Consider the following 57,671-nt stretch of genomic DNA (forward strand, 5'->3'; position numbering starts at 1 on the left):
ATCGGCCCAGATCCGCGAAATTTTAATCAGCGAGTCAGCTTGGGAAGAAATGACCTGCTTATTCGCACCTTCCCTAATACCAATGACTCTTCGGTATTAGCTACAGAGTATTTTGAATTAGGTGGAACAAATATTATTAATCAACTTGCGTGCTCAGTTTCAACATCATCGCTTTCCTTCCCGATAGGGAATGTTCCATCAGAACAATTTATTGCTGTTGGAACTGTATCTCAACAAATCAGTACCCAAAATCTCGGGTTAAACTGTGATGCTGGCGCTGCGATAAAAGTAACAATGACTGGCATACAAAGCCCGGACAGTTCAGATCCCAGCATCCTCGCGCTATCAACCGGAGAAAATACAGCCACTGGCGTGGGTGTGCAGTTACTATATGGCGGGAAACCTCTGCAATTAAACCAGATGTTGAATTTAAAAAACTCGGCAGGCGGACAAGAAACCTTCCCGATCACTGCTCGCTATATTCAGACAAAAGATAAGGTGACTGCAGGTTCAGCCAATGCCACCGCAACACTGAATATCACCTATCAGTGATATAAACATCTAAAATTATAACTTATACGCATAGAATACCCAAATAATATTGGTGTAAATTACATATCCTATTTTTTGAAATGGACATATTGATGAAATTACGATTTGGAACTCTGATACTTCTAATATCATCCGGAACGACTATGCTGGGTAACGCCTGGGCTTCTGCTTCACAAACAACATTCAGCGGCGGGATGATGCATTTTTCAGGCTCGTTAACCGATGGGCCCTGCGCTGTTAAAGCGATAAATGGCGATCGCATTGTCACATTGGCGCAAGTAAAAGAAAGCGCTCTCCTGGTACCGGGGCAGGCTGCAGGCCAGGTCAGGTTATTCCATGTCGTGCTGGATGACTGCAATATTAACGTTTACAGTAACGCTCAGGTCAGTTTTTCGGGCGAAACCGATTCTACGTTTAAAACGGTACTGGTCAATCAGGCAACCGATGATCCTGCAGAAAATGTTGGGTTACAACTCTATGGCCCTGATGGAGAGAAAATTGTTCCTGATAACTCTTCAGCAATTAAGTTGACCGATGGGTTTAATATGATCCCACTTACCGTGGATTATGTTCCGACAAGATTAAATCCAACTGGCGGGAATGTTACATCGACCGTGACGTTTAGCATTATTTATTCTTGAGCTACTTTATTTTTTCAATTAATCGTCCCGTCGATATTTCGTGAAATTTTTTCAGATATGACGTGAAACGCTTAGGAAACACAGGACTAGAACATGATGATTCAGGTGACTAAATGTATTTTAGCTATTGTTGCTTTAAGTATAACAATTACATTTTCTGCTCAGGCTACGGAGCGTTCTCATAAACGTCAGGAAGCGCGTGATGTCCGTCAGGATACGCGTTCTCAGGCGCGTGAAACGGCGCAGCGTTGCAAACAGGCTGATAATGAGAGCAACCATGAATGCCGTCAGGATAAACGTCAGGCCCGGCAGGATGGCCGACAGAAAGCCCGTGATATCAAGTATTGAACCTGTACAAAGATAAGCATTTGCGCTGCATTTTTACGGTCAACGATGAGTATCATTCCTCTCACCAACGCTCGGTGTATCATGAAAGGGGATGGTATATCGACGAGGAATTGATCAGTCCCATAGCAGTGCACCTGGTTAGCCCATTGCATTTCTTCATGGCTAAACCAGAATTCAGGGCGCTCCCCTCAACCCAGGTGGAAGCAGAGTATCAGCCTATAGCAATTTCAAAGGAATTGTCATGAAACGACTTAAAGCAATGCTGGTCATCAGCACACTTATTTTCTCTGCCTCCGTTATAGCGATTGATAAAACCGCAGGCGGCGCGATCGCCGGTGCTGCTATTGGCGCAGCGACCGGCAAAGATCTGAAATCCACAGTAGGAGGGGCTGTCGTAGGTGCAGGTACGGGCGCAATGTTCAAAAGTGGTAGCAAAGGCAAAGCTGCTCGTAAAGGTGGTGTAGTTGGAGCCGCTGTGGGTGCAGGCGCAGCGGCAGTTACCGGTAAGAGCGTCCTGAAAGGTGCCGCAGTAGGGGCCGGTTCAGGCGCGCTGATTGGTGAAGCCACACACTAAGCTTTGTCATCGGGCAGCGCGATGTTTACTTCAATCATTATAATGAAAACCATCCGTGATGCCTTCACCCTGTCCCCCTCCCAGTGGGAGAGGGAACAACGTGTGTTGCCGTTTTGTTTTTACCTGCTCAAATCCACTTGATAAATCGCGAACCCGATATCGTCCGTCGCCACCTTCTTCATCGGGTACTGTGCCTTATCCTTAATGAACGTTGCCGCCTTATCGGACGGTGATGTTTCAAAGCGGATGTCCAGCTTCGTATCGCTGTGAATCGGTGCCAGGCGCCAGTTGTTATCCACCGCAGGGTGAATTTCACCTGCTTTTTTCGATTCTGCGCTGATCCATGCGGCCAGTACTGAGCGGTTTTCATCCGGTGAGGCAAATGCGATATGGCTGTCGCCCGTTCCGGCAAACTTACCGCCGTAGGCGCGGTAGTTATTGGTGACCACAAGGAAGGTCGCCTCAGGATCAAGCGGCTTACCATTGAAGGTCAGGTTTTTGATGCGCTCCGCCTGCGGGTTAATGGCCTGACACTCGCCGTCATATTTTGCAGGTTGAGTGACATCAATCTGATAATTCACGCCGTCGATCACGTCGAAGTTATAGGTACGGAATCCGTCCCAGTTAATCAACGATTGCGGTTTACTGCTGTGTGGATCAATTTGATTGAACTGCCCGGCGGAACACTCCAGCCACTCTTTCACCTCTTTGCCCGTTGCTTTAACCACCACGAGAGTGTTCGGGTAGAGATAGAGGTCGGCGGCGTTACGGAAGGTCAACTGGCCTTTTTCGACTTCAACATAGCTGGCTGGGTCGTTCTTACGCCCACCCACTTTGAACGGTGCGGCGGCAGACAGCACCGGCAATTTTGCCAGATCCGGATCGCCCTGAACGAAGTGCTCGGCGTAGGCTTTCTGCGCCATGTTGACGACCTGGACGGTCGGATCGTCCTGAACCAGCGCCAGGAAGCTGTACATATTGTCAGCGGATTTGCCGATCGGCTTACTGACAAACTCGCGCGTGGCGTCGTGATCGTGCTTCAGCACGTTGACCAGTTTCTTATCTTCAGCAGCCAGTGATTTTTTGGCTGTTGCGTCGTAAATCGGACGTGCTTCGGCTTTGGACTGAGTCACTTTCCACTGCCCACTGTCATTATTCAGCACCAGATCGACGACGCCGAGGTGGTCACCCCACATTCCGGGCATAACCGACGGTACGCCATTGAGCGTCCCTTTATCGATGTCAGCCCCTTTGATGCTGGCGAAATCTTTACCGGGGAAGACCGCGTGAGCATGGCCGAAGAGGATCGCGTCGACGCCCGGTACTTCACTCAGGTAGTAAACCGAGTTCTCCGCCATCGCCTGGTATGGATCGTCTGAAAGACCTGAGTGTGCAACAACGACCACTAAATCGGCCCCTTTCTCGCGCATCTCTGGCACATATTTGCGTGCGGTCTCGGTGATGTCATTAACGGTCACTTTACCGCTGAGGTTCGCCTTATCCCATGTCATGATTTGTGGCGGCACAAAGCCGATATAGCCGATTTTCAGCGTCTGTTTTTTACCGTCCTTGTCGACAACCTCGGTCTCTTTAATCAGGTAAGGGGTAAACAGCGGCTTTTGGGTCTTAACGTCGATGATATTGGCGTTAACGTACGGGAACTTGGCCCCTGCCAGTGCATCATGCAGGTATTTCAACCCGTAGTTAAATTCGTGGTTTCCCAGGTTGCCGACGGTATAGTCCAGCGTGTTCATCGCTTTATAAACAGGATGGATCTCGCCTTTTTTCAGCCCCTTTGCCGCCATGTAATCGCCAAGCGGACTCCCCTGAATGAGATCACCGTTGTCGACCAGTACGCTGTTTTTCACTTCTTCTCGGGCGGCGTTAATCAAACTGGCCGTGCGTACCAGTCCGAATTTTTCCGTAGGTGTATCTTTGTAGTAATCGAAGTCCATCATGTTGCTGTGCAGATCGGTCGTTTCCAGAATACGCAGATCTACTGTCGCTGCCTGCACGCTCGCTGCAATCAGCGTCGCCAGGAGCGTTGCGCTAAACTTAATCATCAGAGGAGTCCTTTTTTCGATCCAGGCCACAAAAGAGTATGTATCTATAGCTTGTTGCTTACAGAAATGTGAATCCTGACAGAAAAATGCGTGCTGAAACCGGAATTACTTCACAGATAGCGGAATTGTTCACATTACGATATAACTAAAACAAAGAGTTAACCTCACTGCGTTAACAAAGAGGTGGAGAATGTTAGATAAAATTTGTCAGCTCGCACGGGATGCGGGGGACGCCATCATGCAGGTGTATGACGGTGTAAAACCCATGGAGGTCGTCAGTAAAGCAGACGACTCTCCGGTCACGGCAGCGGATATTGCAGCGCATAAAGTGATCCTGCAAGGGTTGCAGGCCTTAACGCCGGAGATCCCTGTATTGTCAGAAGAGGCACCGCAGAGCTGGGACGAACGTCAGCGCTGGCAGCGTTACTGGCTTGTCGATCCGCTGGACGGTACTAAAGAGTTCATCAAGCGCAACGGTGAATTCACCGTTAACATCGCGCTGATTGAGAAGGGTAAAGCGGTGCTCGGCGTGGTCTATGCGCCGGTGATGAAAGTAATGTACAGCGCCGCAGAAGGTAAGGCCTGGAAGGAAGAGTGCGGTGTGCGAAAGCAGATTCAGGTACGCGATGCACGCCCGCCGCTGGTGGTAATTAGTCGCTCTCACAGCGACAGCGAACTGCAGGAGTATCTGCAACAGTTGGGAGAACACCAGACCACCTCAATTGGCTCATCGCTGAAATTCTGCCTGGTGGCGGAAGGTCATGCGCAGCTTTACCCTCGCTTTGGACCAACCAACGTCTGGGATACCGCCGCCGGACATGCCGTTGCTGCGGCCGCCGGGGCACATGTCCATGACTGGCAGGGTAAGCCGCTGGACTACACCCCGCGCGAATCCTTCCTTAACCCCGGCTTCCGCGTCTCAATTTATTGAGCCAGCAACTTGTGCAGCAGGGCAACAACCTGCTGCACCTCTTCCTGGGTTAACGCCCCGTCTTTCACCCACTGTACCCGACCATCTTTATCCAGCACGATAATCGCGGAGCTCTCTTCTTCCAGCTGCCAGGCCTGACGCGTCACGCCGTTACTGTCGACGATAAACTGCGACCAGGGGTAGAGCTTTTTATTGCTCTCAAGGCTTGAACGGACAAACATACCGGAGCCAGGAATAGCGTCATCGGTGTTCACTATTGTGGTGGTCTGATAGCGGTCGTGAGGGAATTTTGCGGCCTTGATCGCTTCCACCAGGTTGGCATTTTTCTCTTTTGCGGATGTACGACCGGCAATATGTTGTACAACTCTCACTTTGCCTGCGAGCTGCGCGCTATTCCAGGGTTTGTAGCTAAACTTATCATTGTCGAGAATCAATTCTCCCCGGTCAGCAATGCCGACTGGCGGTACACGTTGTCCTTTTTCAATGTTGTGAGCGCAAGCCCACACAGGCAGCAGCAGGCAAGCTGCTGCAAGGATATTACGTAGGGTCATGGCGTTTCCTTATTGTTTGCAGGTGATCCGACCACTTGGTCTTACGCTTTTAATCATAAGTGCGATCAATGTGGTTTTCCCGCAATTGCGGTGCCAGTTTGCGGGTTAACGCACATATCCATGAAAAAACGACGGCTTATACTGCCATTAGTCACGCTTTGCAAAGATTATTCTGAATAATTGTAATCAAACGGTAAATAAACTTATGCATACTGGGTATCAAGGTTGTTCTGGTCTATAGTCAATAGGCATTAAATTTGCGCTCAGGACAGTCGGGCCGATTGTGGCGCCGCAAGAGCGTATGATTCGCAGGAGATACAAGAATGAAAATTTTCCAACGCTACAACCCGCTTCAGGTGGCGAAGTACGTGAAGATCCTGTTCCGTGGACGGTTGTATATCAAGGATGTTGGCGCTTTTGAGTTTGATAAGGGCAAGATCCTTGTCCCAAAAGTGAAGGATAAGCAGCACTTGTCTGTGATGTCCGAAGTCAACCGTCAGGTTTTGCGTCTGCAAACTGAGATGGCTTAACCAGCGTGCTATGCAGTAGTTAAAAAAACGGCTCCCGATGGGAGCCGTTGATGTTTGTGGGGCAGGAATTTTACGCTGACACCTTCTCTTCCACATCCGGTAGCTTCGGTACCAGTACGGTCGGTTTGTTGTCGATACGCGTCACCAGCAACTGGTCGATGCGGTAGTTATCAATATCCACCACCTCAAACTTGTAGCCAGAGAACTTCACGGAGTCGGTACGTTTCGGGATTTTGCGCAGCATAAACATCATAAAGCCACCGATGGTCTCGTAATTACCGGACTGCGGGAACTCGTCGATATCCAGCACGCGCATGACGTCGTCAATCGGTGTTGCACCGTCGATAAGCCATGAATTCTCGTCACGCGCCACAATTTGTTCTTCCAGACCCTGGCCAACCAGGTCGCCCATCAGGGTGGTCATCACGTCGTTCAGGGTGATGATGCCCACGACCAGCGCGTATTCGTTCATGATAACGGCGAAGTCTTCACCCGCGGTTTTGAAACTTTCCAGCGCTTCTGAGAGTGTAAGTGTATCCGGCACAATCAGGGTATTGCGGATCTGCACGCCGCTGTTGAGCGCCAGACTCTGGTTCGCCAGCACGCGGTTCAGCAGGTCTTTGGAGTCGACATAACCGATGATGTGGTCGATATCTTCATTACAGACGAGGAACTTGGAGTGAGGATGCTCCGCCACTTTGTTCTTCAGACTCTGCTCATCTTCATGTAAATCGAACCAGATAATGCTTTCACGGCCCGTCATGGAAGACGGAACAGTACGGGATTCCAGTTCGAATACGTTCTCGATCAGCTCGTGTTCCTGCTTACGCAGCACCCCGGCCAGCGCTCCCGCTTCCACAACGGCATAGATATCGTCGGAGGTGATGTCGTCTTTGCGCACCATTGGCAGCTTAAAGATACGGAAAATCACGTTCGCCAGACCGTTGAAGAACCATACCAGCGGGCGGAAAACAAACAGGCAGAAGCGCATCGGGTTGATGATACGCAAAGCCACAGCTTCTGGCGCAATCATACCGATGCGTTTCGGGGTCAGATCAGCGAAGAGGATGAACAGGCCAGTCACCAGCGAGAAGGAGAGAATAAAGCTCAACTGCTCGGCGAGTTCGGCGGACATGTACTGAATAAAGAGGCTATAAAACGCCGGCGAGAATGCCGCATCACCCACGATACCACCCAGAATCGCGACCGCGTTCAGGCCAATCTGCACCACGGTGAAAAACGTACCGGGGTTTTCCTGCATCTTCAGAATGCGTGAGGCGTTGATGTTGCCTTCATCGGCAAGCAGTTTGAGTTTGATTTTACGGGACGCAGCCAGCGAGATCTCAGATATTGAGAAAAATGCACTGACGGCAATAAGACAAAGTATTACTAAAATACTGTTTAACATAGTTTATCCGGCTTCTCGCCAGATCCTCGGAAGGGAAGTTGATACCATTTGTGTGAAAACACGTAGAACGTCAGCTCGTAGCGTTGAGCTGATTATTTCAGCGGGTAGTATAGCGTAAAGGAGTGTAAACCTGCCAGCGGTCACGTTTTGGCAGAAAAAGTGATGGTTTTCAAACCCGGCGAAATCCATTTCTGCCAGATTTAAGCGACTATTCTGCCTGCGGCGGCAGGCAGACGCCAATGCCCCCAATACCGCAGTAGCCGTATGGGTTTTTATGCAGATACTGCTGGTGATCGTCCTCGGCATAGTAGAACGGTTTCGCAGTGGTGATTTCCGTCGTCACCTCGCGCGTATCGCCAGCGTCACGCATGGCTTGCTGGAAACGCTCAAGGCTGGCGCGCGCGGCGGCATCCTGCTCAGGTGTGAGCGGATAAATGGCCGAACGATATTGCGTGCCGTGGTCGTTACCCTGACGCATGCCCTGCGCCGGGTCGTGGTTTTCCCAGAACACGTGCAGAAGCTGCTCGTAACTAATCACCGCAGGGTCATACACCACACGAACGGCTTCCGCATGGCCGGTTTCGCCAGAGCACACTTCTCGGTAGGTTGGATTTGGCGTGTAACCGCCAGTATAACCGGCTGCCGTGCTGTAAACGCCAGGCAGTTGCCAGAACAGGCGTTCAACACCCCAGAAACAACCCATCGCGAACAGGGCGATTTCCATTCCATCAGGAACGTTGGTCATTGAGTGGTTGTTTACGGCGTGTAAGGTTGCCACAGGCATAGGGGTGTTGCGTCCCGGTAATGCATCTGCTTGTGAAACCAGATGCTTTTTGTCGAATAAACTCACGGTGGGGCCTCCCGGGGGGCGATGTTTCAGTTAAGGTTGTCACGAAGCGTTTAATTGAACACAATAAATGCGCTGAATGAGTCTAGATTTAATCATAAGAAATATTTGGGTGTTGCACCCATTTTCAACCCGCGATTCGGGTTTTTGGCCAACAGGCCGTATTTTGCCGCGGAGCGGCACTTCATTTGCTTCCAGGGTGGAAACAGGGATATTCAGGAGAAAACGTGACAAAAATCCGCCAGTTATGTTTGGTCAGTTTGCTACTAACAAGCGGGATTGCCAGTGCGGCGAACGTTCGTTTGCAGGTTGAAGGGTTATCCGGGGCGCTGGAAAAAAACGTGCGTGCGCAGTTGTCGACCATCCAGAGTGATGAGGTGACGCCGGACCGCCGTTTTCGCGCGCGCGTGGATGACGCCATCCGCGAAGGGCTGAAAGCGCTGGGTTATTACGAACCTACCATTGATTTCGATCTCCGCCCGCCGCCAAAGAAGGGGCGCCAGGTGCTTATTGCCCGCGTTTCGCCGGGTGAGCCGGTACTGATTGGCGGCACTGACGTCATTCTGCGCGGTGGGGCACGCACAGACCGGGATTACCTGGATCTGCTCAGTACGCGGCCGAAAATCGGTACCGTACTCAATCACGGTGACTACGATCATTTCAAAAAAGAGCTGACGAGCGTTTCCCTTCGTAAGGGCTACTTTGACAGCCAGTTCAACAAAAGTCAGCTTGGTATTGCGCTGGACAGACACCAGGCCTTCTGGGATATCGATTACGACAGTGGGGAGCGCTATCGTTTTGGCGATGTAACCTTCGAAGGTTCGCAAATCCGTGAAGAATATCTGCAAAATCTCGTGCCCTTCAAAAAAGGGGATTACTACAAGTCGAGCGACCTGGCGGAACTGAACCGTCGTCTTTCAGCCACAGGATGGTTTAACTCCGTGGTTGTTGCACCAGAATTTGATAAATCGCGTAAAACCAAAGTGTTGCCGCTGCATGGCGTCGTCTCACCGCGTACAGAGAACACCATTGAGACCGGTGTGGGCTATTCGACGGACGTCGGCCCGCGCGTGAAGGCTACATGGAAAAAACCGTGGATGAACTCGTACGGCCACAGCCTGACGACCAGCACGAGTATATCCGCCCCGGAACAGCAGCTCGATTTCAGCTATAAAATGCCCTTGCTGAAAAACCCGCTGGAGCAATATTACCTGGTTCAGGGGGGCTTTAAGCGCACCGACCTGAACGATACTAAGTCAGATTCCACCACCCTTGCCCTGTCACGCTACTGGGAGCTCTCCAGCGGCTGGCAGCGTGCCATTAACCTGCGCTGGAGTCTCGACCACTTTACTCAGGCCAACGTCACCAACACCACGATGTTGCTCTATCCGGGGGTGATGATCAGCCGTACCCGCTCACGCGGCGGCCTGATGCCTGACTGGGGTGATTCCCAGCGTTATTCCATTGATTACTCCAACACCATGTGGGGTTCCGATGTCGACTTCTCGGTGATTCAGGCACAAAACGTCTGGATCCGTACGTTGTATGACAAACACCGCTTTGTGATGCGCGGCAACCTCGGCTGGATTGAAACCGGCGACTTCGACAAAGTCCCACCGGATCTGCGTTTCTTCGCCGGTGGCGACCGTAGCATTCGCGGTTATAAATACAAATCCATTGCACCAAAAGATGACAGCGGCAAGCTGATCGGTGCGTCGAAACTGGCCACCGGCTCGCTGGAGTATCAATACAACGTCAGCGGTAAATGGTGGGGAGCGATGTTTGTCGACAGTGGCGAAGCGGTGAGCGATATCCGCCGCAGCGATTTTAAAACCGGCGCGGGCGTGGGCGTGCGCTGGCAGTCACCCGTCGGGCCCATCAAGCTCGATTTCGCCGTACCTGTGGGCGACAAAGAAGAGCATGGTTTACAGTTTTACATCGGTCTGGGGCCTGAATTATGAGTTTATGGAAGAAGATAAGCCTCGGGGTGCTGATTTTTATCGTACTGCTGCTCGGTACGGTGGCGTTTCTGGTGGGAACGACAACCGGGCTGCACCTGCTGTTTAACGCCGCTAACCGCTGGGTGCCGGGACTTGAAATTGGTCAGGTGACAGGCGGCTGGCGCGATCTGCGTCTGAAGAACATTCGCTATGAGCAACCTGGCGTGGCGGTCAACGCCGGGGAGTTCCACCTTGCGGTGAAGCTGGGCTGTCTGCGGGACAGCAAGCTATGCGTCAACGATCTGTCGCTAAAAGATGTAAACGTGGCGATAGATTCAAAGAAAATGCCGAAGTCTGCGCCGGTCGAGGAAGAAGATAGCGGTCCGCTGAATCTCTCCACGCCGTATCCGATCGCGCTCTATCGGGTGGCGCTCGATAACGTCAATATCAAAATCGACGACACCACCGTATCCGTGATGGATTTCACCTCCGGCCTGCGCTGGCAGGAGAAAAACCTCACCCTGACGCCGACGTCCCTGCAGGGATTACTGATCGCGCTGCCGAAAGTGGCCGACGTGGCGCAGGAAGAGATCGTCGAGCCGAAGATCCAGAACCCACAGCCGGAAGAAAAGCCGCTGGGTGAAACGCTGAAAGATCTCTTCTCGAAGCCCGTCCTGCCGGAAATGACCGATGTTCATCTGCCGCTGAATCTCAACATTGAGGAGTTCAAAGGCGAGCAGCTGCGCCTGACCGGCGATACTGATCTGACGGTCTATAACATGCTGCTTAAAGTCAGCAGCATTGACGGCAATATGAAGCTCGACGCGCTGGATATCGACACCAACCAGGGCTCGGTGAATGCTTCAGGTAACGCCCTGCTGCGCGACAACTGGCCGGTGGACATCACGCTCAACAGCGCCCTGAATATTGACCCGCTGAAAGGCGAAAAAGTGAAGGTCAAAGTGGGCGGTGCGCTACGCGATAAACTGGACGTCGGTGTGAATCTTTCCGGCCCGGTAGATATGGACCTGCGGGCGCAAACTCAGCTGGCAGAAGCGGGGTTACCGCTCAATGTTGAAATGGTCAGTAAACAGCTTTACTGGCCGTTCACCGGTGAAAAACAGTTCCAGGCCGATGACCTGAAGCTGAAGCTGAGCGGCAAGATGACCGATTACACACTCTCATTCCGTACCGCGGTGAAGGGGCAGGGCGTGCCGCCCGCGAACATCACGCTGGATGCAAAAGGCAATGAACAGCAGGTTAATCTCGACAAGCTGACCGTCGCGGCACTGGAAGGCAAAACCGAGCTGACCGCGCTGCTCGACTGGCAGCAGGCGATCAGCTGGCGCGGCGAACTGAAGCTGACGGGCATTAACACCGCCAAAGAGGTACCGGACTGGCCGTCGAAGCTGGATGGCCTGATCAAAACCCGTGGCAGTCTGTACGGCGGTACGTGGCAGATGGACGTGCCGGAAATTAAGCTCACCGGTAACGTTAAACAAAACAAGGTTAACGTTGAGGGCTCGGTCAAAGGCAACAGTTACCTGCAGTGGATGATCCCTGGGCTGCACGTGGCGCTGGGTCGCAACACGGCAGATATCAAAGGTGAACTGGGGGTGAAAGAGCTCAATCTGGATGCCACCATCGACGCGCCGAATCTGGATAATGCTCTGCCGGGTCTGGGTGGCACGGCGAAAGGGTTAGTGAAAGTGCGTGGCACGGTAGACGCGCCGCAGCTGCTGGCGGATATCACCGCCAATAACCTGCGCTGGCAGGAGCTAAGCGTTGCCCGCGTTCGTGTGGAAGGGGATGTGAAATCTACCGATCAGATCGGCGGTAATCTGAATCTGCGCGTGGAGCGTATCGCTCAGCCGGACGTGAACATCAATCTGGTGACGCTGGAAGCGAAAGGCAACGAAAAGCAGCACGACCTCCAGTTGCGTGTGCAGGGGGAGCCGGTCTCCGGGCAGCTTCACCTGACAGGAAGCTTTGACCGTAAAGAGGAACGCTGGAAAGGTCTGCTTGATAACACCCGCTTCAACACGCCAGTCGGACCGCTTGCGCTGTCACGCTCTATTGCGCTGGACTACCGTAACGCGGAACAAAAGATCAGCATCGGGCCACACTGCTGGACCAACCCAAATGCTGAGCTGTGTGTACCTCAGACCATTGATGCAGGGGCGGAAGGGCGCGCGCAGATCAACCTCAATCGCTTTGACCTGGCGATGCTGAAGCCGTTTATGCCAGAGACCACGCAGGCCAGCGGCGTCTTTAGCGGGAAGGCCGATGTTGCCTGGGATACCACAAAAGAAGGGCTGCCACAGGGTAGCGTCACGCTTTCGGGTCGTAACGTGAAGGTGACGCAACAGGTGAATGATGCGCCGCTGCCGGTAGCCTTCGACACCCTGAACCTGAGTGCGGATCTGCATAACAACCGTGCAGAGCTGGGATGGCTTATCCGTCTGACCAACAACGGTCAGTTTGATGGACAGGTGCAGATTTCCGATCCGCAAGGACGACGTAATCTTGGCGGTAACGTCAACATCCGTAACTTCAACCTTGCGATGGTGAACCCGATTTTCGACCGCGGGGAAAAAGCGGCAGGCATGCTGGATGCCAATTTGCGTCTGGCTGGCAGCGCACAGAGCCCGCAGCTGTTCGGTCAGATGCGGCTCAGCGGTGTGGATATCGACGGTAACTTTATGCCGTTTGATATGCAGCCGAGCCAGATCGCGATGAACTTCAACGGTATGAGTTCAACACTGAGCGGCTCGGTATTAACTCAGCAAGGGCAGATCAATCTGAGCGGTGACGCAGACTGGAGCCAGCTCGATAACTGGCGCGCCCGTATTGCCGCGAAAGGCAGTAAGGTACGCATCACCGTTCCGCCAATGGTACGCCTTGATGTTTCACCTGATGTAGTCTTTGAAGCCACGCCAAGCCTCTTCACACTTGACGGACGCGTCGACGTGCCGTGGGCTCGCATTGTGGTTCACGACGTGCCGGAAAGTGCGGTGGGTGTTTCAAGTGATGAAGTTATGCTCAGTGATAATCTGAAACCTGTCGAACAGAAGAGCGCTGGCATACCGATCAATAGTAACCTCATCGTGCACGTGGGGAATAACGTGCGGTTGGATGCGTTTGGGCTGAAGGCGAGGCTTACGGGTGACCTGAAGGTGGCGCAGGATAAACAAGGGTTGGGCCTGAACGGGCAGATTAATATTCCTGAAGGGCGTTTCCATGCCTATGGTCAGGATTTAATTGTGCGTAAAGGTGAACTGTTGTTCTCCGGTCCACCGGATCAACCTCTGTTGAATATCGAAGCGATTCGTAACCCGGAAGCGACGGAAAACGACGTCATCGCAGGTGTACGCGTCACCGGTTCTGCCGACGAACCGAAGGCGGAAATCTTCTCTGACCCGGCGATGTCACAACAGGAAGCTCTTTCTTACCTGTTGCGTGGACAAGGTCTGGACAGCGGTCAGAGCGACAGTGCGGCGATGACCTCAATGTTAGTGGGTCTGGGGGTTGCACAAAGTGGGCAGGTTGTGGGTAAAATCGGCGAGACGTTCGGCGTAAGCAATCTGGCGCTGGACACCCAGGGCGTGGGTGACTCCTCGCAGGTGGTGGTCAGCGGCTATGTACTGCCGGGTCTGCAGGTAAAATATGGTGTGGGGATCTTTGACTCACTGGCAACACTCACGTTACGCTATCGCCTGATGCCTAAGCTATATCTGGAAGCAGTGTCCGGCGTAGACCAGGCACTTGATCTGCTCTATCAGTTTGAGTTTTAGCAATGCGAATATTTGTCTACGGCAGTTTACGAACCAAGCAAGGCAACAGTCACTGGATGACCAATGCCCTGCTGCTGGGGAATTACAATATCGAGAACTACCAGTTGTACAGCCTGGGCCACTATCCAGGCGCGGTTCCCGGCGAAGGAACAGTACAGGGTGAAGTCTATCGTATTGATAACGCGACACTTGCCGAACTTGATGCCTTGCGCACCAGGGGCGGTGAATACGCACGCCAGTTGATCCAGACACCGTACGGAAGCGCGTGGATGTATGTCTACCAGCGTCCGGTCGAAGGGTTAACGCGGATTGTAAGCGGTAACTGGTTAGACAGAGACCAGTACTGAAAAACGACAACGCCACCGAAAGGTGGCGTTGTTTTTTGTGCACAAAAAAAAGCCCCGGCCAGCGGGGCTTTATCGACAGGCAGTAAGAATTACTTCTTAGCAGCGCGTTCGAAAGAGGCGATGATTTCTGCTTTCGCCGCTTCAGCGTTGTCCCAGCCGTCAACCTTAACCCACTTGCCTTTTTCGAGGTCTTTGTAGTGCTCGAAGAAGTGGCTGATCTGCGCTTTCAGCAGTTCTGGCAGGTCGTTCACATCTTTAATGTGATCGTACTCTTTGCTCAGCTTGGTGTGCGGTACCGCAACCAGTTTCGCATCTTCACCGGCTTCGTCGGTCATTTTCAGCACGCCAACTGGACGGCAGCGAATGACTGAGCCTGGCTGCAGTGGGTATGGCGTTGGGACCAGCACGTCAACCGGATCTCCGTCCAGAGACAGGGTGTTGTTGATGTAACCGTAGTTGCATGGGTAGAACATCGCGGTAGACATAAAGCGGTCAACGAACAGCGCACCAGTGTCTTTGTCGATTTCGTATTTGATAGGATCTGCGTTAGCCGGGATTTCGATAACTACGTAGATGTCTTCTGGCAGTTCTTTACCCGCAGGGACGTTGAGTAAGCTCATGTCGGTGTCCTTTAAAATGGATGGTAAACAAGTGGCAGGTATTATAGCCAACTCGCGCTGAATGTCTCCGCCTGTTTTCGCCTTCTCTCACCGCTAACCCCACTTTTCAGACCGATTCCATGACAGAAAAATCCATAAACTCAGCTGCATTTTTCATGGCGAAATGAAAGCGATTACAAACTTGTGATTAACGTTTTATTCACTTTTCCGAAGTGTGATGTAACGCAATTCGTTACATATTTCATTGGCTATAGTCATTTCGCAGAACATCTTTTCACCAACAATAATCCCCCTACGAGGACGTTCATATGTGGAAGCGCTTACTCCTGGTCACAGCAGTTTCGGCAGCCATGTCGTCTATGGCGATGGCCGCCCCTTTAACCGTAGGTTTTTCGCAAGTCGGCTCTGAATCCGGCTGGCGAGCAGCAGAAACCAACGTTGCAAAAAGCGAGGCCCAGAAACGTGGTATCACCCTGAAAATCGCCGATGGTCAGCAAAAGCAGGAAAACCAAATCAAAGCCGTGCGTTCGTTTATCGCCCAGGGCGTTGATGCCATCTTTATTGCGCCTGTCGTTGCGACGGGCTGGGAGCCTGTCCTGAAGGAAGCGAAAGACGCTGAGATCCCGGTCTTCCTGCTCGATCGTTCCATTGATGTCAAAGACAAATCGCTCTATATGACCACCGTCACCGCCAACAACATTCTTGAAGGACAGTTGATTGGTGACTGGCTGGTGAAACAGGTGGATGGCAAGCCGTGTAACGTCGTTGAGTTACAAGGCACCGTCGGCGCGAGCGTGGCCATTGACCGTAAGAAAGGGTTTGCTGAGGCTATCGCTAAAGCACCAAACATCAAGATTATCCGCTCTCAGTCCGGTGACTTTACGCGCAGTAAAGGCAAAGAGGTCATGGAGAGCTTTATCAAGGCTGAAAACAACGGCAAGAACATCTGCATGGTTTACGCCCACAACGATGACATGGTGATCGGCGCAATTCAGGCCATTAAAGAAGCGGGCCTGAAGCCGGGCAAAGATATCCTCACCGGCTCAATCGACGGTGTGCCTGACATCTACAAGGCGATGATGGACGGCGAAGCGAACGCCAGCGTGGAGCTCACGCCGAACATGGCGGGTCCGGCATTCGATGCGCTGGAGAAATTCAAGAAAGACGGCACGATGCCTGAAAAACTGACCATCACCAAATCCACACTCTACCTTCCTGACACAGCAAAAGAAGAGTTAGAGAAGAAGAAAAATATGGGCTACTGATCCAGTGTAATTGCCGGGTAGCGCTACGCTTACCCGGCCTACGATTTGTGCCGGAGGCGTAAATATGAACTCGGAACAACATCAGGAAATCCTCCGCACAGAGGGCTTGAGTAAATACTTTCCTGGCGTAAAAGCGCTGAATAACGTTGATTTCAGCCTGCGGCGCGGTGAGATTATGGCTCTGCTGGGTGAGAACGGGGCAGGGAAGTCGACACTGATTAAAGCCCTGACTGGCGTCTATCATGCCGATCGCGGCACTATCTGGCTGGAAGGCAATGCCATTTCGCCAAAAAATACCGCTCACGCCCAGCAGCTTGGGATTGGGACGGTCTATCAGGAAGTGAACCTGCTGCCGAATATGTCGGTGGCAGATAATCTGTTTATTGGCCGTGAACCACGACGCTTTGGTCTGCTGCGCCGCAAGGAGATGGAGGCGCGGGCGACAAAGCTGATGGAATCCTATGGCTTTTCTCTTGACGTTCGCGAGCCGCTGAACCGCTTTTCTGTTGCCATGCAGCAAATCGTCGCGATTTGTCGCGCTATCGATCTCTCCGCAAAAGTACTGATCCTCGATGAGCCCACTGCCAGTCTCGATACCCAGGAAGTGGAAATGCTCTTTACCCTGATGCGCCAGCTGCGCGATCAGGGCGTGAGCCTGATCTTCGTGACCCATTTCCTCGACCAGGTGTATGAAGTGAGCGATCGCATTACGGTACTGCGTAACGGCAGTTTTGTCGGCTGTCGGGAAACTCATGAATTACCCCAGATTGAACTGGTCAAAATGATGCTCGGGCGCGAGCTGGAGACCAATGCTCTACAGCGCGCCGGTCGCACGTTGCTGAGTGAAAAACCCGTCGCGGCTTTCAGTGATTTCGGCAAAAAAGGGACTATTTCACCATTTAACCTGGAGGTTCGTCCTGGCGAAATTGTAGGTCTGGCCGGATTGTTAGGCTCGGGACGTACAGAAACCGCCGAAGTCATCTTCGGGATTAAGCCAGCAGACAGTGGCACCGCATTAATCAAAGGCAAACTGCAAACGCTGCGCTCGCCGCATCAGGCCTCGTGTCTGGGTGTTGGCTTCTGTCCGGAAGACAGAAAAACGGACGGTATCATTGCCGCCGCTTCGGTGCGGGAGAATATCATTCTGGCGCTACAGGCGCAGCGAGGCTGGCTGAGGCCAATCCCGCGCAAGGAGCAAAACGCCATTGCCGAACGCTTTATCCGCCAGCTTGGCATTCGTACCCCGAGCGCGGAACAACCCATTGAATTCCTTTCGGGTGGTAACCAGCAGAAGGTCTTGTTGTCGCGCTGGCTGCTGACCAAACCTCAGTTCCTGATCCTCGATGAACCCACGCGCGGGATTGACGTCGGCGCGCACGCTGAAATCATCCGGCTTATTGAAACGCTGTGTGCGGACGGCCTGGCGCTGCTGGTCATATCGTCTGAGCTGGAGGAGCTGGTGGGGTATGCCGATCGCGTTATCATCATGCGCGATCGTAAACAGGTGGCAGAGATCCCGCTGGATAAACTGTCCGTTCCGGCGATCATGAATGCCATCGCGGCGTAAGGAGTGAATTGTGATGTCTCGTTCGCTTTCGCAAACAGGGGGGTCAAAGCGCCGCTTCAACTGGCCAACTGGCACACCGCAAATTGCGGCACTGCTGGTGGTACTGTTGGTGGACAGCCTTGTCGCGCCGCATTTCTTCCAGATTATTGTCCAGGATGGCCGTCTGTTTGGCAGCCCGATCGATATTTTGAACCGTGCGGCGCCGGTGGCGCTGCTGGCGATTGGTATGACGCTGGTCATTGCCACTGGCGGGATTGACCTCTCCGTCGGCGCGGTGATGGCTATCGCCGGGGCTACGGCAGCCTCAATGACCGTGGCCGGGCACAGCCTGCCGGTGGTGCTGCTTGCCGCCTTAGGCACTGGCGTACTCGCCGGGCTGTGGAACGGTATTCTGGTGGCAGTCCTCAAGATCCAGCCGTTTGTCGCCACCCTGATTTTAATGGTCGCCGGGCGCGGTGTGGCGCAACTGATCACATCCGGGCAGATCGTCACCTTTAACTCTCCGGGCCTGGCGTGGCTTGGCAGCGGCAAACTGCTGTTCTTCCCGACTCCGGTGATCATTGCCCTGGTGACGCTGGTAGTGTTCTGGCTCTTTACCCGCAAAACGGCACTGGGCATGTTCATTGAGGCCGTCGGGATCAACATTCGTGCCGCGCGTAACGCCGGGGTCAATACCCGGTTGATGGTGATGCTGACCTATGTGCTGAGCGGCATATGCGCCGCCATTGCCGGGGTGATCGTCGCGGCAGATATTCGTGGAGCCGATGCCAACAACGCAGGACTCTGGCTGGAGCTGGATGCGATCCTGGCGGTGGTGATCGGCGGCGGATCGCTGATGGGCGGGCGCTTTAACCTGCTGCTCTCGGTGATTGGCGCGCTGATTATTCAGGGGATGAACACCGGGATCCTGCTCTCTGGTTTCCAGCCGGAGCTCAACCAGGTGGTGAAAGCGGTGGTTGTGCTCTGTGTGCTGATCGTCCAGTCACCGCGCTTTGTCAGCATCATTAAGGGGATCCGTGGCCATGATAAAACGTAATTTACCGTTAATGATCACGCTGGGCGTGTTTGTGCTGGGCTATCTCTACTGTCTGACCCAGTTCCCGGGGTTTGCCTCCACGCGTGTGATTTGCAATATCCTGACCGATAACGCTTTTTTAGGCATTATCGCCGTCGGGATGACCTTTGTGATCCTTTCCGGTGGGATCGATCTCTCCGTTGGTTCGGTGATCGCATTCACCGGCGTGTTTCTTGCGAAGGCGATCGGTTTCTGGGGGATCTCACCGCTGGTGGCTTTCCCGCTGGTGCTGGTGATGGGGTGCGCGTTTGGTGCCTTTATGGGGCTACTGATCGATGCGCTGAAAATCCCCGCTTTTATTATTACCCTCGCCGGGATGTTCTTCCTTCGCGGCGTGAGTTATCTGGTATCGGAAGAATCTATTCCGATTAACCATCCGGTGTACGACACGCTCTCCAGCCTGGCGTGGAAAATACCCGGCGGTGGACGTTTGAGCGCGATGGGGTTACTGATGCTGGGCGTCGTGGTCATTGGGATCTTCCTTGCCCATCGTACCCGGTTTGGCAATCAGGTTTATGCCATTGGCGGCAACGCCACGTCAGCAAACCTGATGGGGATCTCCACCCGCAGCACGACCATCCGCATCTATATGCTCTCAACCGGGCTGGCAACGCTGGCGGGTATCGTCTTCTCTGTTTATACCCAGGCGGGTTATGCCCTGGCAGGCGTAGGGGTAGAACTGGATGCCATCGCCTCGGTGGTGATCGGTGGAACGTTGCTCAGTGGTGGTGTGGGGACGGTACTGGGGACGCTGTTTGGCGTGGCAATCCAGGGCCTGATACAAACCTACATTAACTTTGACGGCACGCTCAGCTCCTGGTGGACCAAGATTGCCATCGGCATTTTGCTGTTTATTTTTATCGCCCTGCAGCGTGGTCTGACTGTGCTCTGGGAGAATCGTCAAAGCTCGACGGTTACACGCGTAAACACATCAGTAACAGAGCGATAACACGCTGAATTTGCTTAAAGTCTAAACATTTTCCGGTAGCGGCCGATACTCTTTTTTTATGCCCAGAAATATCTCGCTACCGGAAATAATATCATGCTTAAAACGCTATCGATTCGTACCGGCTTGCTCTCTTTACTGGCCGTTATGACCCTTCTGCTGCTGATTGTCAGCGGTATTGGCATTTATGCCCTCACACAGAGTTCTTCTTCACTACAGCGCATCAACCACCTTCAGGGTGAACAGATGGTGCAGCTTAATTCCGGCTATACGCTGATCCTCCGCGCCCGCAATGAAGCGGGTCAGGCCGTCCGAATGATGGAAATCGGTATGCTGGATGATGCGGCCAAATCGGTAAAAAATATCAATCAGGAAGTTGTCCTGGCCCAGAAAACGCTAAAAGGCGTGATCGACGGCGGTGTGGCCGACGAGCAAGGGCAACAACTGCTCGATAAAGTGGCGGCCAGCCTGGCGACGTATAACCAGCAAGGGATCAACCCGATGCTGAAAGCGCTGAACGAACAGAGCGCGGACAGTTATTACGACCTTCTGGAAAATAAGCTGATTCCGGTGGCCTCCCAATTTGATAACGATATGCAGGCCTTCCAGAAATGGAGTGAAGCGCGGGGCAAAGCGGAAGTGAGTGCCGTGCAGTCCAGCAAAAATCGGGTTCTGATCCTGATCGTAGTGGCGGCACTGCTGACGGCAGGCATTATTGTGCTGGCCTGGCTGGTACTGCGCCACATGTTGCTCAAACCGCTCTCGACCTCGATTGCTCAACTGGAGAATGTGGCGGCAGGCGATTTAACCCACACGCTGAATCCACCGGCAAGCCAGGAATTTAATCGCCTGAATGCGGCTATTGAAGAGATGCGCCATTCGCTGATGAACTCGGTTTTGCGGGTACGTGATGCCAGCTCGCAAATTGATACCGGCAGCCGTGAGCTGACGGCGGGGAACAGGGATCTTGCTGAGCGTACGGAATCGACTGCCACATCGCTGGAGCAGACCGCCGCCAGCATGGAACAGATCACCGCTACGGTGAAACTCAACGCCGATAATGCCGAGCAGGCTCACCAGTTGGCCAAGTCAGTGTCGGATACGGCCGATCACGGCAGCGAAATGGTCTGCTACGTGATTGAAAAAATGCGTGATATCTCCGGCAGTTCGGCACGTATCGCGGACATTCTCAGTGTTATCGACGGCATTGCCTTCCAGACCAATATTCTGGCATTGAACGCCTCCGTGGAAGCGGCGCGCGCGGGTGAGCAAGGACGCGGGTTTGCCGTCGTCGCGGGCGAAGTGCGAAACCTTGCCAGCCGCAGTGCCGATGCAGCGAAAGAGATCCGAGCGCTTATCAGTGATTCCCAGACCCACGTCAGCGAGGGCAGCGAACTGGCCCAGCAGGCTGGCGAAACCATGGATGAGATCGCAACCGAAGTGCTGCGCATGACGAAACTGATGCGCGAAATTGCGACTGCATCCCAGGAGCAGAGTCGTGGTATTGAGCAGGTGAATATAGCGGTGAATCAGATGGATGAGACCGCGCAGCAGAATGCAGCGCTGGTACAACAATCTTCCGCCGCGACCCGCTCTCTTGAGGAGCAGTCGCGCCAGTTGATGGAAGCCATGTCATCATTCAAACTGTCGGCTCAGACTGCAGCATAATATTATCCAGCCCCGGTGCATGATGTGTCGGGGTTTTATTCTTCCCTGAATTTACTTCAGCAATATTATCGTGAATATTACCCACTAACATTTCCAGTGCGCTGGTTAAGGCTAACGCATTTTCTGTCGGCTCAAGATATAAACCTTTGCGGAAAAATAGCGGCTCATCAAACAGTTGATTAAAGCGCTTCAACGCCAGACTGACCGCAGGACGGGACATCTCCAGGCGCAAAGAGGCTTTTGCCATGCTGCCGCAGCGGACAACTTCAATAAATACCGGGATAAGATTTAAATCAATGCCGGTATTAGCACGGGAATAATTTTTCATTGCGATTCTGCTCCACGAAATATTTGCCAAACTGTTATGGAAATAATGCAGGAGCAGTGATGAATATTAAAGCGTGTTTTTTATAAACACTTATACGGTTAAATATATAAATGACCAGGGGAGCCAGATGGGCTCCCCTGAAGAAAGGTATTACGCGTCCGGATACTCACGAATAAAACGTTCAACGTCTTCAACCATATGGTTGTTGCCGACGAAGAACGAACGGCGCTGGTGAAGGCTTTCTGGCACGATTTCCAGAATACGCTCTTTACCGTCGCTCGCCTTGCCGCCAGCCTGTTCGGCCAGGAACGCCATCGGGTTGCATTCGTACAGCAGGCGCAGTTTCCCGTCCGGGTGGCTTGCAGTGCTTGGATAGAGGTAGATACCGCCTTTCAGCAGGTTACGGTGGAAATCCGCGACCAGAGAGCCGATATAGCGGGAGGTGTAAGGACGCTGAGTGGCTTTATCTTCTTCCTGGCAGAATTTGATGTACTTCTTCACGCCGTTCGGGAATCGGATGTAGTTTCCTTCGTTGATGGAGTAGGTGTTGCCCTTCTCCGGGAAGCGCATGCGTTCCTGGCTCAGACAGAAAACGCCCAGTGAAGGATCGTACGTAAAGGCGTGAACCCCACACCCGGTGGTATACACCAGCATGGTGGAGGAGCCATACACGACGTAACCGGCAGCAACCTGATTCACGCCCGGCTGCAGGAAATCTTCTTCAGTCACTGGCGTGCCAACAGGCGTGACGCGACGGTAGATGGAGAAAATAGTACCTACAGAAACGTTAACGTCGATGTTAGAGGAGCCGTCCAGCGGATCCATCAGAACAACGTATTTAGCGTGTTCACACCCGTCGAAAACAACAATTTCATCTTCTTCTTCGGAGGCGATACCCGCCACGATGTCGCGTGCGCGCAGTGCAGCTTTCAGTTTTTCATTTGCGAACAGATCGAGTTTCTGTTGAACCTCGCCCTGAACGTTCTCGGCACCGCTGGCACCCAGGATATCGACCAGACCGGCCTTGTTGATATCACGATGGATGATCTTAGCGCCCAGCTTTATTGCCGACAGCAAAGCAGTGAGTTCACCCGTAGCATGAGAAAACTCGTGCTGCTTTTCGACAATAAATTCACCTAACGTTTTCATAACACTTTCCCTGCATCTTTGTGAGTAGAGCGATTGTATGTTCACTAAAACGACTAAAGCCCAACAATCTTAACAAATATTCAAATAGTATCGCAGTGGTGAATCGCGCCAGCAGCATACGGATTTACCTGAAATGCATTTCACAGCCGCTAACATGTGAGTAAAATGTGCGCCACATTGAAGAAGGATAGTGACGTATGCGCATTCATATATTGGGGATTTGTGGCACTTTCATGGGCGGACTGGCAATGCTGGCGCGCTCGCTGGGCCATGAAGTGACAGGTTCGGACGCCAATGTGTATCCGCCAATGAGCACACTTCTGGAGAAACAGGGCATCTCTTTGATTCAGGGCTACGATGCCAGCCAGCTGGATCCTGAACCGGATCTGGTGATCATTGGTAACGCCATGACGCGTGGGAACCCGTGTGTTGAGGCGGTGCTGGAACGCAATATTCCGTTCATGTCCGGCCCACAATGGCTGCATGATTTCGTCCTGCGTGACCGCTGGGTGGTTGCTGTTGCCGGAACGCACGGCAAAACCACGACTGCCGGTATGGCGACCTGGATCCTTGAAGCCTGTGGCTACAAGCCGGGCTTCGTGATTGGTGGTGTGCCGGGTAATTTCGATGTTTCTGCCCGTCTGGGTGACAGCCCGTTCTTTGTGATCGAGGCTGACGAGTATGACTGCGCGTTCTTCGACAAGCGTTCGAAGTTTGTACACTACTGCCCGCGCACACTGATCCTCAACAATCTCGAGTTCGATCACGCGGATATTTTTGACGATCTGAAAGCGATTCAGAAACAGTTCCACCACCTGGTGCGCATTGTTCCGGGCCAGGGACGCATCATCCTGCCGGAAAACGACATCAACCTGAAGCAGACCATGGCGATGGGCTGCTGGAGCGAACAGGAGCTGGTGGGCGAACAGGGCCACTGGCAGGCGAAAAAACTCAACGTCGATGCCTCCGAGTGGGAAGTCCTGCTCGACGGTGAAAAAGTGGGCGAGGTGAAGTGGGGCCTGGTGGGCGAACACAACATGCACAACGGCCTGATGGCGATTGCTGCTGCACGCCATGTGGGCGTGTTGCCTGCGGATGCGGCCAATGCGCTGGGTTCGTTTATCAACGCCCGTCGTCGTCTTGAACTGCGCGGTGAGGCCAATGGTGTCACGGTGTACGACGATTTCGCACATCACCCAACCGCCATTCTGGCAACGCTTGCGGCCTTACGCGGCAAAGTGGGCGGTACCGCGCGCATTCTGGCTGTGCTGGAGCCGCGCTCGAACACCATGAAAATGGGCATCTGCAAAGACGATCTCGCGCCATCGTTAGGCCGTGCCGATGAGGTCTTCCTGCTGCAGCCGCAGCATATTCCATGGCAGGTAGCGGAAGTGGCTGATGCCTGTATTCAGCCTGCGCACTGGAGTGCAGATGTGGATGTGCTTGCGGATATGGTGGTGAAAGCCGCACAACCGGGAGACCACATTCTGGTAATGAGCAACGGTGGTTTTGGTGGCATCCACCAGAAGCTGCTTGATGGTCTGGCGAAGAAAGCCGAGGCCGCAGAGTAAAAAAGAGCCCGGTGGCGCTAGCGCTTACCGGGCCTACATTCTTTTCTCCCTCGCCCCTATGGGGAGAGGGGATTACTCTTCGTTTTCTGACAGCTCGCGCAGATACTGGAAAATCAGGCGCGCGGACTTCGGCGGCTTATTCCCTTCTTTCTCTTTCTTCGCATTGCGGATCAAGGAACGCAGCTGCTGGCGGTCGGCATCCGGCCACAGGTTCAGTACTTCCGGTACGGCGTCATCACCCTGTTCAATCAGACGGTCGCGGATCTGCTCCAGCTTATGGAACAGTGCAACCTGCTGGTTATGGCGGTTTTTCAGCTTGTCCAGCGCCTGGCGGATCGGATCAACGTCGCGCTGACGCAGCATTTTGCCGATAAGCTGAAGCTGGCGACGACGGCCTTCTTTTTTGATTTTCTGTGCCAGTTCAATGGCATCACGCAGATCCTGGTCGAGCGGGATCTTATCCAGCGCGTTTTTACCCAGTTCTACCATTTCCGCGCCAAGCTGTTTTAACTCTTTGGCGTCACGTTTAATTTCACTTTTACTGACCCAGATGATCTCATCATCTTCGTCTTCGATGTCATCACCGGGAACGTCGTCGAGCCAGTCTTCGGGCTGCTTAGTCATGTCAGGCTCCTTAAAAAAAGAGGCTAATGTTACCAGTTAAGACGCGCACTGAAAAACGGTTCTCTGTTAGACTTCAGTTAACTCTCTCTTACAGTATGGCATTTGCGATGAAAGTAACCTCACAAGTTGAAGCGCAGCGTAAGATTCTGGAAGAAGCCGTCTCCACCGCGCTGACGCTCGCTTCAGGTAAATCAGATGGCGCCGAAGTGGCGGTCAGCAAAACCACCGGCATTAGCGTGAGCACCCGCTATGGCGAAGTGGAGAATGTAGAATTCAACAGTGATGGCGCGCTTGGCATCACGGTGTACCACCAGAATCGCAAAGGCAGCGCCTCCTCGACCGATCTCAGCCCGGATGCGATTGCCCGTACGGTGCAGGCGGCGCTGGATATCGCCCGTTATACCTCCCCGGATCCTTACGCTGGCGTTGCCGATAAAGATCTGCTGGCGTTTGACGCCCCGGATCTCGATCTTTTCCACCCGGCAGAGGTCACCCCGGACGAGGCGATCGAGCTGGCGGCGCGTGCTGAACAGGCTTCTTTGCAGGCGGATAAACGCATCACCAATACCGAAGGCGGCAGCTTCAACAGCCACTACGGCATTAAAGTGTTCGGTAACAGCCATGGCATGCTGCAGGGCTACTGCTCAACCCGTCATTCACTCTCCAGCTGTGTCATCGCCGAAGAGAATGGTGACATGGAGCGTGACTACGCCTACACCATTGGCCGCGCGCTGGGGGATTTGCAGTCTCCGGAGTGGGTGGGTAAAGAGTGTGCCGAACGCACGCTGTCACGCCTGTCACCGCGCAAACTCTCCACCATGAAAGCCCCGGTGATTTTTGCCAATGAAGTGGCGACCGGCCTGTTGGGTCATCTGGTAGGGGCCATTGCCGGTGGTTCTGTGTACCGTAAATCAACCTTCCTGCTCGACTCGCTGGGCAAGCAGATCCTGCCTGAATGGCTGACCATCGAAGAGCACCCGCATCTGCTGAAAGGGCTGGCCTCCACGCCATTCGACAGTGAAGGCGTGCGCACGGAACGTCGCGATATCATTAAAGACGGTGTGCTGACTCAGTGGCTGCTGACCAACTACTCCGCGCGCAAGCTGGGGCTGAAAAGCACCGGTCATGCGGGTGGTATCCATAACTGGCGTATCGCCGGACAGGGCCTCAACTTTGAGCAGATGCTCAAAGAGATGGGCACCGGTCTGGTGGTGACCGAACTGATGGGCCAGGGCGTAAGTGGTATTACCGGGGATTACTCTCGCGGTGCGGCGGGCTTCTGGGTGGAAAATGGAGAAATCCAGTATCCGGTAAGCGAAATTACCATCGCCGGTAACCTGAAAGATATGTGGCGCAATATTGTTACGGTCGGTAACGATATTGAAACACGTAGCAACATACAGTGTGGTTCTGTACTTCTGCCGGAAATGAAAATCGCCGGCCAGTAATACCCGTAAAGGCGTTTTAATAATAAAAAAGGAAGTGAGCAATGCGTAAACATCTGTTAGCGATCGTCGCGGCTTCAACGCTGGTTATTGGCTCTTCTGCGTTTGCTGCCGATCTTGAAGAAGACATGGGCATCCTCGGTCAAAACCTGAAGGTGGTGCAGAAAACGGACAATGCGGCGGAAATGAAAGACGCACTGACCAAAATGCGTGAAGCGGCGCTGGACGCGCAAAAAGCGACGCCACCGAAGCTGGAAAGCAAAGCGGCGGATAGCGCAGAAATGAAAGACTACCGTCACGGCTTTGATGTGCTGGTAGGGCAAATCGACGGTGCGCTGAAACTTGCCAACGAAGGCAAAGTGAAAGAGGCCCAGGCCGCTGCTGAGCAGTTTGTGATTACACGCAACACGTATCACAAAAAGTATCGTTAATTGGGTGCCTGAGCTGTACGTCCTTTCCCCGTATGCGGAGGTGCATTAAGCACCCCCGCATCCTTGCTCCCTACTGGCCGGAGCGACAATCCATCCGCGCTGTCACTTCAAGCGAACCGTTTCGAAAACGGATCTCGCACAGTGTTTTCCTCGTCACCAGCGTTAAGATGATTATTGTCAAAGAAATAATCATCAAAATCCCGATACTTGGGTTTCTGCGTTTCATGGATGCCTCCTTGCTTTAAAAGCGGGCGAGGTAGCGAACTCCACGGTTGGACGTGTCGTTTCGAGCCCCCGCCCTGATTTTCTGTCAGGCGGGGCTTTCCACTTTCCGTCCCATGCCTGAGACGGTCAGTCTCAAGCACCCGCCGCCACTCTAGCGAATCCCCATAACAAAACCTTATCCACGTCACATTTCTACGAGCCTGCTCGGAAACTTTTCCACTCCGCTAACCTGTTTACCGCCGCTTAATAGCGTGATATTCATCACGAAAATAAAGCTGTTTATCCAAATTCACCGCATTTATGTGGCACAGATCACTGCTGCGGCTCGCCTTTCCACTTCGAAGTGGAAAACAACTCGCTACAAACAATTCCCCCCCAACGTTAGTTTTATTCCAGAGCCATTAACGGGGTAAGACGAGTGATTAACGGAGCGGTAATGAACGACGTTGGGGATCAGGCGAAGCAAACAGAACAGCTCGCTAACACCATGCTGCAGCAGGTTTATGCCCTGCTGGCCCGGCACAACATCATCCCCAACGCAGTACAGGAACAGATGCTGACCTCCCACGTTCGCGCAATGGCGCACCGGTCGGTGACCGGCGAGCCATTACCGGAGGTTGAAGCGGAACTGTTTGACGAAATTTCACCGGATTCAATGCGGCTCGCCCGTGAAGTGGTCGCGCAGTTTGGCAATCTTCCTGATGAAGAAGCTTGGCTGCTCTCCGTTCACTTTGAAGTCGCAAAAGACAGCCTTTAAGGAGCAATACATGGAACAGATTACAGTCGTGATTGGTGATCGCCTGGGTAAAGGTCAGAAAGTGGCTGCAGGTGTTGAGAAAGCAGGTGGACGCGCGGTTGTCGTACCGGGTATGGCGGCAGACATGAAACTCGGCGACGTCATGAAAACGGAAAACGCCACCTTCGGCATCTCCTTCTGCGGCAGCGGTGGCGCGGGTGCTATCACCGCCCAGACCAAATATGGCTACAAAGCCAAATACGGTATGCGTTCCGTGGAAGAGGGCGTGACCGCCATCAACGAAGGCTGCAACGTGCTGGGCTTTGGCTTTATGGATAAAGAAGAGCTGGGTGAACGTCTGGTGCAGGCGTGGCAGAAGAAATACGGCGCATAAGCATGAAAGAACAATTCACGACCACGGTGAGAGTGAAGGGGAAAGGCGACGCCAAAGCGCGCGCCTTTGCCGACGCGCTCAACCACGTTCAGGCCGCGGTGATGAAAGCGTCACCGCATATCTTACTGCGTATTGAGCCACAGGATGTGCAGGTCGTTCAGGCGCAAGAAGCGGTGCGTAAAGAAGCGTTTCTGTTCTTCTTTTTGCGCCGGGAAAGACGCACCTACAGCGTGGAGCTGGATGTGACCGTCAACGTGACTGCCATCAATCTCGATCAGGTGGATTTCGTCACGCAACGCTGATTATTCATAAAAGGGCAGACTGATGTTCTTAATTATATTAATAAAATCGCTCATCATTGGCGGCCTGGTTGGCGTCGGTGTGGGTGCCGGGGCTGCACGCATGTTTCATGCGCCTACCACACAGGGTATGGGCGCGTTTCGTACGTTGGGGGAACTGAACTCCTGCGAAGGGGATCCGGCTTCTCACTTCTCCTTTGGGTTAGGCTTCTTCTTTAACGCCTGGGCTTCTTCCGTCGCCGCAGGTGCCTTCACACAGGACGTTGACCACCGCATCATCCCGAACTGGGGTGCTGCTGCACTGATGATCAAAAACCGTAACGTCGGCGAAACGCTGCACGACCCACGCAAAATGGCGATTGCCTGCGGCGTGATCGGTATGATCGTCGTGACCTTCCTTAACCTTACCGCTTCCTCCGTGCCAGCGGCACTTCAGGTCACTGCCGTGAAGGTACTGGTACCGGCGGCAAACCTGCTGGTGAACACCGTGATGCCGGTGATCTTCTGGCTGGCGGCTATCGATGCGGGCAAAAAGTCGGGCTTCTGGGCCACCATTTTCGGCGGCGCGGCGCAGCTGATTATGGGGAACGCCGTACCGGGCCTGGTACTGGGGATCCTGATCGGTAAAGGCGTCGAAGAGAGCGGCTGGAACCATGTCACCAAAGTGATGATGGCGGCTATCGTCCTGCTCTTCGTACTGAGTGGCTTCTTCCGCGGCTTCGACATGAAGATGATCGAATCCTTCCATCTGACCGTGCCGAACTGGCTCGACATGATCCACAACTCGCTCAGCGGTAAATAACAGGAGCCTCTACATGGAACAGAATAAAGGTTTTTGGTATGCCGACTGGTCGTTCCCGATCTTCGTTGGCTTGCTCTCCTCCGGTGTGTTCGCCGGGACGCACATGTACTACCTCTACGGCATTGGTGCGTTTAACGAAGTGGCCTTCGTGGCGATGCTGAAAGCAGGGATTGATACCGGTGTGTACGGCGCGGTGGCAGCGTTCGGTGCGAGCTTCCTGTTCGCCCGTATTATCGAAGGGTCTCTGGTCGGTATTCTCGATATCGGCGGGGCGATCCAGACCGGCGTGGGCCTCGGTGTCCCGGCGCTGCTGCTGGGCGCGGGCATCATGTTCCCGGTGACCAACTTTATTGCCGCGCTGATCACCGGCCTGGTGATTGGTCTGGCGATTGGCTACGTCATCATTCTGGCGCGTAAGTTCACCATCAATCAGAGCAATTCTACCTACGGTGCGGACGTGATGATGGGCGCGGGTAACGCTTCCGGCCGCTTCCTCGGGCCGTTGATTATCCTCAGTGCCATGACCGCCTCCATTCCTATCGGCGTCGGTTCGCTGGTGGGCGCGCTGCTGTTCTACATCTGGCAGAAACCGATTACCGGTGGCGCCATCCTCGGCGCAATGATTTTGGGCTGGCTGTTCCCGGTCGCCCTTTAATACCCACGGGTGCTCCGGCGCCCGTCTTATCAGGAGATCCTCATGTTTGATTTACTCCTGCGCCGTGCGCGCCTTGCCGACGATACCCTGACCGATATCGCCATTCAGGACGGGAAAATCGCGGTGTTGGGCGAGATTACTGCCCCTGCCCGTAAAACGGTTGAGTTGAACGGCGATGTGTTCGTCAGCGCGGGCTGGATTGACTCCCACGTTCACTGTTACCCGAACTCCCCGATTTATCAGGATGAACCAGATAGCGTAGGTATTGCTACTGGCGTCACCTCCGTGGTGGATGCAGGCAGTACCGGCGCGGATGACGTGGACGATTTTTACGAAATCACCCGCAAAGCCTTTACTGAGGTCTTTGCCCTGCTGAACATCTCCCGTGTGGGGCTGATAGCCCAGAACGAACTGGCCAATATGGCCAATATTGACGCGGATGCCGTGAAGCAGGCGGTAAAACGCTACCCGGATTTCATCGTCGGCCTGAAAGCGCGTATGAGTAGCAGTGTGGTAGGTGAAAATGGTATTACGCCGCTGGAACGCGCCAAAGAAATCCAGAAAGAGAATGGCGACCTGCCGCTGATGGTGCACATTGGCAACAACCCGCCAAATCTTGACGAAATCGCTGAGCTACTGAGTTCCGGCGACATCATTACCCACTGCTACAACGGCAAACCGAACCGCATTCTGACCCCATCTGGCGAGCTGCGCGCATCCATCACCAGCGCCCTGAAACGCGGCGTACGTCTGGACGTGGGCCACGGTACGGCGAGCTTTAGCTTTCAAGTGGCAAAACGCGCCATCGCGATGGGCATTCTGCCGCACACCATCAGCTCGGATATCTACTGCCGTAACCGCATTAATGGCCCGGTAGGGTCGCTGGCGAGCGTGATGTCGAAGTTCCTCACCATCGGTATGTCACTGCCGCAGGTGATTGACTGCGTGACCGCGAACGCCGCCGACAGCCTGCACCTGTCGCGCAAAGGGCGTATCGAGCCCGGACTCGACGCCGACCTGACGCTGTTCACCATTAAGCGCCAGCCAACGGTATTAACCGATGCCGAAAACGACAGTCTGCAGGCTGAACACATTTTGGTGCCGCTTGCCGCGATCCGCGCGGGCAAGGGCTACATGACAGAACAAGGGAGCACGGAACATGCCTTCGATTTATGAGAAATACCACTTAAAGCAAGTCATCAACACCTCTGGCCGCATGACGGCGCTGGGTGTCTCTACGCCGCGCCCGGAAGTGGTGCAGGCGGCGATGGACGGCATGAATCACTATTTCGAGATGAAGGATCTGGTCAACAAAACCGGTGAATACATCGCGAAACTGCTGGATGTAGAAGGCGCGACAGTGGTTTCCTGCGCGTCTGCGGGGATTGCCCAGTCCGTGGCGGCAGTGCTGGTAAAAGACAGCGACTGGTTGCTGGAAAACCTGCACGTTACCCCGATTGAGAACAACGAGATTGTGCTACCGAAAGGCCACAACGTGAACTTTGGCGCGCCGGTGGGCACCATGGTCGCACTGGGCGGCGGTAAGCTGGTGGAAGCGGGCTATGCCAACGAATGCTCAGCCGATCAGCTGGCGGCGGCGATTACTCCGCGTACGGCGGCAATTCTCTACATCAAATCTCACCACTGCGTGCAGAAAAGCATGCTCAGCGTTGAGCAGGCGGCGGTTGTGGCGCGTAAACACGCCCTGCCGCTGATTGTGGATGCCGCAGCAGAAGAAGATCTGCACGTTTACTACCGTTCCGGTGCGGACCTGGTGATTTACAGCGGCGCGAAGGCGATCGAAGGGCCAACCAGCGGCCTGGTGATTGGCAAAACCCAGTACGTTGAGTGGGTGAAACGCCAGACGGCGGGCATTGGCCGTGCGATGAAGGTCGGTAAAGAGGGTATTCTGGGTTTGACCTGCGCCATCGAACACTACCTGACGGCAACCAAAGAGAGCGGTGCTGAGATGGTAGCGAAGATGACGCCATTTATTGAAGCACTCAACACCCGTCACGGCGTGACGGCACGCGTGGTCTGGGACAGCGCAGGCCGCGATATCGCGCGCACTGAGATTAAGTTCGACGAAGCCATTACCGGCATCGGCACCGGCGAGCTGGTGAATGCGCTGAAACAGGGTGAGTACGCTATTTACTTCCGTGGCTACAAGGCCAACGAAGGGATTATCGAAGCGGACGTGCGCAGCGTGAATGCTGACCAGCTGAACATTGTTTACCGCCGCATTAGTGAAGTATTAGGACAGGAGAAAAACGCATGAAACTGACCCCCAACTTTTACCGTGACCGCGTTTGCCTGAACGTACTGGCGGGCTCTAAAGCCAATACCAGCGCTATTTATGAAGCGGCAGAAGGTCATGTGCTGGTGGGCGTGCTCTCCAAAAATTACCCGGATGTGGCAAGCGCCGTTGCTGATATGCGTGAATACGCTCAGCTTATTGATAACGCGCTGTCCGTTGGCCTGGGGGCGGGCGATCCGAACCAGTCGGCGATGGTGAGTGAAATCTCCCGCCAGGTGCAGCCGCAGCACGTGAACCAGGTCTTTACTGGCGTCGCAACCAGCCGCGCGCTGCTGGGACAAAACGACTCCGTGGTCAACGGTCTGGTTTCTCCAACCGGAACCGTCGGCATGGTGAAAATCTCTACCGGTCCGCTGAGCAGCGCGGCACCGGACGGTATCGTTCCGGTGGAAACGGCAATTGCTCTGCTGAAAGATTTTGGCGGTAGCTCCATTAAATATTTCCCAATGGGTGGCCTGAAGTGTCGTGACGAATACAAAGCGGTGGCAGAAGCCTGTGCCCGCCACGACTTCTGGCTGGAGCCAACCGGCGGTATTGATCTGGAAAATTACGAAGAGATCCTGCAGATCGCCCTGGACGCGGGCGTGAGCAAAATCATCCCGCATATTTACAGTTCAATTATCGACGCCGCCAGCGGCGACACGCGCCCGGAAGATGTGCGTACGCTGCTTGCGATGACGAAAAAGTTAGTTAAGTAGTCCCTCACCCTAACCCTCTCCCTGTGGGAGAGGGGATAATGATCAGGAGCCACCATGCACACCCGTAATCTGCTTGTCGCTTCACTCTCTCTGCTTGCTACTTCCGCCGTTGCCCAGACTCATTACGCCTGGGTGGGAACCTATAATCCTAACGGTGAAGGGCTGTACCGTTTTACCGTCGATCCGCAAAGCGGCGCGCTGGCGAAGAAAACGCTGGTCAGCACGTTGCCGAATGCTGCACAGCTTACCGTCTCGCACGATGGCAAAACGCTCTATCTGGCAAGTGAAGTGGAGCAGGGCGTGGTGCAGGCGCTGCGGGTGAATGACAACGGCGAACTGAGTGAGCTCAATCAGGTGGCTTCCGGTGGCGCAGGGCCGGTTTACCTTTCGCTGACGCCAAATGGTCGCCATCTGCTGGTGGCAAACTACGTCAGCGGATCGATTGCCGTTCTGCCGGTCAAAGCCGATGGCAGCCTGGGTGATGCCACGGACAAACATCAGGATCAGGGTGAGCCGGGTGCGGCGAAGCCGGAAGCCGCTACGGAGGGCAGTTTCGCTATCAGCGATCATAACGGCCCTCATGCACACATGATCGCCGCCGATCCGAGCGGAAAATATGTGTTTTCAACCGATCTGGGGCTGGATCGCATCTATCAGTATCGCTTTGACGATCAAACGGGAAAGCTGACGCCTAACGATCCACCGTTTATCAACGCCTCCTCGAAAGGGGCAGGGCCGCGCCACTTTGTCTTTACGCCAAAAGGCGATGCACTGTGGTTGATTAACGAAGAGGCGTCTACGCTGACTCACTATACTGTTGATGCAAACGGCACCCTTAAAGAGGGCAAAACGCTCTCCGCCCTGCCGAAAGGTTACAAAGGCACCAGTTTTGCTGCCGGTCTGGTGTTAAGTGCGGATGGTAAGCAACTGTATGTGGCTAACCGTTTGCATAACAGCATCGGGCACTTTACCGTAACAGCGGAAGGCACGCTGACGCATCAGGATGATGTCTGGACGCGTGGCGATTACCCGCGCACCCTGACGCTCGATAAACAGGGGCGCTGGCTGTACGTCATGAATCAACGCAGCGACAACATTACCCGTTTCCGCGTGGCGCAGGACGGCAAGCTCAGCTTTGAGCCAGACTATACGCCGGTCGGTAGCCCATCCCAGATGGTCATTTCACCCTAAGCCGTAAGAGGACAACGACGTGCGATTTCCGAATCAACGTTTAGCGCAACTTTTCGATCTGTTGCAAAACGAGACGCTGCCGCAGGATGAACTGGCGCAGCGGCTGTCGGTTTCCACGCGAACCGTCCGTGCTGATATCACTGCCCTGAACGCGCTGCTGGCGAGCCACGGCGCGCAGTTTATTCTGAGCCGGGGGAATGGTTATCAGCTTAAAATTGATGACGCCGAGCGTTATGAGCAATTGCAGGCCTCCCATCCGCGCGCGCTGCGTATTCCCCGAACCGGGCCGGAGCGTGTGCATTATCTGGTGGTGCGTTTTCTGACCTCGGCATTTTCTCTCAAACTTGAGGATCTGGCTGACGAGTGGTTCGTCAGCCGCGCCACGCTGCAAAGCGACATGGCGGAAGTGCGCGAGTGGTTCCACCGTTATAATCTGACGCTGGAAACCCGACCGCGCCATGGTATGAAGCTGTTTGGCAGTGAGATGTCGACCCGTGCCTGCCTGACGGACTTGCTCTGGGAGCTGGCACAGCAGGACAGTCTGAACCCGCTGGTGACCGACGTGGCGCTCAATGCGGGTGTGGCAGAACAGATGGTGCCTGTACTGCATGATGCGCTAACACGCCACCATATTCGCCTGACCGACGAAGGCGAGCTGTTCCTGCGCCTGTACTGTGCGGTATCGGTACGTCGTATCAGCGAAGGCTATCCACTGCCGGAATTCCATGCCGAAGATGTGGAAGAGAACGTGCGTGAAGCCGCGAAAGATATCGCAGTGTCCATTCAGCACCTGGCGGGCAAAACGCTTTCGCCGTCGGAAGAGAGCTGGCTTTGCGTACACATCGCCGCGCGGCAGATCCAGGAGATTGCACCCAGCGCGATCAACGCTGACGACGACGAAGCGCTGGTTAATTACATCCTGCGTTATATCAACACTCACTATAACTACAATCTGCTCAGTGACGAGCAACTGCACGCGGATCTGCTCACACACATTAAAACCATGATCACCCGGGTGCGGTACCAAATCATGATCCCCAATCCGCTGCTGGAAAACATCAAGCAGCACTACCCGATGGCGTGGGATATGACCCTCGCGGCGGTATCGAGCTGGGGCAAATACACACCGTATGTGATCAGCGAAAACGAGATTGGTTTTCTGGTATTACATATTGGCGTTGGGCTGGAACGCCACTACAACATTGGCTACCAGCGACAGCCGCGGGTGCTGCTGGTGTGCGACGCCGGGAATGCGATGGTGCGTATGATTGAGGCGGTGCTCCAGCGTAAATACCCGCAGATTGAGGTGACGCGCACGCTCACTCTGCGAGAGTACGAACTGGCGGAATCCATCAGCGAAGATTTTGTGATCTCCACCGCCCGCGTCAGTGAAAAGTCCAAACCGGTCGTGATGATCGCCCCATTCCCGACCGATTATCAGTTAGAACAGATCGGCAAGCTGGTGCTGGTGGACCGTACCCGCCCGTGGATGCTGGATAAATATTTCGACGCGGCCCATTTCCGCATTATTAACACGCCCATCGACCAGCAAACGCTGTTCCGTGAGCTGTGCGAACAGCTTGAAAGCGAGGGTTTTGTTGGTGCGGAATTCCTGGATTCGGTCGTCGAGCGTGAAGCCATCGTCAGCACCATGCTCGGTGAGGGGATTGCGCTACCGCACTCTCTCGGCCTGCTGGCGCAAAAAACGGTGGTCTATACCGTGCTGGCTCCGCAAGGCATCCCATGGGGCGACGAAACCGCACACGTGATTTTCCTGCTCGCCATCAGCAAAAGCGAATATGAAGAGGCAATGGCGATCTACGATATTTTCGTGACCTTCTTGCGTGAACGCGCGATGTCACGGCTCTGTGGCTGCGGGGATTTTGCCGAGTTTAAGGCAGTGGCTATGGAGAGTTTGAGCCGGTTTTGAGAGGCGTTATCCAGAATTCGATGTAATGCGAATGTAATGCTAAACTGCATTACATATTCGATTTTACTGGAGGCATAATGGCCACGCTGAACGTCCGTCTGGATGACAAACTCAAAAACGAGGCTTATGCCGTGCTGGAAAAACTCAATATCACCCCAACGGAAGCCGTGCGATTACTGTTTCAGTACGTCGCGGAGACGGGACGTATGCCGGTGAAAACGGTCACCATTAGCGACAATGAAGATGAACTGATACAGGCAGTCCGGGAGCGGCTGGCTAATCCGCAAAAGGGAATTAAGGTTAGTCTGGATGACTTATGAACTGGCATTTGATCCGAGGGCGTTAAAAGAATGGAGCAAGCTGGGGGAGACTGTAAAAGACCAGTTTAAGAAGAAACTAGCGGACGTATTGGTGAACCCAAGGGTCGAATCGGCCCGCCTGCATGGTCTACCGGATTGCTACAAAATAAAACTCAGATCCCAGGGTTATCGTTTGGTCTATCAGGTTCAGGAAAACGTTGTAACGGTATTTGTTATCGCTATCGGTAAGAGAGAGAAAGCAGCCGTTTATCATGATGCAAACAAACGGCTCTAACGATCACCACAGATGATGCACAACCTGATTGCTGCTGCCGCGCCAGATCAGCGCCGGGTCTTTTAAATCCTGCACGAATTTGCCGTCGACCAGCACGTTAATCAGATCCACTATTTCCCTCTGAGCGGTATTCAGCTCATCCAGCTTATAGCCTGTCCAGACCCAGATATCTTTTCCCGCACATTCGCGGCGAATGCGCTTCACCAGCTTCAGGATTTCCGGCACGTTTTGCGGGTGGAGCGGGTCGCCACCGGAGAGTGAAATCCCCTGGCGGTTGATGCGAGTGTCGTTCAGATCGTTAATGATCCTGTCTTCCATCTCTGTGGTGAAAGGCATACCAGAATTCACGCGCCATGTGCTTTTGTTGTAACAGCCTGGGCACTCATGAACACAGCCTGAAACGAACAGGGTGCAGCGGGTGCCGGGACCGTTGACGATGTCGACGGGATAATATTGATGATAATTCATAGCGTTAACCTTAGGCCCTCTCCCACAGGGAGAGGGATAGAACCCTGCGCAGAACTTACCCGATCTGCCCATTCCCCAAATGCTTCACGCGGCGCTTCACCTCTTCCTGCTTACCTGCGTTAAACGGACGTGCATCCGGGCTGCCGAGATAGCCGCACACGCGGCGGGTCACAGAGACACGAGCTGCATCGTGGTTGCCGCATTTCGGGCAGGTGAAGCCTTTGCTGGTGCACTCAAACTCACCGGTGAAACCACACTCGTAGCACTCGTCGATAGGCGTATTGGTTCCGTAATACGGCACGTGCTGGTAGCTGTAATCCCACACGTCTTCCAGCGCTTTCAGGTTGTGCTGGATGTTTGGGTATTCGCCGTAGCAGATGAAACCGCCGCTGGCGATTGGCGGATAAGCCGCTTCGAAATCAATCTTGTCGTACGGGTTCACCTTCTTCTCCACGTCGAGGTGGAAGCTGTTGGTGTAGTAACCTTTGTCGGTTACCCCTTCCACAATCCCGAACTCGGCGGTGTCCAGACGGCAGAAGCGGTCGCAGAGGTTCTCGCTCGGCGTACTGTACAGGCTGAAGCCATAACCGGTTTCCTCTTTCCATTGATCAACGGCGTCGCGCAGGCGCTGAACGATGGCGATGCCTTTTTCACGCAGGACTTCACTGTCATACATATGCGTGTCGCCAGCCAATGCGTTGATGGTCTCGTGAATGCCGATATAGCCCAGCGAAATCGACGCTCGACCATTTTTGAAGATCTCAGACACGTCATCGTCCGCTTTCAGACGCACGCCGCAGGCCCCTTCCATGTAGAGGATTGGCGCCACGCGGGCTTTGACCCCTTCAAGGCGAGCAATACGGGTCATCAACGCTTTGCGCGCCAGCTGCAGACGCTCGTCCAGCAATTTCCAGAATTCGGCCTCATTGCCTTTGGCTTCCAGCGCGATGCGCGGCAGGTTCAGGCTGATGACGCCCAGGTTGTTGCGCCCGTCGTGGATCTGCTCGCCGTTTTCATCTTCGTACACGCCAAGGAAGCTGCGGCAGCCCATTGGCGTTTTGAACGAACCGGTCACTTTAACGACCTGATCGTAGTTCAGGATGTCCGGATACATGCGTTTGCTCGCGCACTCCAGCGCCAGCTGTTTGATGTCGTAGTTCGGATCGCCAAACTTATGGTTCAGGCCGTCGCGGATGGCGAACACCAGTTTCGGGAACACCGCCGTTTTGCGGTTTTTGCCGAGGCCGGAGATGCGGTTACGCAGAATGGACTGCTGGATCAGACGCGATTCCCAGCTAGTGCCCAGACCAAAACCGAACGTGACAAACGGTGTCTGGCCGTTGGCGGTATGCAGGGTGTTCACCTCATACTCCAGTGACTGGAACGCGTCATAGCACTCTTTCTCGGTACGCGAGTGTGCGTAGCCGTCCGCGTCCGGGATCTGCCACTCTTCGGCTGTTTTACGATGCTTGTTGAAGCTTGCTGCCACGAACGGGGCCAGCACTTCATCAATACGGTTAATGGTGGTGCCGCCGTAAATGTGGCTGGCGACCTGAGCAATAATCTGTGCCGTGACCGCCGTGGCCGTGGAGATGGATTTAGGCGGTTCAATCTCAGCGTTGCCCATTTTAAAACCGTGGGTCAGCATGCCTTTCAGGTCTATCAGCATGCAGTTGAACATCGGGAAGAATGGCGAGTAGTCGAGATCGTGATAGTGGATCTCACCGCGCTCATGCGCCGATACCACATCGCGCGGCAGCAAGTGCTGGCGGGCATAGTGTTTGGCAACGATACCGGCCAGCAGGTCTCGCTGGGTCGGGATCACTTTGCTGTCTTTATTGGCGTTTTCATTGAGCAGGGCAGAGTTGGTCTGCTCGACCAGGCCACGGATCTCCTGGTTCAGACGGCCGCGTTTTTCACGCTCAACGTCACGATCGTGACGGTATTCAATGTAGGCACGGGCTAACTGCTTGTAGGGGCCCGCCATCAGTTGGTTCTCAACCGCGGTCTGGATCTCGTTGATATCGACCTGGCTGCGTTCATTCATCTGGCTGCTAACGACTTCTGCGACGGTGGCGCAGTAATCTGCGTCATCGACTCCCGCTGCTTTAGCTGCACGCAGAATGGCTTCCTGAATGCGCTCTGATTTAAACGGCACTTTACAGCCATCACGTTTCATCACATGCGGTGTCATGATCACTCCATTTTAAAAACAGGTTATCCACAGAGGTGGAGAAGTATTCAGAGGCTGTATTGTCAGCCAGGTGAGTGACTTCCCTCGTTCCCGACATTTGTTATCCACAATTCCGGAGAGCTGAGCCGCCGTTGTGTTGTTGGAATAGTAGACGATAAATACAATATGTAGGGTCGGCGTGCATTTTAAGTTCTACATATAGTGATTTGCATCAAACATGTTTGCGTTTTATTTGATTCAGAACAAAGTAAAAAGACGAGAGTACAAACGACGGGCGCTTCAGCGATTGTAAATACAGGCATGAAAAATTTGATTAATTATTCAACAAAAACAGGCATTCAGCGCAAACCGCACCGAATGCCCTGTTACTGTTAACCTTAATTTGCCCAGCTCAATCCGGCATTGATAAACGCAGTGGCGGCGATAATGCCCAGCAGCAGCGGAATCAACAGTCTGTTGGCTGGTGTGCGGCCCGTTTCCGGGGATGCTTCAGTGACGCACAATGCGGAGATCACTTTTTCAGATGTGCGAGCCGCAAGAAGGTCTGTGCGGAGAGTTTCTTCCGTCAGGGAGGAGGTGAGCGCCGTCAACAGTTGCATATGGGTGGTTCCCGCTTCTGCTTCAGGAATGGCCAACAGGAACACAATCCTCACCTCTTCATCGCCATCAAGGCCGGGCCACTGCACCGGCTCATCAAAGAGCGCTATGCAAAATGCTGCCTGCCGAACGGCGGAGGATTTTCCGTGTGGAACGGCGAGCTCTTCACCTAATGCGGTTGGACCTTCACTCTCACGGTGTAACACGCTCTGGATAAAGGCTGCCTCATCGTCAACAACGTGACGTCTGTAGAGCGCTTCAGACATTAGTCGAATAAGCGATTCCGGCGTACGGGCTATGGGGTTGATAAACACCAGGTCGGGGTGCGTCAAAGCAGGTAAGTTCATATCAGATCTCTATGAGAAAATCGCAAGTGCTGCAGGGTTGGATGTGCGTTACAGGTGAAACCTGTTCTTCCAGATAATTAATCTGAGTCAGCGTCATCAGGCTGGCAGGAAGGGGCACAGGCTGTGTTCCGGCGTTAAAGATACGAACAACCGTTCCACTCAAGACGCGTGCAGGCGGTAGCGCGGACAGCATTAAAGGCGGCGGTAGATCCAGCAATGAGAAAGCCGCCGGAAGAGAACGAGTGTTGAAGTTCAGGGCAAAACGATCGAGGCGGTTATCAAGAGTGTGTAATGTCTGTCGTTGGTAGGTAAAAGGTTGCCCGAGCGCGAGGTTTTCCAGCTGGCGTAAGGTGGTATGCGAAGCGTTGTCGGCCAGCGCCAGCGTAAAGGAAAAGTGCAGCGACTTAAGTAACTGTGCCTCCGGCGTATCGACGACCGTATTGTTAATACCCGAAGCCCGGCCCGGTCGCCATGCCAGATCGCTACGTCCAAGAACGCCCGTCGATTTGAACAGCGTAAGCGCGATGCTGGCCAACTGACCGCCACAAACCTGAAACTCTTTCATTCCCCGGCTGTTTATCACTAACGCTTTTCCCGGTTCCGCAATGCTGATGATGCCCTCGCTGGTTTCAATATCAATCGGCAGCTCCCGGAAACGTGCCTGCCAGTGCTCTGCATCATGTCCGACCGGACGATGGATGAGTGAAAAAGGCTGGGAAGCGATAGAGTGCTGAGTGGCGATATCGCTGTTAATCAGTAAGCGTAAACGGTGATCGCGAATGTTGTTTTCAAGTGATATGTCGACATACAGATTGGGGTCGCCCTTACGCAGTTCACACACCATTTGAATGGGAAGTGCCTGCGTTGAGGCTTGCGTGCGTGACGCTAAATCTGGCGGTAGATGCAAAACCGCCTCAAGGAACAGCCGTTCAATGAGTGACGTTTTTATGCAATCAATCAACGTGAAATTCGAACACCGAATCGGTTTATCCCCCGCGAGAGGCGAGAAATCATAACTGTCCCCGGCATCTGCGCAGTCTTCAAAGCAAAAAAGGTCGGTGATCCGTCTGTTATGGCGTTTATCTTCAAGTACCAGCGTTCCGGCGTCCAGGACGAGTCGATACGCCATGTTTTCAATCGACGGCTCTGCCTCGCCAGGGTTCTGCTTGTCAGAATGCGTACCATCCTGAACGTTGAGCGAAAGATAGCCAACAGGAGGCAACTGCGGGACCTCGACGGCAATTTGCCAGCGATAGTACGGGGGCTGGTCTGTTTCGTTTTCACCTTCAGAGGTGAGTGAAATAACGCTTCCACCGGGAAGCACTTCACGCTCCAGAACATCAAACGATAATGACTTGCCCTGATGTGAAAGGGCGATATTTTCAGAGCGGCTATAGAGTGTGGTCTTCACGACCCGGGTCATGGCGGTGGGCAGAGGGTTAACGATCAGGAGATCGTTCTCGTCACAGCAGGACGTCGCCAGCGCTTTTACCACCAGGTTCCACAGGCTATGGCAGCGTTGCTCCGTTTGCTCCAGGCGATGGAGAATGTCCCGGTTGGTGGCATCGCTATTACAGCCTCCTATAGAGTCATGGGCGTGGCAGCGCAGCAGCATTTTCCAGATGCTGTCCAGCAGCGGAAGATTAACGGCAATACCGAGGTGTCTGGCAAGGGCAATGGTCGGCTCGAGCTGGCGAAGAAGGAACTGCTCAATCTCATAATTCTTCTTTTTGATGTCGTAGCGCACCGAACCAATGGTTTTGTGAATACGGGTATAGCGTGGTGATTTCAGCTCGCCTTCCCAGATTTCCAGCTCACTGCTCAGGGGACGCAGGCTTTCGACATATTGCTCTAAGGAGCTGATCCGGTAGTGGTCACGAGTGGGCGAATGCGCACTCGCTTGCTGCAGGGTGTGTGGGAGGGTGGGATCAATATTCACCTGATCACCGCCGCAGGGCAGCAGCAGGTCTGCAATACCTGCCCGTTCGCGTATCAGATTGACGATGGGATAGATTTTATCTTTTAAACAGGCGATTTCTGGGCGCATGTTTTTCGCCGCGCCATACCCCATTGTCATCGCGCAGGCAATGACGGTGGCACCCGAAGGTGCGCACCAGAGAAACTGGCTTTTTTCGGCCTGTTCATCGTGGTTTACGCCGCGCCAGAAAACGATGTTATCGATATTGCAGCCGCGCAGCAGGGCAGGCATTTGGGCATTGTGACCAAAGGTATCCGGCAGATAGCCCACCTGCATGGCGTGCCCCAGTGCCCGTGCAGTGGATATACCGTACTTTAGGTTGCGGATCATCGATTCGGTGTGAACATTGTAGGTATCCGTTTGGGTATACCATGGCCCGACAAACAATCGTTTTTCTTGCACCAGCTTTTGCAGGCGAGGCGCGTAGTCAGGGTTGATCGCCAGGAAGTCATCGACGACGGCCATTTGCCCATCAAGGTGATAACAGCTGTAGGCCGGATCCTGCTCAAGTGTGGCAATGACCTCTGCGAAGTTATAGGCCGCCAGCACGGTGCTGTCCTGATGGGTGAAGTACCACTCCTGATCCCAGTGTGTATGGGCAATAACATGGATTTGGCTCATGGCGCTGTCCTTAGTCCGTATTCTTTGGGCTGAGATAGAGAACGCCCAGTGCGCAGATCAGTGATCCCACAACCACGCTTAACAGATAGCCCGTAACGTTAGTCGCCAGCGGCCATCCCCATATCGCCGGCAGAGGAAGGGTTTGCTTCACGCCCAGGGCAATCGCCAGTAACGCGCCAGAGACTGCGCCAACCATAAAAACAGGGATCAGGCGCGGGTTTTTCAGAATGAAAGGAATGGCACCCTCTGAGATACCGATAACGCCCAGTAGTAATGAGGTACTGCCGACGGTTTTCTCTTCACTGCTAAACACGGCGGGAAGGCCAAAGCGACCGTTAAGCAAGGCGGCGAAGCCGACGCCGATGGATGGGATGACAATTGCCAGTTCACGCGCGGTTAAATCGAACGTTTCGCTTACACCGTTAAGTCCGAGCGCGACTGAGCCCGCAGCTTTATTGATAGGCCCACCCAGGTCAAATGCCGTACCCGCAGCGATCATCGCCGAATAGAAACCTCGCCCGGTATCACCAGCGGAGGTAAAAAAGGTCACCATGAGCTGGTTAAGTGAACCAAATACAGGGTTTATCAGGTATTCCATCACCATTACCAGCGTTATGCCGGTGATGAGCGGAACGATTAGCATGGTTTTAATCGTCGTGAGTTGTTGCCTGACGTGAATGGTGTCATTGAGCCAGCGCACGAGATAGCCCACAAAAAAACCGATAGCGATAGCGCCGAAAAACCCCGAAGGCATAAAGTTTTCGATATCAAAGAAACGTTTATATACCTCGTCCGACATAATCCCGCCGATCAGTCCCGGTATCAGAGCCGGTTTTCCCGCGATAGAGAAGGCCAGATACATGGCGAAGACCGGATACATAAACTTGATGGTCAAAAAGCCAAGTTTATCCAGCATGCTAAATGGCGAGTTTTCGATGCCGATAAACTGACCGGTAATCTTGGCAGTCGCCATCATGAGCCCACCCATAACGACAACCGGCAACATGTAACTGATGGCCGCCATAATATGACCGATAAAAATTTGATATGCCGAGCGCTGGGTTTCCGCGTCACACGCGATTTGGGTCGTGGCTTTATCCATTGCCAGCGCCTGACGCAAATAGCGGTCAGTATGCTTAATCAGTTCCTGAGTACGGGTCTGGAGGTGGGGGATGTTTTCGAAACGCTCCGCATCCTGGATGGGGACATCGGTTGCCAGGATTACGGCACTGGCGCTGGCGATATCCTGCGGGGTGAGTCTGTTTTTAACCCCATCACTTCCCTGGGTCTCGACCTTCACATCAAGGTCGTGTTGTTTCGCCCACGCGGTAATTTTATTTGCCGCCATAAAGGTATGGGCAATTCCCGTCGGGCAAGCAGTGACTGCAACAATTTTTTGTTTCGTCATGGTAATCATTCCTGGCTATGAAAATAGCGGCAGTATAATGAGAAACAAAAATAGCCATTAATGTTTGCTAATACTTATTACGTACCATGATACTCATAAAGATAATATGTGAAGCGCCTTCCAGCATGTGCGGGAGGAAACTGATAGTATTACTGTGTTTTGTTAAAGGATGGATGGTATGAATTCTTTTCAGGGAAGCGAACGTTTGATATTTGAATACATTCAATATCATGCACAAAATATTTCTAATATATCGGCTAAAGAGATCGCTCGCGATACCTATACCACGACAACCTCTGTTAATCGTGTCTGTAAAAAAATGGGGTATCAAAGTTATACCGAGCTGCGGTATCGCTTTTTACGCGATCACTGTACGGCAGCACCGTTACAGCCTGTCTTATGCGAGGAGGGTGAAGGGATTGTTGAGAATGTGTCGGCTTTACTTATTCAATCCAGCCATATTTATCTCTATGCTCGCGGGGCATCGCTGACCAGCCTCAATTACCTGTCCCGCTTTCTTTCGCTCGCGAGCCTGCCGCATCTGATTTTGAACGACATGCATCAGCTTACGCGCGTGTCAAAAGGCACGCTGGTCCTGATCAGCAAATCGGGTGAGACGCAGTCATTGATCGAAATGGCGCGCAACGCGCTGCGTAAGGGGCTTAAAGTCGTCGCCATTACCCGCCGGCACTCCATGCTGGCGACACTGTCCACGCTGTGCTGGCCTTTAGAGATTGATATGAATGCTATTTCGCTTTACCAGCGAGAAGGCCAGCTGGAGCTGCTTAGCGCCGTTGACCGTATCGGCTGCAGACTCTTGCAGCACGATACGGTGTCAGGGGAGTTATAGCTTTTTCACAATGCCCAGTCGAACGGCGTAGTCATTTTCATGGTTGCCGTCATCATTGATGTAGGTTTTATCCAGTGATACCAGTTCGACGTAGGGCGTCCAACCATCATCGAGTTTGTAGTTGAAGGCAAGGGTATGCTCCCAGTAGGTGTCATCCCCAGTGCCCTGATCCACATTATCCTGCCAGCGGAAGCGCGGATTATAGGACATACCAAATTTGCCGATGTTGTACGCAAACCACACATCAAACTGATGCGATTCACGACGGGTGTAGCCACTGCCATCTAACTGTTTGTCGCTGTGGGCGTCGTTGACGGTGTTATAGCGATAACGTGCTGACAGGTTGAGTCCATTATCAAAGGATTTCCAGCCCTGGATAAAGGGACGGTAATGCGTATTGCTGGCAGTAAACACCGTCACCATTCCGGGTGCGACAGCATAGCCGTTGCCCAGGTCAAAACGCCAGCGCGTTTCAATTTCCTGTGCAGCTTCTGTTAATCCTTTGTCATCAGGATTATATCGGTCTGTATCGCCAAAAAATGTATCGTTGTGATTTTGCGCGGCTTCAACGGAAAAATAAAAACCGTTATCGGCTTGATGCATGACTTTAATACGTGAATCATTTACATCGGAGCGTGTGTTATGCCCAAAGCGAAGGTCGACAGAGGTATTTCCACACCACGCCTGACCGCTGATGAATAATGCGCTAATACATGTTGCTTTAATAATGATGTTTTTCATAATATCCTGCCGGGTTATTTAATTGGCAGGCTATTTTTATTTTGGCCGCGATTGATTGTAAAAGTTATCGTCGTACATTTAACGTATCGTTAAACCTGGTCATAAAAAGAGACGGCCTTAATGCCGTCTCATCGCGTTTTTATTTCTGTAGCCACCAGACGGCTTCGAAGGGACGAAGCGTTGTGGTTAGTGGCTGTGCGTAATTACTCATCACCCTTTGCCATTCTCCGTGCAGGATATCATCGTCCCATGTCTGGCTCTCGCCGCTGAGGTTCGCCACCACAATCAGCGTCTGTCCCTGCCACTGGCGGCGATAGCACCAGAGGGAAGGGTGTTCAGGCAGCAGATCCTCATAATCACCCCACGTCAGCACCGGCAGGGTTTTACGCAGGCTAATCAACGACTGATAGGTGTAAAACACCGAATCCGGGTCATCCTGCGCGGCGCGGGCGTTAACTGTCTCGTAGTTGTCGCACACACCAATCCACGGCTCACCTTCGGTAAAGCCCGCATTATGCGAAGCATCCCACTGCATTGGCGTGCGGCCGTTATCGCGTGATTTACTCGCCAGAATCGCCAGTAACGCTTGCGGATCGCGCCCGTGCGCCCGCAGTTCGGCGAACATATTCAGACTTTCCACGTCACGGTAATCAGTGATGCGGCTGAAGTGCGGGTTGGTCATGCCCAGCTCTTCACCCTGATAGATATACGGTGTGCCCTGCATGCCATGCAGCACCATGCCGAGCATCTTCGCAGCCTGAACGCGGTATTCCCCTTCGTCACCAAAGCGCGACACGATGCGCGGTTGATCATGATTACACCAGAACAGCGCGTTCCAGGCTTTGTTGTGCATGCCCTGCTGCCAGTGACGGAAGAGCGTTTTGAGTGCCACGAAGTCCGGTTTCGCCTTCGTCCACTTTTCGCCGCCGGGATAATCCACTTTCAGGTGATGGAAGTTAAAGGTCATCGACAATTCACTGCCATCAAGAGAGGCGTACTGCTGGCAGTTTTCCAGCGAGGTCGAGGACATCTCGCCCACCGTCATCAGATTGCGCGGCGTAAAGACATCGCGGCTCATCTCCCGCAGATATTCGTGAATGCGCGGCCCATCGGTGTAGAAACGGCGGCCATCACCCGTCTCGTCATTCGGGAAATCCTGATCTTTTGAGATCAGGTTAATCACGTCGAGACGTAAGCCGTCCACGCCGCGATCGGCCCAGAACTCGCACACCTTTTTCAGTTCGGCGCGCACTTCAGGGTTTTCCCAGTTGAGATCCGCCTGCTCCGGGGCAAAGAGGTGCAGGTAATACTGCTCGCTTTCGGCATGCCAGCGCCAGGCATTGCCGCCAAACTTGGAGCGCCAGTTGTTGGGAAGCTGCTCCGGCGTACCGTCGCGCCAGATATAAAACTGGCGGTACGGGCTCTCTTTATTCAGTGATTCGCGGAACCAGGCATGCTGCGTTGACGTATGGTTAAACACCATATCCAGCACGATGCGAATGCCGCGCTCATGCGCCCTGGCGACCAGTTCGTCAAAATCATCCAGCGTGCCGTAGGCGGGATCGATGGCGGTGTAATTCGCCACGTCGTAGCCGTTATCCACCTGCGGGGAGATATAAAACGGCGTCAGCCAGATGGCGTCGATACCGAGGGTTTTCAGGTAGTCCAGACGCTGCGTCACGCCGCGTAAATCACCGGTGCCGCTGCCAGTGGTGTCCTGGAAACTCTTTGGATAGATCTGATAGATGACGCCGTTCTGCCACCAGTGAGGAAGGGTATTCATAATGCGTTCCTGCAAATGCGAAGGGGCGCAACTGCGCCCCGAAAGATAAAGTTAAACAATCTGCAGCGAGCCCTGACGGAACTTACGCTGGTAAACCACGGTGGTGAGCGCCATTGGGACGATAATCGCGATGGCCATCGCCAGGGCAAACACCTGCCAGAAAGCGGGCTGGATGGAGAGAATGCCCGGCAGACCACCAACACCGATACCGTTCGCCATTACGCCGTTCAGACCGCACACCAGCCCAGCCAGACCGGAACCGATCATCGCGCAGAGCATCGGGAAGCGGTATTTCAGGTTGATACCGTACATCGCCGGTTCGGTGACGCCGAGGTAGGCGGAGATGGCAGCCGGAACAGAGATTTCACGCTCGTTATGTTTACGGCTGACGATGATGATGCCGGTTACCGCAGACGCCTGCGCAATGTTAGACAGGGCGATAATAGGCCAGACCGGCGTGCCGCCGAGGCTCTGAATCATCTGCATATCAATGGCCAGCGTGGTCTGATGTACACCGGTGATCACCAGCGGGGCGTACAGGAAACCGAACAGCGCGGCACCAATCGGCGCGAAGCTGCCGGTCATCAGGTGACGCACCGCGAAGGCCACGCCGTCGCCGATCATGCGGCCAAACGGACCAATAAAGGCATGCGCCAGGAATACGGCAATAATCAGTGAGCAAACCGGAACCACCACCAGATATAGGTAATCCGGGACGATGCGTTTTAAGCGAGTCTCAATGAAGCCCAGCGCCAGACCTGCCAGCAACGCCGGAATGACCTGCGCCTGATAGCCCACTTTAGCAATGGTAAACAGACCAAAGTTCCACACCTCCGGCACCTGCTGACCAAGTAAGTAAGCGTTCATTAACTGTGGAGAGACCAGTGTGACGCCCAGTACGATACCCAGAATTGGCGTACCACCCATTTTGCGCACGGCGGACCAGCAGATCCCGACTGGCAGATAGAAGAAGATCGCTTCGCCAATCAGCCACAGGAAGTCATAAACGGTTTTCAGCGCCGGGTACATCTGCGCCAGGGTTTTACCGTCGCTCATCGGCACATCACCGATGACGTTACGGAAGCCTAAAATTAAGCCCCCGCTGATCAGCGCTGGCAGCAGTGGGAAGAAGATTTCCGCGAAGTGGGAAATCAGCTGCTCATGCCACTTCATGTTCTGGCGCGCGGCTTTCTTTGCCTGCTCTTTATCGGCAGAAGAGTGCCCGGTAGTCGCCAGCAGAGCCTGATAGTAATCGCCCACTTCGGTACCGATAACGACCTGGAATTGCCCGGCGTTAGTGAAGCAGCCTTTAACCATGGAGAGTTCCTCAATGGCTTTCGGGTTAGCCTTGGCCGGATCGTTCAGCACGAAGCGCAGGCGGGTAATACAATGGCTGACTGTCGCGATATTTTCGCGCCCGCCGACCAGGACGATCAGCTGATCGATATCTGCTTGTTTGACTTTACTCATCATGAAACCTCATGACAGATGTTGAGGGGGGTAATGACCTGAGCGCAAGCCTACTCCTTCAGCGTGACGGCGAAAATGGGAACGTTCCCGAAATCAGGCGAAGATCACAATAAACCGATTAACGAGGGTTAAGAGAGGTGGACGGGAATAACGATCTGGCGCGGTTCAGTTCGCCCGTTGATCTGCTCGATCAACTGTGTGGCGGCCTGTCTGCCGGACTCGGCATAGCCCGGATCGACGGTGATGATCTCCGGGTGCAGGAACTTCATCAGCGGTGTGCTGCCCACACTCGCGACCTGCAGATCGTCGATGCGTTGTTCCTGCAAATATTTGCTCGCACCCAGCGCCAGGGTATCCGTGGCACATACCAGCGCGGTGGTCTGTGGTGTCAGGACGCTGGCGACCTGCTCGTAGCCCTGTTTCATCCCCAGCCCAGGCAGGGAGGCCACGGCAGAGAGGTTGTGCTTTTTGCAAAATGCCAGGTAGGCCTCATGACGACGTTTGCCGGTAGTGACGTCCGCGTGCGGCACGCCGAGGAAACTAATGTGGCGATGACCTTTATCGAACAGTCGCTGCATCAGGGTGATAATCGCGCCTTCGTCGTCATAGCAAACGGAGGCAAAACCGTGGGCATCGCGCGCCAGCAGCACCAGCGAAGGCTGCCAGGGTTTCAGCATCTCCTCTTTAATGCCGGTAAAACCAAACAGCACCACGCCGTCAATGTTGCGTCGCTGAAGCATACCCAGATGCTCTTCAACCAGTTGGGGAGAGAACTGGCTCTCCATCATGATCGGATCGTAGCCTTGTTCATAGAAGGCGGGCAGCATGGTCTGAACGGCGAGGTTTTCAGACAGAGAGTCCAGACGCGAAACAATGATGGCCACCACCTTATCACTCTGTCCACGCATGGCACGCGCTGAGCGGGAAGGGGAAAAACCGTGCTGATTCATCACCGCTTCAACACGCTCACGCGTACGCTCGCTGACGCCACTTTCGTTGTTCAGCACGCGCGACACGGTGGATTTCCCCACGCCGCTTAAACGCGCGATGTCTTTAATCGTAAGGCGGTTCTGCATGCTGTATTCCCTGTAACAACGACAAAGTGGTTAATTGAGCCTAATGACTGAGCACGATTTCGCTATGGGCAAAGTCTGGTTTACGTTCGGTTTATTTGCAGGGGAGTATAATACCGCCCGAACCATCACAAAGGGTACGCCTAAATCCTTATACTGCGCGGCGACACCCTGTTTTTTACTTACCGGAGGCTTCATGGATCCCGATCCCACACCTCTCCTGAACGGGAGAAGACGTTCTTTCCGGTAAGCCAGCCTTTTGCTGTCTCACCGGTGTGAGGCAGCAACGTTATCAGCGTTCCTGCTTAAAAAATTAAGTGCCTGCCAGGTACGGCCTTGCCACGCCTGAAGGAAATGCTGCGTCCGCGTTTGCGGATGCGGAGGAATGACTATGTTTAAAAATATTACCCGGCAACTACAGGCCCTGTTAAGCCGCCACCTGCCACATCGCCTGGTTCAGCGCGACCCGCTGCCCAATGCCAAAAACATGGCTGGTGCGGCGATCCCCGCTTCTCTGACCGAGCGCTGCCTGAATGTGGCAGCAATGGATGAAAACGAAGTCTGGCGCGCCTTTGGCGGACACCCGGAAGGGCTGAATGCGGCCGAAGTGGAAAAAATCCGTGCCGTGCATGGCGATAACCAGATCCCGGCGCAAAAACCGTCTCCGTGGTGGGGGCATCTGTGGCTCTGCTACCGTAACCCCTTCAACCTGCTGCTGACCGTGCTCGGCATCATCTCTTATGCCACGGAAGATCTGTTTGCCGCAGGTGTGATTGCCCTGATGGTGGGGATCTCCACGCTGCTGAACTTTATTCAGGAAGCCCGTTCCACCAAAGCAGCGGATGCCCTGAAAGCGATGGTCAGCAACACCGCGACCGTCTCGCGCGTGATTAATGATCTCGGCGAAAACGCCTGGGTGGAACTGCCCATCGACCAACTGGTGCCGGGCGATCTGGTGAAGCTGGCAGCAGGGGATATGATCCCGGCGGATTTACGCATCATTCAGGCACGCGATCTGTTCGTTGCGCAGGCCTCCCTGACCGGGGAATCGTTGCCTGTCGAAAAGGTGGCGCGAACCCGCGACCCACAGCAGATGAACCCGCTGGAATGTGACACTCTGTGCTTTATGGGTACCACGGTAGTGAGCGGTACGGCGCAGGCGATAGTTACCGCTACCGGGGGCAACACCTGGTTTGGTCAGCTTGCCGGGCGTGTCAGCGAGCAGGAGAGTGAACCTAATGCCATCCAGAAAGGGATTGGTCGCGTCAGCATGCTGCTGATCCGCTTTATGATGGTGATGACGCCGATCGTACTGCTGATCAACGGCTACACCAAAGGTGACTGGTGGGAAGCGGCGCTGTTTGCACTATCCGTGGCCGTCGGCTTAACGCCGGAAATGCTGCCGATGATTGTGACCTCTACGCTGGCGCGTGGGGCGGTGAAGCTCTCTAAACAGAAAGTGATCGTTAAACACCTCGACGCCATTCAAAACTTTGGCGCGATGGACATTCTCTGCACCGATAAAACCGGCACCCTGACGCAGGACAAAATCGTGCTGGAGAACCACACCGATATCTCCGGCAAAACCAGCGAGCGTGTCCTGCACAGCGCGTGGCTCAACAGCCACTACCAGACCGGGTTGAAAAACCTGCTCGACGTCGCCGTACTGGAAGGGGTGGATGAAGAGTCTGCCCGCACGCTCTCCGGCCGCTGGCAGAAGGTGGATGAGATCCCGTTCGACTTCGAGCGCCGCCGTATGTCGGTGGTGGTGAGTGAGCAGGCGAATGTCCATCAGCTGATCTGCAAAGGCGCGCTGCAGGAGATCCTGAATGTGTCAACGCAGGTGCGCTATAACGGTGACATCGTGCCGCTGGACGACACCATGCTGCGCCGCATCAAGCGTGTCACTGACAACCTGAACCGTCAGGGGCTGCGCGTGGTGGCGGTGGCGAGTAAATTCCTGCCAGCCCGCGAGGGGGATTATCAGCGTATCGACGAATCCGATCTGATCCTCGAGGGTTACATCGCCTTCCTCGATCCGCCGAAAGAGACCACCGCACCCGCGCTAAAAGCGCTGAAAGCGAGCGGGATTACCGTGAAAATCCTCACCGGGGACAGCGAACTGGTGGCGGCGAAGGTGTGCCACGAAGTGGGACTGGACGCGGGTGATGTGGTGGTGGGGAGCGATATTGAGCACCTGTCCGACGACGAACTGGCAAAACTGGCGCAGCACACCACGCTGTTTGCCCGCCTGACACCGATGCACAAAGAACGTATTGTCACCCTGCTGCGTCGTGAAGGCCACGTGGTGGGTTTTATGGGCGATGGCATCAACGATGCGCCTGCCCTGCGAGCAGCGGATATTGGCATCTCCGTTGATGGTGCAGTGGATATTGCCCGCGAAGCGGCAGACATCATTCTGCTGGAAAAGAGCCTGATGGTGCTGGAGGAAGGGGTTATCGAAGGGCGTCGTACTTTTGCGAATATGCTCAAGTACATCAAAATGACCGCCAGCTCCAATTTCGGTAACGTCTTCAGCGTGCTGGTGGCGAGTGCATTTTTGCCGTTCCTGCCAATGTTGCCGCTGCATCTGCTGATCCAGAACCTGATGTACGATGTGTCTCAGGTGGCGATCCCGTTTGATAACGTGGACGACGAGCAGATCCAGAAGCCACAGCGCTGGAACCCGGCTGATCTGGGGCGCTTTATGCTGTTCTTTGGCCCAATCAGCTCCATCTTTGACATTCTGACCTTCTGCCTGATGTGGTTTGTTTTCCACGCCAACACCCCGGAACACCAGACGCTGTTCCAGTCTGGCTGGTTTGTGGTGGGGCTGCTGTCGCAGACGCTGATTGTGCATATGATCCGTACTCGCCGCATTCCGTTCATCCAGAGCCGTGCCGCATGGCCGCTGATTGTGATGACGGGGATTGTGATGGTGCTTGGGATCGCGCTGCCGTTCTCGCCGCTGGCGAGCTACCTGCAGTTGCAGGCGCTGCCGCTGAGCTACTTCCCGTGGCTGGTGGCGATCCTTGCGGGTTATATGGTGCTGACGCAGATGGTGAAAGGGTTCTATGCGCGTCGGTATGGGTGGCAGTAAAACCTACGCCGGGTGGCTTTCCTCCCAAATTCAACAACCTGTGATCTCCGTCGGCGCATTCACTTGACGACAAATTGAGCGCATGTTAACAGAATGTTTTGCCTTTATTTGGCCCGTCAGATAAGGAACATTCATGTTACGGTACAGTCTCTTAAGCGCCGGGCTGATGCTCGGCGCCTCCGCGTTTGCCGCCCCGGCAGGCGATCTCCCTCTGATGCCCTGGCCTGCTAAGGTCGAACGCCCGACAACCCAGGGCACGCTGGTGCTCAGCAACAACGTTTCCATTAGCGTCAGTGGGGACGATCTCGGTGACGCCGTCAACCGCCTTCGCCAGCGTATCGCCCTGCAAACGGGCAGGACGCTCCAGCCGCAGGCTGAAAAGCCGGAAAAACCGACCATCCGCATTGCCATCGCCAGAAAGGTCAAGCCACAGCCACTGCCGGATAGCGATGAAAGCTATAAGCTGACGGTGGATGCCAGCGGCGTCGATATCTCCGCCAACACCCGTTTCGGCGCATTGCGCGCCATGGAAACCCTGCTCCAGCTGATGCAGAACGGAGCGGAAAACACCTCGCTGCCGTGGGTTACCATTGAAGATTCGCCGCGCTTCCCGTGGCGCGGGCTGCTGCTCGATTCGGCACGTCACTTTATCCCGTTGGCGGACATCAAGCGCCAGATCGACGGTATGGCTGCCGCAAAACTTAACGTATTGCACTGGCACCTGACCGACGATCAGGGCTGGCGCTTCAGCTCGACGCGTTATCCTAAGCTCACTCAGCTTGCCAGCGACGGGCTGTTTTACACGCCTGAGCAGATGCGCGAGGTCGTTCGCTATGCGACCGAGCGCGGTATTCGTGTGGTGCCAGAGATCGACATGCCAGGCCATGCGTCGGCCATTGCCGTGGCTTACCCGGAACTGATGAGTGCGCCGGGGCCATACAAAATGGAGCGTAACTGGGGCGTGCTCAAGCCGGTACTGGATCCCACTAAAGACGCAACCTATGCTTTTGCCGATGCGATGGTCAGCGAACTGGCAGCGATCTTCCCCGATCCGTATCTGCATATCGGTGGTGATGAGGTGGATGACAGCCAGTGGAAAGCGAACCCGGCCATTCAACAGTTTATGCGCGATCACAAACTGGCGGACAGCCACGCATTGCAGGCGTATTTCAACCGCAAGCTGGAAACGATCCTTGAAAAACATCACCGCCAGATGGTCGGCTGGGACGAGATTTTCCACCCGGATCTGCCAAAAAGCATTCTGATCCAGTCCTGGCAGGGGCAGGACGCGCTGGGGCAGGTGGCACAAAGCGGTTACAAAGGTATTCTCTCGACGGGCTTCTATCTCGACCAGCCTCAGTCCACGGCCTATCACTATCGCAATGAAATCGTCCCGCAGGGATTAAACGGTGTGGATGTGATTGCCGACACCGACAGCGTCCAGAGCTGGGCCTTCTCCATGCCGCGTCTGAAAGGTAAGCCGGTAGAGGGGAGCTTTACCCTGGTGAAAGGGGAATCTGGCTGGCGCGGGTTTATTGATTTCGCCGGGAAGTCCCGCCGCGCGGTGCAGGATATTGAATGGCGTGATGACAGCCAGGTGACGTTCACCGTCGACACCTGGATGGGCGAAACGCGGCCAGTGGTTTCCGTTGATAACGACAAGCTGAGTGGTTATTTCCTTGTGGGGAATACGCGCTACCCGATTAGCGGCGCGCGTCTGGACGACGTGCCGAAAGGCATTCCGCCTGTCGTGCCGGACGTAGCGAATCAGGCCAACCTGCTCGGTGGTGAAGCCGCGCTGTGGGCGGAAAACGTGGTGGCACCGGTGCTGGATATCCGCCTGTGGCCGCGTACTTTTGCGGTGGCGGAGCGGCTGTGGTCCGCGCAGGACGTCAACGATGTCGACAACATGTATACCCGTCTGCAGGCAATGGACAGCTGGTCGACGGTATCGGTCGGGTTGCAGCAGCATACCCAGCAGCAGGTGCAGTTCACGCGGCTGGCGAACAATGCCGACACCTTGCCGCTGCAAATCCTCGCCCAGGCGGTAGAGCCTGCACAGTATTACACGCGTCAACATCTGAAGTTCCAGGCCGGAAACTATCATCAGTTTGAGCCGCTTAACCGGTTCGCTGATGCGCTAAACGCCGAAAGCACCACCGTGCGCCAGATGAACAAATGGGCTGACCGTCTGGTCAGCGATGCAGAAGACACGGAAAGTGCTGACGCGCTGCGTCACGTCTTCAACCGCTGGCAGAGCAACACCAGCGATGCGCTGGCGTTAAGCGAAAATAGCTACCAGTTGCAGGCGATGAAACCGGTGATCCAGGAGGTAGACAAGCTTGCCTCCATTGGTCTGAGGCTGACGGATCTGGTGGCCCGTCAGGGGACGCTGGATGATAAGGAGATTGCGTCGATTCAACGCGAGCTGGATAACGCGGCGAAGGTTCAGGATGAAGTGGTGATTGCGGCGGTTTATCCGCTGGAGACGCTGCTGCGCGCGACGCGCAACCAATAGCAGGCAACAAAAAAGGCAGCCAGGCTGCCTTTTTTATCGCAAAAGCGAATTAGCGACGAACCGCAATCGCTTCAATTTCGATTTTCACGTCTTTTGGCAGACGTGCAACTTCCACGCAGGAGCGCGCCGGGAATGTCGCGTTGTGCTCGGTGAAGAAGGCTTCGTAAGTGGCGTTAACGGTCGCGAAATCGTTAAGATCTTTCACGAAAACGGTGGTTTTCACGATATCGCCAACTTTCAGACCGGCAGATTCCACAATTGCCTGCACGTTTTCCAGCGACTGACGCGCCTGTGCCGCCACGTCTTCCGGCACAGCGCCGGTTTTCGGGTTCACCGGGATCTGGCCAGAGGTAATAATCATGCTACCCAGATCAACGCCCTGAACGTATGGGCCGATAGCCGCTGGTGCATTTTCCGTCGCGAGTACTTTGGTCATGATTTCTCCAGAATAACAGCTGATTAAATGTTCCCGGCCATTATAGGGAGGCCGGGATCCTTTACCAACCTCAATTAGTTGGCCAGCACCACATAATGAGAAAACTCTTTTTCGCAGTATTTGCATTTGAGTGCGATGTCATCAGCGCGTTTTTTCACTGCAAAACTGGAAGAAACCGGCTCAGCATGACTGATGCAGTTGCTGTTCGGGCAGACCAGCACGCTTTCGATGCGTTCCGGCAGGCTCGGACGGGATTTGCCGACCACTTCATATTCGTCGATGCGGTTGACGGTGGCGTCCGGCGCATACAGGGACAGCTGGTTCACCTGCTCATCGGTCAGGAAAGTGTTCTCAATCTTGATCAGGTCTTTACGACCCATTTCGCCTGACGGCAGATTCAGACCGATGGTGATGCGCTGGTCAGTCTCGGTCAATTTGAACAGCGTCAGTAACTTAAAGCCCACCTGTGCAGGGATGTGGTCAATCACAGTGCCACGCTTGATGGCTTCAACCTGGAGTTTGTTATCGTGTGTCATTGTCGTTTCCCCTTACAGAGCCAATTCGCGATTCAGAACCAGTGCCAGTAACGCCTGGCGGGCGAAAATACCGTTTCCGGCCTGCTGGAAATACCAGGCGTGCGGCGTTTTATCCACGTCGGTGGTGATTTCATCAATACGTGGCAGCGGGTGCAGCACCTTCATGTTGTCGCGTGCGCCCTCAAGGTCGCTGGCGCGCAGCACGAACTGCGCCTTCACGTTGGCATATTCGGACGGGTCCAGACGTTCTTTCTGCACGCGGGTCATGTACAGAATATCGACGTGGCTCATCACCTCTTCGATGCTCGCATGCAGGCTCCACTGAATGCCTTTCTCGTCCAGCATGTCGAGAATGTATTGCGGCATCGCCAGCGCGTCCGGGGCAATGAAGAAGAAACGGTTGCCGTTAAACTTCGCCAGCGCCTGGGTCAGTGAGTGGACGGTACGGCCATATTTCAGGTCGCCGACCATCGCGATGTTCAGGTTTTCAAGCGT

General features: G+C 54.1%; 53 protein-coding genes (1 of these 53 running past the window's edge). 32 read left to right on the top strand and 21 right to left on the bottom strand.

Annotation, left to right across the window (positions count from 1 at the left end):
- The 4 genes from V6E55_RS18785 to V6E55_RS18800 all read left to right on the top strand — a co-directional run.
- Nucleotides 1-552: fimbrial protein (locus V6E55_RS18785; RefSeq protein ID WP_316943594.1), on the top strand; the 552-nt coding region annotated here is incomplete at its 5' end.
- A 143-nt stretch (nt 553-695) separates the two neighbouring features.
- Complete coding sequence (locus V6E55_RS18790) at nt 696-1,193, top strand: fimbrial protein (RefSeq protein WP_316943595.1); 498 nt, start codon at nt 696-698, stop codon at nt 1,191-1,193.
- A 93-nt stretch (nt 1,194-1,286) separates the two neighbouring features.
- The gene (locus tag V6E55_RS18795) at nt 1,287-1,541 is read left to right on the top strand and encodes a hypothetical protein (RefSeq protein WP_316943597.1); all 255 of its coding nucleotides are present in this window, start codon (nt 1,287-1,289) and stop codon (nt 1,539-1,541) included.
- A 241-nt stretch (nt 1,542-1,782) separates the two neighbouring features.
- Nucleotides 1,783-2,115: a glycine zipper family protein gene (locus tag V6E55_RS18800; protein ID WP_316943599.1), complete on the top strand. Its 333-nt coding sequence runs from the start codon at nt 1,783-1,785 to the stop codon at nt 2,113-2,115.
- Nucleotides 2,116-2,234: 119 nt separating this feature from the next.
- Here the strand turns inward: V6E55_RS18800 and cpdB are convergent, their stop codons facing one another.
- Nucleotides 2,235-4,178: a 2',3'-cyclic-nucleotide 2'-phosphodiesterase gene (gene cpdB / locus V6E55_RS18805; protein WP_316943601.1), complete on the bottom strand. Its 1,944-nt coding sequence runs from the start codon at nt 4,176-4,178 to the stop codon at nt 2,235-2,237.
- A gap of 190 nt (nt 4,179-4,368) precedes the next feature.
- Between cpdB and cysQ the strand changes: the two genes are divergently transcribed.
- Complete coding sequence (gene cysQ / locus V6E55_RS18810) at nt 4,369-5,109, top strand: 3'(2'),5'-bisphosphate nucleotidase CysQ (RefSeq protein WP_316943602.1); 741 nt, start codon at nt 4,369-4,371, stop codon at nt 5,107-5,109.
- Here the strand turns inward: cysQ and V6E55_RS18815 are convergent.
- A complete protein-coding gene (locus V6E55_RS18815; RefSeq protein WP_316943604.1) occupies nt 5,103-5,660 on the bottom strand; it encodes a YtfJ family protein in 558 nt (185 codons plus the stop codon). The genes cysQ and V6E55_RS18815 overlap by 7 nt on opposite strands.
- Before the next feature lie 323 nt (nt 5,661-5,983).
- Between V6E55_RS18815 and V6E55_RS18820 the strand changes: the two genes are divergently transcribed.
- A complete protein-coding gene (locus V6E55_RS18820) occupies nt 5,984-6,190 on the top strand; it encodes a DUF1107 domain-containing protein (protein WP_028016471.1) in 207 nt (68 codons plus the stop codon).
- A gap of 70 nt (nt 6,191-6,260) precedes the next feature.
- Here the strand turns inward: V6E55_RS18820 and V6E55_RS18825 are convergent, their stop codons facing one another.
- Together V6E55_RS18825 and msrA are read right to left on the bottom strand one after the other, a co-directional pair.
- A complete protein-coding gene (locus tag V6E55_RS18825; protein WP_114979621.1) occupies nt 6,261-7,598 on the bottom strand; it encodes a hemolysin family protein in 1,338 nt (445 codons plus the stop codon).
- 208 nt (nt 7,599-7,806) lie between these two features.
- On the bottom strand, nt 7,807-8,448 hold the full coding sequence (msrA, locus tag V6E55_RS18830) for a peptide-methionine (S)-S-oxide reductase MsrA (protein ID WP_114979616.1): 642 nt from the start codon (nt 8,446-8,448) through the stop codon (nt 7,807-7,809).
- Nucleotides 8,449-8,672: 224 nt separating this feature from the next.
- Between msrA and tamA the strand changes: the two genes are divergently transcribed.
- The 3 genes from tamA to V6E55_RS18845 are packed head-to-tail and all read left to right on the top strand — an operon-like array spanning nt 8,673 to nt 14,526.
- Nucleotides 8,673-10,406 carry an autotransporter assembly complex protein TamA gene (gene tamA, locus V6E55_RS18835; protein WP_316943605.1) on the top strand — a complete coding sequence of 578 codons (1,734 nt, stop codon included), beginning with the start codon at nt 8,673-8,675 and terminating at the stop codon, nt 10,404-10,406.
- Nucleotides 10,403-14,179 (top strand): autotransporter assembly complex protein TamB, encoded by a 3,777-nt coding sequence (tamB, locus tag V6E55_RS18840; RefSeq protein WP_316943607.1) that lies wholly within the window; start codon nt 10,403-10,405, stop codon nt 14,177-14,179. Before tamA ends, tamB begins: the two co-directional genes overlap by 4 nt.
- 2 nt (nt 14,180-14,181) lie before the next feature.
- Nucleotides 14,182-14,526, top strand: a complete 345-nt coding sequence (locus V6E55_RS18845; protein ID WP_014830431.1) for a gamma-glutamylcyclotransferase family protein — start codon at nt 14,182-14,184, stop codon at nt 14,524-14,526.
- Between the two features lie 89 nt (nt 14,527-14,615).
- On the opposite strand, the gene ppa is transcribed toward V6E55_RS18845, so the two are convergent.
- Nucleotides 14,616-15,146, bottom strand: coding sequence for an inorganic diphosphatase (ppa, locus tag V6E55_RS18850; protein ID WP_020684412.1), 531 nt, complete (start codon nt 15,144-15,146; stop codon nt 14,616-14,618).
- Nucleotides 15,147-15,454: 308 nt separating this feature from the next.
- Between ppa and ytfQ the strand changes: the two genes are divergently transcribed.
- From ytfQ to V6E55_RS18875, 5 genes are all read left to right on the top strand, one after another.
- A complete protein-coding gene (gene ytfQ, locus V6E55_RS18855; RefSeq protein WP_014068659.1) occupies nt 15,455-16,411 on the top strand; it encodes a galactofuranose ABC transporter substrate-binding protein YtfQ in 957 nt (318 codons plus the stop codon).
- Between the two features lie 64 nt (nt 16,412-16,475).
- Nucleotides 16,476-17,978, top strand: a complete 1,503-nt coding sequence (gene ytfR, locus V6E55_RS18860) for a galactofuranose ABC transporter, ATP-binding protein YtfR (protein ID WP_316943608.1) — start codon at nt 16,476-16,478, stop codon at nt 17,976-17,978.
- A gap of 10 nt (nt 17,979-17,988) precedes the next feature.
- A complete protein-coding gene (gene ytfT, locus V6E55_RS18865) occupies nt 17,989-19,014 on the top strand; it encodes a galactofuranose ABC transporter, ATP-binding protein YtfT (RefSeq protein ID WP_168112407.1) in 1,026 nt (341 codons plus the stop codon).
- Complete coding sequence (gene yjfF / locus V6E55_RS18870; protein WP_129996827.1) at nt 19,001-20,002, top strand: galactofuranose ABC transporter, permease protein YjfF; 1,002 nt, start codon at nt 19,001-19,003, stop codon at nt 20,000-20,002. The genes ytfT and yjfF overlap by 14 nt, the downstream gene beginning before the upstream one ends.
- A 93-nt stretch (nt 20,003-20,095) precedes the next feature.
- A complete protein-coding gene (locus V6E55_RS18875) occupies nt 20,096-21,667 on the top strand; it encodes a methyl-accepting chemotaxis protein (protein ID WP_114979609.1) in 1,572 nt (523 codons plus the stop codon).
- On the opposite strand, the gene V6E55_RS18880 is transcribed toward V6E55_RS18875, so the two are convergent.
- Together V6E55_RS18880 and fbp are read right to left on the bottom strand one after the other, a co-directional pair.
- Nucleotides 21,639-21,995 carry a helix-turn-helix domain-containing protein gene (locus V6E55_RS18880; protein ID WP_316943610.1) on the bottom strand — a complete coding sequence of 119 codons (357 nt, stop codon included), beginning with the start codon at nt 21,993-21,995 and terminating at the stop codon, nt 21,639-21,641. The genes V6E55_RS18875 and V6E55_RS18880 overlap by 29 nt on opposite strands.
- 150 nt (nt 21,996-22,145) lie before the next feature.
- Nucleotides 22,146-23,144: a class 1 fructose-bisphosphatase gene (gene fbp, locus V6E55_RS18885; RefSeq protein WP_114979607.1), complete on the bottom strand. Its 999-nt coding sequence runs from the start codon at nt 23,142-23,144 to the stop codon at nt 22,146-22,148.
- Nucleotides 23,145-23,341: 197 nt separating this feature from the next.
- Here fbp and mpl point away from each other — a divergent pair, with 197 nt between their 5' ends.
- Entirely contained in the window at nt 23,342-24,715 is a 1,374-nt protein-coding gene (gene mpl / locus V6E55_RS18890) for a UDP-N-acetylmuramate:L-alanyl-gamma-D-glutamyl-meso-diaminopimelate ligase (protein ID WP_114979606.1), read from the top strand.
- A 72-nt stretch (nt 24,716-24,787) separates the two neighbouring features.
- On the opposite strand, the gene yjgA is transcribed toward mpl, so the two are convergent.
- A complete protein-coding gene (yjgA, locus tag V6E55_RS18895) occupies nt 24,788-25,339 on the bottom strand; it encodes a ribosome biogenesis factor YjgA (protein ID WP_316943612.1) in 552 nt (183 codons plus the stop codon).
- A 95-nt stretch (nt 25,340-25,434) separates the two neighbouring features.
- Between yjgA and pmbA the strand changes: the two genes are divergently transcribed.
- On the top strand, nt 25,435-26,787 hold the full coding sequence (pmbA, locus tag V6E55_RS18900) for a metalloprotease PmbA (RefSeq protein WP_316943633.1): 1,353 nt from the start codon (nt 25,435-25,437) through the stop codon (nt 26,785-26,787).
- A 41-nt stretch (nt 26,788-26,828) separates the two neighbouring features.
- Nucleotides 26,829-27,215, top strand: coding sequence for a cytochrome b562 (gene cybC, locus V6E55_RS18905; protein WP_236920964.1), 387 nt, complete (start codon nt 26,829-26,831; stop codon nt 27,213-27,215).
- A 70-nt stretch (nt 27,216-27,285) separates the two neighbouring features.
- Here cybC and V6E55_RS18910 read toward each other — a convergent pair whose 3' ends face one another.
- Complete coding sequence (locus V6E55_RS18910) at nt 27,286-27,441, bottom strand: Hok/Gef family protein (RefSeq protein ID WP_316943613.1); 156 nt, start codon at nt 27,439-27,441, stop codon at nt 27,286-27,288.
- Between the two features lie 417 nt (nt 27,442-27,858).
- On the opposite strand from V6E55_RS18910, the gene V6E55_RS18915 reads away from it, so the two are divergent.
- From V6E55_RS18915 to V6E55_RS18970, 12 genes are all read left to right on the top strand, one after another.
- Nucleotides 27,859-28,197, top strand: a complete 339-nt coding sequence (locus V6E55_RS18915; protein ID WP_316943615.1) for a glycine dehydrogenase — start codon at nt 27,859-27,861, stop codon at nt 28,195-28,197.
- A 10-nt stretch (nt 28,198-28,207) separates the two neighbouring features.
- Nucleotides 28,208-28,570 (top strand): glycine-rich SFCGS family protein, encoded by a 363-nt coding sequence (locus tag V6E55_RS18920; protein WP_114979602.1) that lies wholly within the window; start codon nt 28,208-28,210, stop codon nt 28,568-28,570.
- A gap of 2 nt (nt 28,571-28,572) precedes the next feature.
- Nucleotides 28,573-28,872, top strand: coding sequence for a DUF4312 family protein (locus V6E55_RS18925; protein ID WP_006810338.1), 300 nt, complete (start codon nt 28,573-28,575; stop codon nt 28,870-28,872).
- A 22-nt stretch (nt 28,873-28,894) separates the two neighbouring features.
- Entirely contained in the window at nt 28,895-29,671 is a 777-nt protein-coding gene (locus V6E55_RS18930; protein ID WP_008501408.1) for a DUF4311 domain-containing protein, read from the top strand.
- A gap of 13 nt (nt 29,672-29,684) precedes the next feature.
- Nucleotides 29,685-30,326 carry a DUF4310 family protein gene (locus V6E55_RS18935; protein ID WP_015572508.1) on the top strand — a complete coding sequence of 214 codons (642 nt, stop codon included), beginning with the start codon at nt 29,685-29,687 and terminating at the stop codon, nt 30,324-30,326.
- A 42-nt stretch (nt 30,327-30,368) separates the two neighbouring features.
- Nucleotides 30,369-31,502 (top strand): amidohydrolase/deacetylase family metallohydrolase, encoded by a 1,134-nt coding sequence (locus tag V6E55_RS18940; RefSeq protein WP_316943616.1) that lies wholly within the window; start codon nt 30,369-30,371, stop codon nt 31,500-31,502.
- Nucleotides 31,486-32,604 carry a DgaE family pyridoxal phosphate-dependent ammonia lyase gene (locus tag V6E55_RS18945; RefSeq protein WP_316943617.1) on the top strand — a complete coding sequence of 373 codons (1,119 nt, stop codon included), beginning with the start codon at nt 31,486-31,488 and terminating at the stop codon, nt 32,602-32,604. The genes V6E55_RS18940 and V6E55_RS18945 overlap by 17 nt, the downstream gene beginning before the upstream one ends.
- Nucleotides 32,601-33,341, top strand: a complete 741-nt coding sequence (dagF, locus tag V6E55_RS18950) for a 2-dehydro-3-deoxy-phosphogluconate aldolase (RefSeq protein WP_316943618.1) — start codon at nt 32,601-32,603, stop codon at nt 33,339-33,341. Before V6E55_RS18945 ends, dagF begins: the two co-directional genes overlap by 4 nt.
- Nucleotides 33,342-33,395: 54 nt before the next feature.
- Nucleotides 33,396-34,532: a lactonase family protein gene (locus tag V6E55_RS18955; RefSeq protein ID WP_316943620.1), complete on the top strand. Its 1,137-nt coding sequence runs from the start codon at nt 33,396-33,398 to the stop codon at nt 34,530-34,532.
- Between the two features lie 19 nt (nt 34,533-34,551).
- Nucleotides 34,552-36,462 carry a BglG family transcription antiterminator gene (locus tag V6E55_RS18960; RefSeq protein ID WP_236920970.1) on the top strand — a complete coding sequence of 637 codons (1,911 nt, stop codon included), beginning with the start codon at nt 34,552-34,554 and terminating at the stop codon, nt 36,460-36,462.
- A gap of 77 nt (nt 36,463-36,539) precedes the next feature.
- A complete protein-coding gene (locus V6E55_RS18965) occupies nt 36,540-36,782 on the top strand; it encodes a type II toxin-antitoxin system RelB/DinJ family antitoxin (protein WP_114979597.1) in 243 nt (80 codons plus the stop codon).
- Nucleotides 36,772-37,056 carry a type II toxin-antitoxin system RelE family toxin gene (locus V6E55_RS18970; protein ID WP_028016494.1) on the top strand — a complete coding sequence of 95 codons (285 nt, stop codon included), beginning with the start codon at nt 36,772-36,774 and terminating at the stop codon, nt 37,054-37,056. The genes V6E55_RS18965 and V6E55_RS18970 overlap by 11 nt, the downstream gene beginning before the upstream one ends.
- A 3-nt stretch (nt 37,057-37,059) precedes the next feature.
- Here the strand turns inward: V6E55_RS18970 and nrdG are convergent, their stop codons facing one another.
- The 5 genes from nrdG to V6E55_RS18995 all read right to left on the bottom strand — a co-directional run bounded on the left by nrdG (nt 37,060) and on the right by V6E55_RS18995 (nt 44,669).
- Nucleotides 37,060-37,524 (bottom strand): anaerobic ribonucleoside-triphosphate reductase-activating protein, encoded by a 465-nt coding sequence (gene nrdG, locus V6E55_RS18975; protein ID WP_316943623.1) that lies wholly within the window; start codon nt 37,522-37,524, stop codon nt 37,060-37,062.
- Nucleotides 37,525-37,579: 55 nt separating this feature from the next.
- Nucleotides 37,580-39,718 carry an anaerobic ribonucleoside-triphosphate reductase gene (gene nrdD, locus V6E55_RS18980; protein ID WP_236920972.1) on the bottom strand — a complete coding sequence of 713 codons (2,139 nt, stop codon included), beginning with the start codon at nt 39,716-39,718 and terminating at the stop codon, nt 37,580-37,582.
- 377 nt (nt 39,719-40,095) lie between these two features.
- On the bottom strand, nt 40,096-40,662 hold the full coding sequence (locus V6E55_RS18985) for a fructose PTS transporter subunit IIA (protein WP_236920973.1): 567 nt from the start codon (nt 40,660-40,662) through the stop codon (nt 40,096-40,098).
- Nucleotide 40,663: 1 nt separating this feature from the next.
- On the bottom strand, nt 40,664-43,261 hold the full coding sequence (locus V6E55_RS18990; protein WP_236920974.1) for a glycoside hydrolase family 38 C-terminal domain-containing protein: 2,598 nt from the start codon (nt 43,259-43,261) through the stop codon (nt 40,664-40,666).
- Nucleotides 43,262-43,271: 10 nt separating this feature from the next.
- Nucleotides 43,272-44,669, bottom strand: a complete 1,398-nt coding sequence (locus V6E55_RS18995; protein WP_316943625.1) for a PTS fructose transporter subunit IIC — start codon at nt 44,667-44,669, stop codon at nt 43,272-43,274.
- A 178-nt stretch (nt 44,670-44,847) separates the two neighbouring features.
- On the opposite strand from V6E55_RS18995, the gene V6E55_RS19000 reads away from it, so the two are divergent.
- Complete coding sequence (locus V6E55_RS19000; RefSeq protein WP_236920976.1) at nt 44,848-45,519, top strand: MurR/RpiR family transcriptional regulator; 672 nt, start codon at nt 44,848-44,850, stop codon at nt 45,517-45,519.
- On the opposite strand, the gene V6E55_RS19005 is transcribed toward V6E55_RS19000, so the two are convergent.
- The 4 genes from V6E55_RS19005 to treR all read right to left on the bottom strand — a co-directional run bounded on the left by V6E55_RS19005 (nt 45,514) and on the right by treR (nt 50,589).
- Nucleotides 45,514-46,260 carry an oligogalacturonate-specific porin KdgM family protein gene (locus V6E55_RS19005; protein ID WP_236920977.1) on the bottom strand — a complete coding sequence of 249 codons (747 nt, stop codon included), beginning with the start codon at nt 46,258-46,260 and terminating at the stop codon, nt 45,514-45,516. The two genes, V6E55_RS19000 and V6E55_RS19005, sit on opposite strands and share 6 nt — an antisense overlap.
- A gap of 139 nt (nt 46,261-46,399) precedes the next feature.
- Nucleotides 46,400-48,043, bottom strand: coding sequence for an alpha,alpha-phosphotrehalase (gene treC / locus V6E55_RS19010; protein ID WP_236920978.1), 1,644 nt, complete (start codon nt 48,041-48,043; stop codon nt 46,400-46,402).
- 51 nt (nt 48,044-48,094) lie between these two features.
- Entirely contained in the window at nt 48,095-49,513 is a 1,419-nt protein-coding gene (gene treB / locus V6E55_RS19015; protein ID WP_129997140.1) for a PTS trehalose transporter subunit IIBC, read from the bottom strand.
- 128 nt (nt 49,514-49,641) lie between these two features.
- Nucleotides 49,642-50,589 (bottom strand): trehalose operon repressor TreR, encoded by a 948-nt coding sequence (gene treR / locus V6E55_RS19020; protein ID WP_114979587.1) that lies wholly within the window; start codon nt 50,587-50,589, stop codon nt 49,642-49,644.
- Between the two features lie 388 nt (nt 50,590-50,977).
- Between treR and mgtA the strand changes: the two genes are divergently transcribed.
- Entirely contained in the window at nt 50,978-53,686 is a 2,709-nt protein-coding gene (gene mgtA, locus V6E55_RS19025; protein ID WP_316943627.1) for a magnesium-translocating P-type ATPase, read from the top strand.
- A gap of 133 nt (nt 53,687-53,819) precedes the next feature.
- Nucleotides 53,820-56,204, top strand: a complete 2,385-nt coding sequence (locus V6E55_RS19030) for a beta-N-acetylhexosaminidase (protein ID WP_316943628.1) — start codon at nt 53,820-53,822, stop codon at nt 56,202-56,204.
- Nucleotides 56,205-56,253: 49 nt separating this feature from the next.
- On the opposite strand, the gene ridA is transcribed toward V6E55_RS19030, so the two are convergent.
- The 3 genes from ridA to pyrB form a co-directional block, all read right to left on the bottom strand.
- A complete protein-coding gene (gene ridA, locus V6E55_RS19035) occupies nt 56,254-56,640 on the bottom strand; it encodes a 2-iminobutanoate/2-iminopropanoate deaminase (RefSeq protein ID WP_014068687.1) in 387 nt (128 codons plus the stop codon).
- A gap of 74 nt (nt 56,641-56,714) precedes the next feature.
- Entirely contained in the window at nt 56,715-57,176 is a 462-nt protein-coding gene (gene pyrI, locus V6E55_RS19040; RefSeq protein WP_028016502.1) for an aspartate carbamoyltransferase regulatory subunit, read from the bottom strand.
- A gap of 12 nt (nt 57,177-57,188) precedes the next feature.
- Nucleotides 57,189-57,671 carry the 3' portion of an aspartate carbamoyltransferase gene (gene pyrB / locus V6E55_RS19045; RefSeq protein ID WP_025759900.1) on the bottom strand. Its footprint extends 450 nt past the window's final position, so only the last 483 of its 933 coding nucleotides appear in the window; the start codon falls outside the window, past its right edge; the stop codon is at nt 57,189-57,191.

The organism is Enterobacter sp. 342 (assembly GCF_036663495.1).
GTDB lineage: Bacteria > Pseudomonadota > Gammaproteobacteria > Enterobacterales > Enterobacteriaceae > Enterobacter.

What these genes read in the sequence shown, in the direction of transcription:
- V6E55_RS18930 (WP_008501408.1), top strand. Translation starts at nt 28,895, where the DNA reads ATGTTCTTAATTATATTAATAAAATCGCTCATCATTGGCGGCCTGGTT.
- V6E55_RS18820 (WP_028016471.1), top strand. Translation starts at nt 5,984, where the DNA reads ATGAAAATTTTCCAACGCTACAACCCGCTTCAGGTGGCGAAGTACGTG.
- tamB (WP_316943607.1), top strand. Translation starts at nt 10,403, where the DNA reads ATGAGTTTATGGAAGAAGATAAGCCTCGGGGTGCTGATTTTTATCGTA.
- V6E55_RS18910 (WP_316943613.1), bottom strand. Translation starts at nt 27,441, where the DNA reads ATGAAACGCAGAAACCCAAGTATCGGGATTTTGATGATTATTTCTTTG.
- V6E55_RS18985 (WP_236920973.1), bottom strand. Translation starts at nt 40,662, where the DNA reads ATGAACTTACCTGCTTTGACGCACCCCGACCTGGTGTTTATCAACCCC.
- ytfQ (WP_014068659.1), top strand. Translation starts at nt 15,455, where the DNA reads ATGTGGAAGCGCTTACTCCTGGTCACAGCAGTTTCGGCAGCCATGTCG.
- treB (WP_129997140.1), bottom strand. Translation starts at nt 49,513, where the DNA reads ATGAGTAAAGTCAAACAAGCAGATATCGATCAGCTGATCGTCCTGGTC.
- V6E55_RS18955 (WP_316943620.1), top strand. Translation starts at nt 33,396, where the DNA reads ATGCACACCCGTAATCTGCTTGTCGCTTCACTCTCTCTGCTTGCTACT.
- V6E55_RS18945 (WP_316943617.1), top strand. Translation starts at nt 31,486, where the DNA reads ATGCCTTCGATTTATGAGAAATACCACTTAAAGCAAGTCATCAACACC.
- nrdD (WP_236920972.1), bottom strand. Translation starts at nt 39,718, where the DNA reads ATGACACCGCATGTGATGAAACGTGATGGCTGTAAAGTGCCGTTTAAA.
- V6E55_RS18925 (WP_006810338.1), top strand. Translation starts at nt 28,573, where the DNA reads ATGAAAGAACAATTCACGACCACGGTGAGAGTGAAGGGGAAAGGCGAC.
- V6E55_RS18880 (WP_316943610.1), bottom strand. Translation starts at nt 21,995, where the DNA reads ATGAAAAATTATTCCCGTGCTAATACCGGCATTGATTTAAATCTTATC.
- cpdB (WP_316943601.1), bottom strand. Translation starts at nt 4,178, where the DNA reads ATGATTAAGTTTAGCGCAACGCTCCTGGCGACGCTGATTGCAGCGAGC.
- V6E55_RS18995 (WP_316943625.1), bottom strand. Translation starts at nt 44,669, where the DNA reads ATGACGAAACAAAAAATTGTTGCAGTCACTGCTTGCCCGACGGGAATT.
- cysQ (WP_316943602.1), top strand. Translation starts at nt 4,369, where the DNA reads ATGTTAGATAAAATTTGTCAGCTCGCACGGGATGCGGGGGACGCCATC.
- pmbA (WP_316943633.1), top strand. Translation starts at nt 25,435, where the DNA reads ATGGCATTTGCGATGAAAGTAACCTCACAAGTTGAAGCGCAGCGTAAG.
- mpl (WP_114979606.1), top strand. Translation starts at nt 23,342, where the DNA reads ATGCGCATTCATATATTGGGGATTTGTGGCACTTTCATGGGCGGACTG.
- V6E55_RS18875 (WP_114979609.1), top strand. Translation starts at nt 20,096, where the DNA reads ATGCTTAAAACGCTATCGATTCGTACCGGCTTGCTCTCTTTACTGGCC.
- mgtA (WP_316943627.1), top strand. Translation starts at nt 50,978, where the DNA reads ATGTTTAAAAATATTACCCGGCAACTACAGGCCCTGTTAAGCCGCCAC.
- treR (WP_114979587.1), bottom strand. Translation starts at nt 50,589, where the DNA reads ATGCAGAACCGCCTTACGATTAAAGACATCGCGCGTTTAAGCGGCGTG.
- V6E55_RS18845 (WP_014830431.1), top strand. Translation starts at nt 14,182, where the DNA reads ATGCGAATATTTGTCTACGGCAGTTTACGAACCAAGCAAGGCAACAGT.
- pyrI (WP_028016502.1), bottom strand. Translation starts at nt 57,176, where the DNA reads ATGACACACGATAACAAACTCCAGGTTGAAGCCATCAAGCGTGGCACT.
- V6E55_RS18970 (WP_028016494.1), top strand. Translation starts at nt 36,772, where the DNA reads ATGACTTATGAACTGGCATTTGATCCGAGGGCGTTAAAAGAATGGAGC.
- V6E55_RS18940 (WP_316943616.1), top strand. Translation starts at nt 30,369, where the DNA reads ATGTTTGATTTACTCCTGCGCCGTGCGCGCCTTGCCGACGATACCCTG.
- nrdG (WP_316943623.1), bottom strand. Translation starts at nt 37,524, where the DNA reads ATGAATTATCATCAATATTATCCCGTCGACATCGTCAACGGTCCCGGC.
- V6E55_RS19000 (WP_236920976.1), top strand. Translation starts at nt 44,848, where the DNA reads ATGAATTCTTTTCAGGGAAGCGAACGTTTGATATTTGAATACATTCAA.
- V6E55_RS18790 (WP_316943595.1), top strand. Translation starts at nt 696, where the DNA reads ATGCTGGGTAACGCCTGGGCTTCTGCTTCACAAACAACATTCAGCGGC.
- fbp (WP_114979607.1), bottom strand. Translation starts at nt 23,144, where the DNA reads ATGAAAACGTTAGGTGAATTTATTGTCGAAAAGCAGCACGAGTTTTCT.
- yjgA (WP_316943612.1), bottom strand. Translation starts at nt 25,339, where the DNA reads ATGACTAAGCAGCCCGAAGACTGGCTCGACGACGTTCCCGGTGATGAC.
- V6E55_RS19005 (WP_236920977.1), bottom strand. Translation starts at nt 46,260, where the DNA reads ATGAAAAACATCATTATTAAAGCAACATGTATTAGCGCATTATTCATC.
- V6E55_RS18935 (WP_015572508.1), top strand. Translation starts at nt 29,685, where the DNA reads ATGGAACAGAATAAAGGTTTTTGGTATGCCGACTGGTCGTTCCCGATC.
- V6E55_RS18800 (WP_316943599.1), top strand. Translation starts at nt 1,783, where the DNA reads ATGAAACGACTTAAAGCAATGCTGGTCATCAGCACACTTATTTTCTCT.
- V6E55_RS18990 (WP_236920974.1), bottom strand. Translation starts at nt 43,261, where the DNA reads ATGAGCCAAATCCATGTTATTGCCCATACACACTGGGATCAGGAGTGG.
- yjfF (WP_129996827.1), top strand. Translation starts at nt 19,001, where the DNA reads ATGATAAAACGTAATTTACCGTTAATGATCACGCTGGGCGTGTTTGTG.
- ytfR (WP_316943608.1), top strand. Translation starts at nt 16,476, where the DNA reads ATGAACTCGGAACAACATCAGGAAATCCTCCGCACAGAGGGCTTGAGT.
- cybC (WP_236920964.1), top strand. Translation starts at nt 26,829, where the DNA reads ATGCGTAAACATCTGTTAGCGATCGTCGCGGCTTCAACGCTGGTTATT.
- ppa (WP_020684412.1), bottom strand. Translation starts at nt 15,146, where the DNA reads ATGAGCTTACTCAACGTCCCTGCGGGTAAAGAACTGCCAGAAGACATC.
- dagF (WP_316943618.1), top strand. Translation starts at nt 32,601, where the DNA reads ATGAAACTGACCCCCAACTTTTACCGTGACCGCGTTTGCCTGAACGTA.
- V6E55_RS18815 (WP_316943604.1), bottom strand. Translation starts at nt 5,660, where the DNA reads ATGACCCTACGTAATATCCTTGCAGCAGCTTGCCTGCTGCTGCCTGTG.
- V6E55_RS18795 (WP_316943597.1), top strand. Translation starts at nt 1,287, where the DNA reads ATGATGATTCAGGTGACTAAATGTATTTTAGCTATTGTTGCTTTAAGT.
- ridA (WP_014068687.1), bottom strand. Translation starts at nt 56,640, where the DNA reads ATGACCAAAGTACTCGCGACGGAAAATGCACCAGCGGCTATCGGCCCA.
- treC (WP_236920978.1), bottom strand. Translation starts at nt 48,043, where the DNA reads ATGAATACCCTTCCTCACTGGTGGCAGAACGGCGTCATCTATCAGATC.
- V6E55_RS19030 (WP_316943628.1), top strand. Translation starts at nt 53,820, where the DNA reads ATGTTACGGTACAGTCTCTTAAGCGCCGGGCTGATGCTCGGCGCCTCC.
- V6E55_RS18920 (WP_114979602.1), top strand. Translation starts at nt 28,208, where the DNA reads ATGGAACAGATTACAGTCGTGATTGGTGATCGCCTGGGTAAAGGTCAG.
- V6E55_RS18965 (WP_114979597.1), top strand. Translation starts at nt 36,540, where the DNA reads ATGGCCACGCTGAACGTCCGTCTGGATGACAAACTCAAAAACGAGGCT.
- V6E55_RS18825 (WP_114979621.1), bottom strand. Translation starts at nt 7,598, where the DNA reads ATGTTAAACAGTATTTTAGTAATACTTTGTCTTATTGCCGTCAGTGCA.